We start from the raw sequence: 57,237 nt of genomic DNA, 5'->3' as shown, positions 1-57,237 counted from the left end.
GGAAAAACAGCGCGAGTTGTCCTCCACGCAGTTCCGGCGCTTATGCCGCACGGAGTTCATCAACTACCTCCGGATCCGGGAATGGCAGGACCTTTTCACCCAGCTTCGGCAATTGGCGAAGCCACTGGGCATTACCTTGGACAACACCCGGGTCGCCGATCCCGTGGGGCACCACGACGGTATCCACATCAGCCTCCTGTCCGGCCTGTTGAGCCACATCGGCATCTACGACGAACGCAAGCGCGAGTACGCCGGCGCACGCGGCAGCCGTTTCGCGATCTTCCCCGGCTCGGCGCTGTTCAAGAAGTCTCCTGCCTTCGTCATGGCCGCGGAACTGGTGGAGACCAGCCGGCTCTGGGCCCGCGTGGCTGCGAAGTTTGATCCGTTGTGGGCCGAGCAAGTGGCCCCGGACCTGGTCAAGCGCTCTTACAGTGAACCGCACTGGTCATCGCGCCAGGGTGCAGTGCTGGCGCACGAGAAAGTCACCCTGTACGGGGTGCCGATCATTCCCAACCGCCGCGTCAACTACGGCAGGATCGACCCCGAATTGTCACGGGAGTTATTCATCCGGCATGCACTGGTGGAGGGTGAGTGGCGCACCCACCACAAGTTCTTCCACCGGAACCGCTCCCTCCTCCAGGAAGTCGAGGAACTGGAGACCCGCATGCGGCGCCGGGACATCCTGGTGGACGACCAAACGCTCTTCGAGTTCTACGATGCCCGCGTGGGCAAGGATGTGGTGTCCGAGCGGCACTTCGACAAGTGGTGGAAGGAAGCCCGCCAGTCCGACGCCACGTTGTTGGACTTCGATGAATCCTTCCTGATGACCGAGGACGCCGATGACCTGGATGACTCGGCCTACCCCAAGGTCTGGGTGCACAAGGGATTCGAGCTTCCGCTGAGCTACGAGTTCCACCCGGTGGCGCCTGGTTCGGCGCCCAACCCCTCGGATGGCGTCACGGCAGAAGTACCCGTGCTTTTCCTGAACCAGATGGAGGATGCTCCTTTCCGGTGGCAGATCCCGGGCCAGAGGGTGGACCTGGTCACCGCCTTGATCAAGTCCTTGCCCAAGCAGGTCCGGAAGAACTTTGTTCCGGCCCCGGACGTCGCGCGGCAGGCTACCGCTGCCCTTGAAGCGGACTTCGACCCTGCCACGGATGAACTGGAGGCTTCCCTCGAGTTGGTCCTGCGCCGGCTGAAGGGGCACATCATTCCGCCGGGTTCGTGGAATTGGGAGGCAGTCCCCCAGCATTTGCGGGTGAGTTTCAAAGTGGTGGACAGCCGCGGCAAGGTCCTGGGCGAAGGCAAGGACCTCGCGGGCCTCCAGGAAGCCCTGGCCCCGGCCACCCGTCGCGCCATTGCAGAGTCGCTCGGAGCGACGCCGGCCACCACCCGGGCCTCGAACAAGGGTCCGGCCCGCCCTGCTGGCAAGGGTTCCCAACCGGCGCCCGCGGCTTCGAACACTCCGGCCAACGGCGCCGTTGCCGAGCGCGACGGCATCACTTCCTGGGATTTTGGCCCGGTGGAACGCCAGGTCACCAGGACCGTCAAGGGCCATGCCGTCACGGGCTTCCCCGCGTTGGTGGACGAAGGATCATCCGTTTCGTTGCGGGTATTCCAGACGCGGCAGGAGCAGGAAGCCGCCATGCGTGGCGGAGTAATCCGGCTTCTGGCCCTCCGCATTCCTTCGCCGGACCGGTATGTCCTGGAACACCTGAGCAACACGGAGAAGCTGACCTTCAGCCAGAATCCACACGGCTCGGTCAATGCCCTGATCGCCGATTGTGCCCTGGCCGCCATCGACAAGCTGACGCCCCAGGACCTTCCTTGGGACAAGGGAGCGTTCGATGCGTTGTACGAGGCTGTCCGTGCGGAACTGATCGATACGGTCTTCACCGTGACTGCCGTCGTCGAGCGCATCCTGGCCAGCACGCGCCGGATCCAGAAGCAGCTGAAGGGCAGTACCAGCCTCGCCCTGATCAGTGCCTTGAACGACATGAAGAGCCAGTTGGAGCAATTGGTCTTTCCCGGGTTCGTGGCACAGACGGGCTACGCCCAGTTGAGCCAAGTGCCGCGCTACCTGCAGGCCATGGAAAAGCGCCTCGAAAAGCTGCCCGGCAACGTCCAACGCGATGGCCTCAGCATGGCGGCCATCCAGGGCCTGGAAGATGATTACGACGACGCCGTCTCCGCGCTCCTGCCGGGACGCAGGATCGGCCCTGATTTAACCCGGGTGCGCTGGATGATCGAAGAACTCAGGGTGAGCCTGTTCGCGGTGGAGCTTGGCACAGCCTATTCCGTGTCCGAAAAGCGCATCCGGACCGTCCTCAACCAGGCCCTCGCACCGGCCTGACGGCCGTCGGGGACTGACCGGCGGGCCTGCGCCTGAAAAAGAACCCGGTGGCGCCGAAAAAGCACCACCGGGTTAAGAGGTAAGGGATCAGTCCTCGGGCACCACGTCGCCGTGACCGGCGGAGCGGAGCGCCGCGCGCAGCTTCACGGCTGTGGCATCCATGATGGCAGGGTCCGGGTTGTGGTCCACGTTGTGCACTTCGAAGTCGGCCATCGAATAGGCCGGCCACACGTGGACGTGGAGGTGGTCCACTTCGAAGCCCTCCATCAGGACGCCGACACGCTTGGCATCGAACACGTATTCTTGAACCTTGCCGATCTTCTGGGCGACGTCCATGACCTTGGCCAGCAGTTCAGGGCTGGCATGGGTCCACGAGTCCACCTCTTCGCGTGGAACCACCAGGGTATGCCCGGACGTGATGGGCGCGATGGTCAGGAACGCCACCACCTCCGGGTCCTTCCACACGAAGCGTCCGGGAATCTCCCCGTTGATGATCCTTGTAAACAGCGTGCTCATGCGTCTGCCCTTTCCGAAGGTTCCTGGAGTGTTGAAGTGTCCAGCACGAACCGGTATTTCACGTCGCCCGCCACCATGCGGTCGTAGGCCTGGTTCAGTTGATCGGCTCCGACGATTTCAATATCGCTGGCCACCGAATGCGCGGCACAGAAGTCCAGCATTTCCTGGGTCTCCGCGATGCCGCCGATCAAGGAGCCGGCATAGGCCAAACGGCGCCGGATCAAGAGCCCCGGGCTCACTGGCGGCATCTCCTCCGCGGGCAGGCCCAGTTGGAAAAGCGCACCGTCCAGGCGGAGCGTCTTGAAGTACGGGTTAAGGTCGTGGGGTGCGGCAACGGTATCGATGATCACGTCGATGCTCCTGTTGGCGGCTTCCATTGCTTCGGAATCCGTGGACAACACCACATGGTGGGCACCAAGCTCACGCGCTGCCTCAAACTTGGCAGCGGAAGTGGTGAAGACCGTGACATCGGCACCCATGGCCTTGGCGATCTTGACGGCCATGTGCCCCAGCCCGCCGAGCCCAACGACGCCCACTGCGTCGCCTTCCTCGACGTCGAAGTAGCGCAACGGGGAGTAGGTGGTGATTCCGGCGCACAGGAGCGGCGCTGCGGCCGCCGGGTCCAGGCCTTCCGGAATGCGCAGGACGAACCGGCGGTCCACCACCACCGAGGACGAGTAACCGCCTTGGGTAACGGCATCGCCGTTGCGGGGATCCTTGGCCCCGTACGTGCCAACATTTCCCCGCTCGCAGTACTGTTCCAGGCCTTCGAGGCAACTGTCGCATTCGCGGCAGGAGTCCACCATGCAGCCAACGCCCACACGGTCGCCTGGCGCAAAATCCTGCACCGCGGAACCGACCCGGGTAATCCGTCCCACGATTTCGTGGCCTGGCACCAAGGGGTACGGGGGGATGCGCCACTCGCCTCGGGTGGCATGGACATCGGAGTGGCAGAGCCCGCAGAATTCGATCGCGATCTCCACATCGTCTTCCTTGGGCGCCCGCCGGGAAACGGTCAGCGGCACCAATCCGCTTTCCGGCGATGTGGCACCATAGGCAGCAGCGAGCAGGGATCCGGCGAACGACGGCGATGCTTCAGGGGTGATTGTTCTTCCAAGGGGCGGGGGCACAGGGCGTCCGGGGGTCATGCTTTGACGCTACTCCCGGCAGCACTGCCGGTGCCACTCGGACCGTCGAGGCGTTCCGCTTCGAAGGGTTGGTCACCCACCGCGACGGGATTCGCGTCGTTGTTCGACCATTGCGAAAACGATCCCGGGAACAACGCAGCCTCGAAGCCGGCGATTTCCAAGGCAGCAATCTGGTGTGCGGCCGTGACACCCGAACCACAGTAGACAGCTACCTCGGATGACGCTCCGACGCCCAACTCCTCGAATCGCTCCCTGAGTTCCGCGGCGGGCAGGAACGCGCCCTCGGCGGTCACGTTGGCCGTGGTCGGCGCACTCACGGCGCCCGGTATGTGTCCGGCCCGCGGGTCGATCGGTTCCACCTCGCCCCGGTACCGCTCCCCCGCACGGGCATCGAGCAGCAAACGGCCACCGTGCCATCGGGCAGCCTCGCCTTCGCTGATCGTCGCCATTGCTCCGTCACCCAGGGTGACCTGCCCGACGTCGGGAGTCACCTCGCCTGCCTCCACGCGGTTCCCTGCCGCACGCCAGGCGGCCAGGCCGCCGTCGAGCAGGTACACCGAGGAGACCCCTGCGTTTCGGAGCATCCACCAGACCCGGGCGGCCGCCATGCTGCCGCTGTTGTCGTAAGCAACCACGGTGTCGCCGTCATTGATGCCCCAACGCCGCGCGGCCTCCTGGAAGCGGGCCACGGAGGGCAACGGGTGCCTGCCCAGGGACGGTTGCGCGTGGTCGGCGAGCTCGGTGGGAAGATCCACGAAAACCGCACCCGGCACGTGCCCGGCCACGTATTCGCTGTGCCCGTCAGTCCGGCCCAGGACCCACCGCACGTCCAGGAGCACAGTTCGCTCTCCCGCCTCGAGGCGGTGTTGCAGCCCGGCTGCGTCGATCAGGATCGCCATCATTCTCCTTCGATATGCAGTTCCCTGCTGATGTCCGGTTCCAGCCTAGTCCGGCGGGCGGGGCTGGAACCGCCGGTAGGCTTGACCGGTGAGCAATTCGTGCATTCAGGACAGGGCCTGGGCCCACGAGGCCATCCGCAAGATCGAGGCGGAAAACAACCGGTCGGCGGACACACACCTCTACGCGGTTCCATTGCCCGAACACTGGGGCGTGGACCTTTACCTCAAGGACGAATCGACCCACCGCTCCGGCAGCCTCAAGCACCGCCTGGCACGGTCCCTTTTCCTCTACGGCCTGGTTAACGGCTGGATCACCGAAGGCACCACCATCGTGGAGGCGTCCAGCGGCAGCACCGCCGTCTCCGAAGCCTACTTCGCCCGGCTCATCGGCCTGCCCTTCATCGCTGTCATGACCAAAAGCACCAGTGCCGAGAAGATCGCCTTGATCGAGGAGTTCGGCGGCGCCTGCCTGTTGGTCAACCATGCCTCGGAGGTCTACGCAGTTGCCGAAGAGACAGCCCGGACGTCCGGCGGCTACTACATGGACCAGTTCACTTACGCCGAACGGGCCACGGACTGGCGCGGCAACAACAACATTGCCGAATCGATCTTCGAGCAGCTGGCCCTGGAACGGCACCCGGTCCCGGAATGGATCGTGGTGGGCGCCGGAACCGGCGGGACCAGCGCCACCATCGGCCGGTACCTGCGCTACAACCGGCACAGCACCCGGCTGGCAGTGGTGGATCCGGAGAACTCAGCTTTTTACCCGGCCTGGCGGGACGGAACGGCGGGAACCGCTACGGGCCTGCCCTCCCGCATCGAAGGCATCGGCCGCCCCAGGGCCGAGCCCAGCTTCGTCCCCGCGGTCATCGACCACATGATCCAGGTCCCGGACGCTGCCTCCGTTGCCGCCATGCGGCACCTGAAGAAACTCACCGGCCTGCACGCGGGGCCGTCCACGGGCACCAATCTGTGGGGCGTCTGGCAGCTGGTTGCGGAGATGGTGGCCGAAGGCAGGACGGGCAGCATCGTCTCGCTGATGTGCGACGCCGGTGACCGCTACGCGGGCAGCTATTACGACGCCGGATGGCTGGCCGGCAAGGGACTGGACCCGACCCCGTTCGAAACCGTCCTGGACAGGTTCCACGAGACCGGGCTCTGGAACTCCGGGTCCTAGACCTCGACGCTCTCGCGCGCAGCCAGTGATGCGTACGTGGTTCCGTACCGCGCACCGATGCGCGTCACATGGCCCTCAACCAGGCCGCGGCCCAGGTCGTTGAGCAAGGCATCGTGGACGGGGAATGCCTGCGGCGCACGGACCGCGATCACGAAGTCCACCACTTCGCCCACCTTGGACCACGGCGCATGGATGGGTACCAGGAGTGTCTTGACATCGATTCCGTCCGGTACCACGAAGGAATCGCCCGGATGGAACACGTTGCCGTCCACGAGGTAGCCGATGTTGGAGACCACCGGAATCTGGGCGTGGATCAACGCGTGCTGCCCGCCGAATGTCTTGACGTCGAATCCGGCCGCTTCGAAGGCCGAGCCGGGATCGACGGCATGGATGCGGTCTGCCACGTTTCCGGCCGACGCCTCCTCCGCGGCCTTCTTCACCGTGTTGGCCACCCCTGCCGGGGCATACAGCTCCAGTCCCCCGTTGGCTTCCATGGCCTCAAGGACCGCAGGCTGGTCTATATGGTCGCCGTGCTCATGGGTGATAAGTACTGCCTGCGCCCCCTCCAAGGCTTCCTTCGATTCGGAAAACGTCCCCGGATCAATGACCAGGACGTGGTTGTCCTTTTCCAGGCGGACACAGGCATGCGTGTACTTGGTGAGCTTCATGGTCTCAGCCTATGGTCCGCCGCAAAGGGTTTCCAAGCAGCCCGGCTGGTAAAATTGGGACTCGCCAGCACCCCAGGAAACGGAGCCTTCCACAATGCCCCACGGCACCCAGTCCGCCACGAGTGGTTCTTCTGCGCCTGCTTCCGGCGGCGTCAAGGAACAGCGCGTCACCAAGCAACGCCTGGCGGTCAGCGCTGCGTTGGATGAACTGGACGACTTCGTCAGCACGCAGGAGCTGTACCGCCTCCTGCAGAACAAGGGCATCTCGGTTTCGCTGGCGACGGCCTACCGCATTCTGCAGTCCCTCGCTGACGACGGCTTGATCGACGTCCTGCGCAACGGTGATGGCGAGGCTGTCTACCGGCGTTGCGCCGTCACCGGGCACCACCACCACCTGCTGTGCCGCAACTGTGGCAAAGCCGTGGAGGTCGAGGCGCCCGCCGTCGAAACCTGGGCCGCCCGCACGGCTGCCGAGCACGGTTTCACGGAAGTGGCCCACACCGTGGAGATTTTCGGACTGTGCCCGGAGTGCACCGCCCGGAAGGCCGAAGGCAAGCTTTAGAGCGCCCTCGCCGGCTGGTCCCGCGACACGCGTCCGTTGAGTCCCCGCTTGGCCCGGACCCGGCCGATCACCCGGCACACCACGTAGATCAGGAAGGACAACGTGGTGACGTAGGGGCTGATGGGGATGCGGCTGCCGAGTGCCAGGAGAATTCCGCCCACCGTGGCTGTGATGGCAAACGCGACGCTCAACAACACCACCAACCGCGGTGACGTCGTCACCCGGAGGGCCGCCGCCGCCGGAGTAATCAGGAGCGCGAGCACCAGGAGTGCGCCCACGATCTGGATGGACAGTGCCACGCTCACACCCAGGAGCACCATGAAGCCGATGGCGATACCACGCACCGGCACGCCCCGGGCCTCGGCCATGTCCGGATCCACGCTCGCGAAACTCAAGGGGCGCCAGATGGCGGCCAGGGCAAGCATCACCACCACGGCCGTCCCGGCGAGGACCTGCAGCTGGACGGTGTCCACGGACACGATCTGTCCGGTCAGCAAGCCAAACTTGTTGGCCGCGCGTCCTTCGTAGAGGGCCAGGAAGAGGATGCCCAGGCCTAGTCCGAAGGGCATGATGACGCCGATGATCGAGTTCTTGTCCCGCGCCCTGACTCCCATGAAGCCCAGGAGGACGGCCGCGGCCACGGAACCAATGAGCGAGCCGAAAATGATGTCGGCACCAATGAGCAGGGCGAACGCGGCACCGGCAAAGGAGAGCTCGGAGATGCCATGCACGGCAAAGGCAAGGTCCCGTTTCATCACAAAGGTGCCTACCAGCCCGCCCAGCAGGCCCAGGACGGCGCCGGCCCAGATGGAGTTCTGCACCAGGACCAGCAACTCGCCGTAGTTCTCGAAATTGAAGATCGTCTGCAGGACGCTTCCCCAGTCCATCAGAACTCCTCCCCGGAAGCCGCGTGGGCATCGTCATGGAAGTGCGTGGTGGCGTCGGGAAGTCCCACGACGACGATCCTTCCGTTGGCGTGGATGACCTCCACATGGCTGTTGTACAGATCCGAGAGGACTTCGGTGGTCATCACTTCCTGCGGGGTCCCCACCCGGAACCGGCCGCCGGCGAGGTAGAGCACACGGTCCACGTAGTCGATGACAGGGTTGATCTCATGCGTCACGAACACCACGGCGCTGTTGCGGGAATGGCATTGCTCGTTGATGAGCGAACTGACGGCCTGCTGATGGTGCAGGTCCAATGACAACAGGGGCTCGTCGCAGAGCAGGACCTGCGGTTCGGTGGCCAAGGACTGGGCGACCCGGAGCCTTTGCTGTTCGCCGCCGGACAATTGGCCCACCGGAACCTTGGCGTAATCCGCGGCGCCCACCAACTCCAGCAGTTCATCCACGCGCTTGTTGACGGCACGCGAAGCCAACCTGAGGCCCCAGCGGTGTCCGTCGATCCCCAGACCCACCAGGTCCCTGGCACGAAGGGGCGTGTCCGGCGCAAACGACTTTTGCTGCGGAATGTAGCCAATGCGCCTGCTTCCGCGTTCCACCGGCTGGCCAGCGAGGGCCACGGTTCCGGAGTGCAATTCCTGGAGCCCCAGGAGGACCTTGAGGAAGCTGGTCTTGCCGCTGCCGTTGGGCCCGAGCACGGCGAAGAACTCCCCCGGATGGATGTCGAGGTCAAGGTCCTGCCAGAGTGTCCTCTTGCCGAACTTCAGGCTCGCTCCGCGGAGGCTCACTACCGGTGTCAAAAGGTGTCCTCGATCCGTGCACGGCGCTGGGCCGTGGTAGTTGGGTGCCGCGATGGTCCGCGGGGCAGGTGATGGCAAGCGTGGGCCCCGCAGCCATCCTGATTATCTTAGGACGCTTGCGGGGCCTGCGCGGCAAGGCGGCGCAGGTTGTCGGGGCCTACTGCTTGGCCAGTGCTCCCGAGATGGCATCGACGTTGCCGGCCATCCACTGAACGTAGTCCTTGCCCTCAGGCAGCGTCTCAGTAAAGTTCACTACCGGCACGCCGGCAGCCTCCGCCGCCTTCTTGACGGCCTCGGTCTGCGGACCCTCCGTCTGCTCGTTGTACGCCAGCAGCCTGACCCCCGGGACGAGGTCGGTGGTTTCCTTCAGGACGGAGGCGGGGACATCCGTGCCTTCCTCGACGGCGGCGCTGTAGGCTTCCGGCGTCTTGTTCACCAGTCCGGCGGCCTCAAGGAGGTAGAGGGGAACCGGTTCGGTGATGGCCACGGGCGCGTCCTGGTTGCTTGCCTTGAGGGCTTCGAGCTTTCCGGTCAGTTCGGCCAGCTTGCCTTTAAGGGAGTCCGCGTTGCTCTTGAACGTGGCCGCCGATCCGCTGTCCAGGGCCCCAAGCTTTGCCGCCACGGCATCCGCCAGCTTGCCCATGGAGTCCAGGCTGTACCAGACGTGCTCGTTGAATTCCCCATGGCTGTGGCTGTGGGCTCCGTCGGAGTGTGCCTCCTCGCTGTGGCCGGCTTCCTCTGGAGCCAGCCCGGATACCTCCACAGCGCTGATCATGTTGTCATGGCCAATGTTGGTGTCATCGGCGATCTTGTGGAGGAAGTCGTCGTAGCCTCCCCCGTTCTCCACCACAAGCCTGGCCTTGGAGATCACCAGTTTGTCCTGGGCGTTTGCCTCGTAGGAATGGGGGTCCTGGCTGGTCTTGGTGATGATGGCATTGACGTTGACTTTGTCCCCGCCGATCGCCTTGACGATGTCCCCGTAGACATTGGTGGAGGTCACCACCTCGATCGCTCCGGACGACGACGGCGAACCCGCCCCGGCATTGCCGGCGCAGGAGGACAAGGACAGGGCAGCAGCAGCGGCCACGGCGACCATGGACAGGCGGGCGGCGTTACGACGCACGAAAACCTCGGATCTACTCAAAATGAGAATCAAACACAACAAGTGGATGACTCCAGTGTAGCCCTAAATAGGAATCATTCCTATTTAGGGCCAACGGTCGGCCTCGCTTTCCACAGATCGCCTGACGCGATCCCTCCGCTACGACTGCTGTGCGCCACCGCCCAAGCGGCGGATTCCGGTGGCCTGGGTGGCGTCGCGGATTTCGCCCACAAGTTGCTCAATGACATCTTCAAGGAAGAGCACCCCCTGGGTATTCCCACCCGGTCCCACCACACGCGCCAGGTGTGAACCCGTCCGCTGCATCACGGACATGGCCCGTTCAATCTCGTCATCCGGGGACAGGTTGGCCAAAGAACGGATGCGCCCTTCGGCAATGGGGTGCCGGCGCCCTTCATCCGGGATGGAAAGGATGTCCTTGACGTGCAGGTATCCGGCGAGTTCGCCGTCGTCGTCCACCATGGGGAACCGCGAGAAGCCGGTGCGGCTGACCGCCTTCTCCACCTCCGCCGGAGTGGCCGCCGTCTTGAGGACGACCAGCTTGTCCAGGGGCACCATGATGTGCGAGGCCGTGTGTTCAGAGAACTCCAACGCACCCGTTAGCAACCCGGCCTCGTCATCCACCAGGCCGTGCCTGGTGGACTCCTGCACGATCGACTGCACCTCTTCCAAGGTGAAAGAGGATGCAACCTCATCCTTCGGTTCGATCCTCATGAGCCGCAGGATGTGGTTTGCCAGCCAGTTCAGCGTCCAGATGATGGGTTTGACTACCCGGGCAATGAACACCAGCGGGGGCGCCAGCAGCAATGCCGCCTTGTCCGCCACGGATACGGAGATGTTCTTGGGCACCATCTCGCCAAACGTCACGTGGAGGAACGTGACAAACAGGAGGGCGATGGCAAACGCAATCACGTCGGCCAACTCCACCGGGACACCCACCAGCTCAAGTGGCTCAGCCAGCAGGTGGTGGATTGCCGGTTCCGCAACCTGCAGGATCAGGAGCGAACACACCGTGATGCCCAACTGCGCGCAGGCAAGCATCAAGGACACGTTTTCCATGGCCACAAGGGTGGTTTGCGCGCGCTTGGACCCCGCCTCCGCCAAGGGTTCTATCTGGCTGCGCCGCGCGGACATGACCGCGAACTCAGCACCGACAAAGAAGGCATTGCCAACCAGGAGGATCACCAGCCATACCAGGCCTGCCCAGTCGCTCACAGGGTCCCCGCCCCGTGGGACTGTGCGCGGCCATCGTCGGAGGCCTCTTCCGGCTCCTCGATGTGGTGGAAGCAGATCCTGTCGATCCTGCGGCCATCCATCCTGGTAACCGTCAAGGTCCCCCCGCCGGCGTCCACCACGTCGCCTGTCTTGGCGATCCGGCCCAGCTTGCTCATGACGTAACCGCCAACGGTTTCATAGGCTGCCTCATCAGGGACAGTCAGGCCGGGAATCTGCTCCGAAACCTCGTCCGGCCGAAGGAGGCCAGGGAAGTACCAATCCCCGGACGCGCTCTGGAGCAGTCCCGGGCGGACCTTGTCGTGTTCGTCGGACACTTCGCCCACGATCTCCTCCACAAGGTCCTCGAGCGTGGCAATGCCCGCAGTACCGCCGTATTCATCCAGGACGACGGCGAGTTGCAGGTTTCCTTCGCGTAGTTCAGCCAGGAGCGAGTCCAGGTGGATCGTCTCGGGCACGCGGAGGACTTCAGTCATGATCGCTCCGGCTTCCAGCTTGGCCCTGCGGTCGGACGGTACGGCAACAGCCTTCTTCACATGGACCACTCCACGGATATCATCCGCGGAGTCGCCGATCACGGGAAAACGTGAATAGCCGGTGCGGCGGGCGGCATCGAGGATATCGGTGACAGGCTGGTCGGCATCGATGGTTTCCATGCGGATGCGGGGCGTCATCACGTCGGCCGCGGTCCTGCCGGAGAAGTTCAACGTGCGGGCCACGAAGTTGGCAGTTCCGGCGTCCAGAGTTCCCAATTCGGCCGAACGCCGCACCAGGGAGGCCAGCTCAGCCGGGGTACGGGCACCGGAAATTTCCTCCTTGGCCTCAAGCCCAAAGAGGTTCAGGACCTTGTTCGAGAACCCATTGAGGACCACGATCGCAGGTTTGAAGACGGCGGTGAAGACCAGCTGGGGGCGGGCAAGGCGCTTGCCCAGGGGGAAGGCGAGGGCGATCGCCATGTTCTTCGGCACAAGTTCACCCAAGAGCATGGACAGCAGGGTTGCCAGCATCATGGCCACCACCAATGCCACGGAACGGGCCACCTCGGGAGCCAGCCCCAGCAGCCCCAGCGGGCCGGACAGCAGCTGGCCAACCGAGGGTTCCATGACGAAACCCGTCAGGAGCGTTGTGAGGGTGATGCCCAGCTGGCAACTGGAAAGTTGCGTGGAGAGGGACTTGAGGCACTTGAGCAAGGGCGCCGCGGCCTGGTCGCCGTTGTCCACCGCGCGCTGGACGCTGGCCTGGTCCAAAGCAACCAGGGAAAACTCCACGGCAACAAAGAAACCGGTGCCCAGGATCAGGGCAAAGCCGGCGAGGAGGAGGAGCCATTCCACTTAGCGGATCCCTCCCAGGGCCGGCGCGTGGGTTGGGGTGCCCGCCCGGCGTCGGCGGCGGTGGGCCGGCGGAGGCTGGTCCGGTCCCGCAGGCCTGGAACCTGCCGGACCACCGGCATGGAGGACCGGCGGGTGATGGGCATGTGAACGGGTGTTGCCGGCTCGCGGGGCACGCTGTGGAGAGATGCCCTTCAGGCTCCCCCAGCAGTACCCAGGCCGGCACCTGGATTTACTGTCCATAAGGATTCCAGTTTACAGGCCGACCTGACCGTACCTTGCTCATTTTCAGGGGTTGGTGACGGCCTGAAATCCTCCGCCGGAACCCGCAACATGATTTAGGTCACCACTATTGGCAGTTAACCAACGATCCTAACTAGACTGACAGGGGTCTGAGTTCGCGGGACCCGGACCCTGGCGCATTGTTGTGGAAAAGCAACGTGGCCAGCGGGAAATCAACCTTCATGGAAGAGGCGTATTTCAAGTGCCAGAGCAGCCCAGCCACCGTCTACCAGAGGAATTTGGCGGAAACGAGTGGCTCGTTGACGAACTGTACGAGCGGTATCAGCAGGACAAGAATTCGGTCGACGCCAAGTGGTGGCCGCTCTTCGAATCCTTTGACACCGGTGACGGCACTTCTTCCAACGGAACCTCCGCAGCCCCAGCAGCTGCCAATCCCCCCACCCAAGTACTTCCGGTTGTAGCCCCGGCTGCAGCGGCTCCGGCACCGGCGCCGGCCGCTCCCCCGGCCGCACCGGCGGCAGCCCCCGCCGCTGCCGCAGCTCCCGCGCCGGCGAAGAAGGAACCTGCCACGGTTGCCCGGGACGGGGCAAAGAAGCCCTCCGGCGGCAACGCAGCACAGCCCATTCCGGCCCAGCTCCCCAAGAGCACCAAGGCGCCCACCGCACCCGAGGAAGACGTCGTTTCCGTCCTTCGCGGACCGGCGAAGGCCATTGCGTCCAACATGGTCACCAGCCTCGAGGTTCCCACCGCTACCAGCGTGCGCGCCGTTCCAGCCAAGCTGCTGATCGACAACCGCGTGGTCATCAACTCCAACCTTGCCCGTGCCCGCGGCGGCAAGGTCTCCTTCACGCACATCATTGGCTATGCCGTAGTCCGGGCACTTTCCCAGTTCCCGTCCATGAACGTGTACTACGACGAGATCGACGGCAAGCCCAGCGCCGTCCAGCCCGCCCACGTCAACTTCGGCATCGCCATCGACATGCCCAAGCCTGATGGCACCCGCCTCCTGATGGTTCCCAACATCAAGAAGGCCGAGACCATGGACTTCGCGGAGTTCTGGCACACCTACGAGGACCTCATCAAGCGCGCCCGCAACGGCAAGCTGACGGCCGACGACCACGCCGGCACCACGGTCTCCCTGACCAACCCCGGCGGCATCGGCACCGTCCACTCCGTGCCGCGCCTGTCCAAGGGCCAGGCAGCCATCATCGGCGTCGGCGCCCTTGACTACCCCGCCGAGTTCCAGGGTGCCAGCGAGAAGATCATCGCCCAGAACGCCATCAGCAAGATCCTGACGCTGACGTCCACCTACGACCACCGCGTCATCCAGGGTGCCGGCAGCGGCGAATTCCTCAAGCTCGTGCACCAGCTCCTGCTGGGCGCGCAGAACTTCTACGACGAGATCTTCGAAGCCCTGCGCATCCCGTACGAGCCCGTGCGTTGGAGCCCGGACCTCCAGGTCGACCCGGCCGACGAGATCAACAAGGTCGCCCGCATCCAGCAGCTCATCCACTCCTACCGCGTGCGCGGCCACCTGATGGCTGACACCGATCCCCTGGAGTACGTGCAGCGCAAGCACCCGGACCTGGACGTCCTCACCTACGGCCTGACCCTCTGGGACCTCGACCGCGAATGGCCCACGGGCGGTTTCGGTGGCAAGCCGCAGCTGAAGTTCCGCGACATCCTCGGCGTCCTCCGCGACGCGTACTGCCGCACCACGGGCATCGAATACATGCACATCCAGGAGCCTGCCGAGCGCAAGTGGTTCCAGGATGAGCTGGAGCACCCCTACTCCAAGCCCAGCCGCGAAGAGCAGCTGCGCATCGTGTCCAAGCTCAACGCCGCAGAAGCCTTCGAGACCTTCCTGCAGACCAAGTTCGTGGGCCAGAAGCGCTTCTCCCTTGAAGGTGGCGAGTCGCTGATTCCGCTGCTGGACGCCGTCATTTCGGACGCAGCCGACGACGGACTCGACGAAGTCGCCATCGGCATGGCCCACCGTGGCCGCCTCAACGTCCTCACCAACATCGCGGGCAAGACCTACGCCCAGGTGTTCCGCGAGTTCGAAGGCACCCAGGACCCGCGCTCCGTGCAGGGTTCGGGTGACGTCAAGTACCACCTGGGTACCGAAGGCACGTTCACCTCGGACAACGGCAAGCAGACCAAGGTCTACCTCGCCGCCAACCCGTCCCACCTGGAAGCCGTCGACTCCGTACTCGAGGGCATCGTCCGCGCCAAGCAGGACCGCCTGGACCAGGGCGAATCGTTCCCCGTGCTGCCCATCATGGTCCACGGTGACGCCGCGTTCGCCGGCCAGGGCGTGGTAGCCGAAACGCTGAACCTGTCCCAGCTGCGTGGCTACCGTACCGGTGGCACCATCCACGTCATCGTCAACAACCAGGTTGGCTTCACCACGGCTCCGTCCTCCTCGCGCTCGTCCACGTACTCCACGGACGTCGCCAAGATGATCCAGGCGCCCGTGTTCCACGTGAACGGCGACGATCCCGAGGCCGTGGTCCGCGTGGCCCAGTTGGCGTACCAGTTCCGCCAGCGTTTCCACAAGGATGTTGTCATCGACATGGTGTGCTACCGCCGCCGTGGCCACAACGAGGGCGACGACCCCTCGATGACCCAGCCGCTGATGTACAACCTGATCGAAGCCAAGCGCTCCGTCCGCAAGCTGTACACCGAATCGCTCATCGGCCGTGGCGATATCACCGAGGAAGAAGCAGAGCAGTTGCTCCGCGACTACCAGGAACGCCTGGAGCGCGTGTTCGCGGAGACGCATGCCGCCCAGACCTCCCCGATCCCGATCATCACCGCGGATTCCGCGGCGGTCTCGGACATCGAGCGCCCCATCGCGCAGCAGGCCGACTTCGGCACCAACTCGCCTGCCTCCACGGCGATTTCCACGGACACCCTCGCCCGCATCGGCAAGGCCCATCTGGAAATCCCGGACGGCTTCACGGTCCACTCCAAGCTCAAGCAGCTCCTTGAGAAGCGCGAGCAGATGTCCCGCGAGGGCGGCATCGACTGGGGCTTCGGCGAAATCGCAGCCTTTGGCTCGCTCATCATGGAGGGCGTCCCCGTCCGCCTCGCCGGCCAGGACTCCCGCCGCGGTACGTTCGTGCAGCGCCACGCGGTGTTCCACGACCGCGCCAACGGCAACGAGTGGCTCCCCTTGGGCAATCTCTCGGACAACCAGGCCAAGCTTTGGATCTACGACTCCCTGCTGTCCGAATATGCAGCCATGGGCTTCGAATACGGCTACTCGGTAGAGCGCCCGGATGCCCTGGTCCTGTGGGAAGCGCAGTTCGGCGACTTCGTCAACGGTGCGCAGACCATCATCGATGAGTTCATCTCCTCGGCCGAGCAGAAATGGGGCCAGCGTTCCTCCTTGGTCCTGATGCTGCCGCACGGCTACGAAGGCCAGGGACCCGACCATTCGTCGGCACGCATCGAGCGCTTCCTGCAGCTGTGCGCCGAGGACAACATGATCGTGGCCAACCCGACCACGGCGGCCTCGCACTTCCACCTGCTGCGCCGCCAGGCCTACAGCCGCCCACGCAAGCCGTTGATCATCTTCACGCCGAAGCAGCTGCTCCGCCTCAAGGGCGCCGCTTCCGCCGTCGAGGATTTCACCACCGGCGGCTTCAAGCCGGTGATCGGCGAGAACGAAGTCCAGGCTGCCAACGTTGACCGCGTCATCCTGGTCTCCGGCCGCCTGTACTACGACCTCCTGTCCAACCGGCAGAAGTCCGGCGATACCTCCACCGCGATCATCCGCGTTGAGCAGCTTTACCCGCTGCCCAAGGCCGAGATCGAGGCAGAGCTTGCCAAGTACCCCAACGCGGACATCGTGTGGGCACAGGATGAGCCGGCCAACCAGGGTCCGTGGCCGTTCATGGGCCTCAACCTGGCACCCGAGTTGGACCGCAAGGTCCGCCTGGTATCGCGCCCGGCTTCTGCTTCCACCGCGGCTGGCTCCATGAAGCGCCACGCCGCCGAACAGGACACCCTGATCAAGCAGGCGTTCGAACGCAAGTAAGGAAATCTGCCCGGCCCGGGGCGCTGTCATGCGCCGCGGGCCGGGCATTTTCTGTTTAATGGGACAGATACCCGGTTCGCTAACCGGCGCTGACCGCATAAGCCGAGCATGGACCGTAACGAGTGTGAAGAGGTAACCGTGGAAGACAGGAAGCTGCGCATCGCGGCTGTTGGAGATGAACTGCTGGCCGGACTGGGCGATCCCCGTGCCTTGGGCTGGCTGGGCCGGGTGCTGGCCCGTACACCGCAGGAATCCGTCTCGGTGGAATGCTTTTCGCTCCCCTGCCCCATGGAAGGCACCGAGGGCCTGGCGGCACGGTGGCAGGACGAGGCCGGCCGGCGCTTCAGCGATACGCACGAGAATCGCCTGGTCATCGGTTTGTCCGGGCGTGATTTGGAGTTCGGCCTGTCCACCGCCCGGAGCCGGTTGAACCTGGCGAACATCCTTGACGGGGCCTCGCACAGCGGTGTGGAGGTTTTTGTCGTGGGCCCGCCGCCCACGCTGGATCCTGCCCGCAACAAACGGCTGGCCGAGCTCAACACCGCCTTCGCCGATGTCACCACCAGGCGTAACCACCATTACGTTGACACTTTCTCCCCGCTGCTCAACCACGAGCAGTGGAGGACGGACCTCGCAGCCAATGGGGGCACGCCGGGACAGGCCGGCTACGGGCTGATTGCGTGGCTGGTACTTCACCGGGGCTGGTTCCAATGGCTTAACATCGCCCAACCTGAATAACCACGGCGTCGAACACGCCAGGGTCCGCAAACCGGCCGCTTGAAGCCACGTGACTGTTGCCAACCCGGGATTCGCGATATATCGTGTTTCTATCAACGCGATATATCGCATCTCTGGAGGGATCATGTCAGACGAGCTTTGGACCGTGACGGGCCCGCAAACCATCGACGTGGACGATGTCCGCTCACTCAAACTGGGAATCGTGAAAGGCCGCTTCGACGTAGTGACCCACGACGAGCCCTTTGTCCGGATCGAGGTGAGCGAGATCAGTGGCGACCCCTTGACGGTCACGCTGGTCAACGGCCGGCTCGAAGTCCGCCATCAACTGCAGGGACCGCAGGGCTGGTTCCGCAACCTGATGGGCACCGTGAACAACACGAGCACCAATTCGGTGATCGTCGGGATCGCCCTTCCACCCGGCGTCGACGTCGAGGCGGGGACGGTGAGCGGCGACGGCCTGGTCTCCGGCATCAGCGGCCGCGTTCGGCTGAACACCGTCTCGGGATCCGTCATGGCCGATGGCACCAGCGGCGAACTGCACGTCAATACGGTCAGCGGCGAGGTCATCGCCCGCAACCACGACGGCGTCCTGACCGCCAAGAGCGTCTCCGGCGAAGTAACCGCCTCGGGCAGGTTTTCGAACGTGCGCGCCACGACTGTCAGCGGCGACCTCAGCTTCGACCTGCAGGACTACACCAGCGATTTCGGCGCCAATTCTGTCTCCGGCGACCTCACCATCCGCTTGCCCCACGATGTAGGCCTCGATGTGGTGGCGAAATCGGCCAGCGGATCGGTTGTCATCGATGATCAGCTCTATGCCCAGCCAGGCAGCAATGTCCACACGATCGTGGGCCCCGACGAGAAGCTCATGTTGCTGCGCACCAACACGGTCTCGGGCAAGACGTTCGTCATGCACGCCACCGCACCGGCAGCGGAGGGCGAGCACCCGTTCCCCGGCGAAGCGGGGCTCTGATGCCCCCGGTCTTTGCCCACGGAGCACTCCGCCTGTACCTTCTTGCCTTGCTGGAGGCAGCGCCCAAGCACGGCTATGAACTCATCAAGGCCCTTGGCGACCGCTTTGGCGGCACCTACTCCCCGAGCGCCGGAACCATCTATCCCCGGCTGGCCAAACTCGAAGAGGAAGGGCTCGTGGCTACCGAGACCGAAGGCAGGCGCACGAAGTACCTGATCACCGACGCCGGCCGCGCGGAGCTTGACCGCCGGCGCCAGGAACTGGCCGATGTGGAAGACACCATCTCGGCCTCCGTCAGGCGACTCGCCGACGATCTGCGGGCAGATATTCGAAGCAACATGCAGGGCCTGCGGGCGGACTTGGCGGCGACGGCCGAAGCTGCGCGGACCAACGCCAGGACGGCCACCTCGGCCCCGGGCCGGCCCTCCGGATACTCACCCGAGGGCCAGCGCATCCTCAAGGAAGCCGAGCTCATGGTGCAATCATTCAGGGACGATGTCCGCGTGGAGCTCAGGAAGCACGGCGCTTCACACCCGCTCTCCCCCGTGACCTTGGAAACAGTGCGCACCGTGCTGGACCAGGCCCGGATCTCCATCCGAAATTCGCTGCACGACTGACCAGCACCGTCCCGGTTCGCTAGCCCATGCCCGGATGTGCGAAACTGGAGGGCAGCTTTATTGAGTATCAATCATTGAAGGAGGCCAGCTATGAGCAAGCGTGCACGTAAGCGTCGTGACCGTAAGCGCGGCGGCGCGAACCACGGCAAGCGCCCCAACACCTAAGCACAGGCTTAGCGTCAAGGCTTAACCGCAAGGGCCCCGGAAACCATCAGGTTTCCGGGGCCCTTGGCGTTCAAGGTCCAACCAGCATCAAGGGGCCAAACTCAGGCGTCCACCGGCTTGATCGAATGGATCCTGTCCAGAATGGAGTTCTTGAGGTTTTCCGGCGCCGATTCGGTGCAGGAGCGCTTGACCATGGTGCGGATGAGGCACTCGAGGTCGTACTGCTCGGAGCATTCCTCGCAACCGTCCAAGTGCTGCTTGATCTCGCTGAGGTCCTCGCGGGTCAAGGCGCCGTCGAGGTACTCATAAATACGCTGCATCCGCGTATCGTCGCAATCGCCCAATCCCTGGCAGTCGCTCATTTCTCTTTCTCCTGATTGTTGCTACCGGCCGAGGCCTGGTCTTCTGTCTGGGCACTGAAGCCCCGTTCGGCGGCATAGTCCGCCAGCATGTCCCGCAGCATCTTCCTGCCGCGGTGAAGGCGCGACATCACGGTACCGATGGGGGTGTTCATGATTTCGGATATCTGCTTGTAGGCGTACCCCTCGACGTCCGCGAAATACACGGCCAAGCGGAACTCCTCCGGAATGGCCTGCAAGGCGTTCTTCACATCCGAATCCGGGAGATGGTCCAGGGCTTCGGCTTCAGCTGAACGGAGTCCGGACGAGGTATGGGACTCCGCTTTGGCCAACTGCCAGTCCTCGATCGTGTCCGAGTTGGACTGCAGCGGCTCGCGCTGGCGCTTCCGATAGAGGTTGATGTAGGTGTTCGTCAGGATCCGGTACAGCCATGCCTTGAGGTTGGTACCCGGCTTGTACTGGTGGAAGGCCGAGAATGCCTTGGTATAGGCCTCCTGGACCAGGTCTTCGGCATCGGACGGGTTCCGCGCCATGCGCATGGCCGCCGAGTACAACTGGTCAACGTACTGCATGGCGTCGCGCTCAAAGCGCGCCCGCCGCTGTTCGGGTGTCTCCTTGGCAGGATCGACGTCGGCTGCCGCCCCGGCGTCGTCCAGCCCGCCGGCTGCCTGGTCCATGGCCGTTGCGGCCGGTTCAATGGTGCTCATCGAAGCCAAGTCTACTGTCAGCTTCAGGGAATCCGGCTGCGCCGGTACCCGGGCGCCCAGTAAATCCAGACGGTCCTCAACCAGGGTCAAAAAACCAACTCCGTTCGCGAAGCGGCAAACACCATGCCGCAGCCCGGTCTTCACCGCGCCTGATGTTCACAACGGGTCCCGGTGGGTAATTATTCCGCAAAGGTGCAAGACTAGAGCAGACTGCACCCCTTGAACACAACGCTCAGTGACTTTTGTGGCAAGCCATCCAGGAGGCAAGACATGTCAGTAATCCGTTTTCTCGCGCGGCCCATGCTCGCGTCCAGCTTTGTCATCGCAGGTTTGGACAAGCTCAAGAACGCGGACGATACTGCCCGGCAACTCTCGCCGGTCCTGCGCCGTGCCTCCGAGTCCCTGCCGTTCCCGGCTGATGAGAAGGTCCTCGCGCGGGTGATCGGCGGCGCGCAGCTTGGCGCCGGCGCCCTGCTCGGCTTGGGTAAGCTCTCACGTTTCGCAGCCACCGTCCTGGCCGTAACGTCCGCACTGAACACCTATGTCGAGTGGCGTTCGGCAGACATCAGCACCAAGGAAGCCCGCGGCGCGCGCCGGGCCCAGCTTTTGAAGAACATCTCCCTCACGGGCGGCGTGCTGCTGGCATCGGTTGACACCGAGGGACGCCCCAGCCTGGCATGGCGCGCCGAACACCTCGCCACGGACGCCCGCAAAGCAACGGGCAAGCAGATCAAGCGCGCAGACAAAGCAGTTCGCAAGGCCGTAGATAACGCAGTTGGAGCATAAGGAAGCATGACAGGTACCACCGCAGCAAACGCCGACCCGAAGAACGGCACACCCCTCCCCCTGTGGCCAGCACCCTATGCCACGGTTCCGGTGGATGCCACGGTGACGGTACCGGGATCCAAATCATTGACCAACCGATTCCTGGTCCTGGCTGCGTTGGCCGACGGACCCTCCCGCCTGCGGGCACCACTCCATTCCCGGGACTCCGTGCTGATGATCCAGGCCTTGCGCCAGCTCGGCGCGACGGTCACCGAAGTACCCGGCGACGGCGATTATGGCCCCGACCTGGACATCACACCGATGGATCCGTCCGTCACGGGCGGCGAAACAGCGATCGATTGTGGACTCGCGGGAACGGTCATGCGCTTCGTCCCACCCCTGGCGGCCCTGCGCGCCGGCGTCACGGTGTTCGACGGCGACCCCCACGCCCGCAAACGCCCCATGGGAACCATCATCGAGGCTTTGGTCGCACTCGGCGTGCCCGTCCGCAGCGAAGGCGGCAGGACGCCGTCGGCCCTTCCGTTCGCGGTGGAGGGCTCGGGCGAAGTCCGCGGCGGGCACCTGGTCATCGACGCCAGCGCCTCCTCCCAGTTCGTCTCGGCCCTGTTGCTTGTTGGCGCCCGCTTCACGGAGGGGCTGCACCTGGAGCACGTCGGCAAGCCGGTGCCCAGCCTGGACCACATCAACATGACGGTCGCAGTCCTGCGCAGCGTCGGTGTCCAGGTGGACGATTCCGTCCCCAACCACTGGCGCGTGGCCCCCGGTCCCATCAGGGCCTTCGACCAGCGCATCGAACAGGACCTGTCGAACGCCGGTCCGTTCCTCGCGGCAGCACTTGCCACGCGCGGCACCGTCCGGATCCCCAACTGGCCCCTCGAGACCACCCAGGTGGGTGACCTGTGGCGGAGCATCCTGGCATCCATGGGCGCTGAGGTGTCGCTGGAGGACGGAACCCTGACGGTCAAGGGCGGACCCGAGATCCTGGGCGCCGATTTCGACGAAACCAGCGAGCTCGCCCCTACCGTCGCCGCATTGTGCGCGCTGGCCACGGGCCCCTCCCGCCTCACCGGCATTGCGCACCTCCGGGGCCATGAGACAGACCGCCTTGCCGCACTGGTGGCCGAAATCAACCGACTCGGCGGGAACGCCGAAGAGACGGCCGACGGCCTCATCATCCACCCGGCGGCCCTTCATGGCGGTGTAGTCCACAGCTATGCGGACCACCGCATGGCCACGGCCGGGGCCATCCTGGGCCTCGCCGTTGAGGGCGTTCAAGTGGAGGACATCGCAACGACGTCGAAGACCATGCCGGAGTTTCCGCAGATGTGGGCAGCGATGCTCGGCCGGACCCCGGCTGAGGCTTCATCGGGCGGGGCCACGAGCTGACCATGGGCCGCGACGCACGCTCCTGGGACGAATCGGACGTACGGATCCGGCCCAACAAGAAGGGTTCCCGCCCCCGCACCAAGGATCGGCCCAGCCATGACGACGCCGTGATCGGCAGGATCATCACGGTGGACCGCGGCCGATATACCGCAGTGGTTGGTGAGGACACCGACAATGAGCGGGTGGTCATTGCCGCACGGGCCCGCGAACTGCGCCGGAACCCGGTGGTCCCGGGTGATTTCGTGGCACTCGTGGGTGATGTTTCCGGTGGCCCGGACACGCTCGCGCGGCTGGTCCGCGTCGAGGAACGCCGGACGCTTCTGCGCCGCAGCGCGGACGACACCGATCCCATCGAGCGCGTCGTGGTGGCCAACGCGGACCAATTGGTGGTGGTTGTGGCTGCAGCGAACCCGGAGCCACGCACCGGCTTCATCGACCGCGCACTGGTAGCAGCCTACGACGCCGGCATCGAGCCGCTGCTCCTCGTCACCAAGGCGGATGTCAAGGATCCTGCCGAACTTCTGGCCAATTACCTCAGCCTCGACTTTCCGGTCATCATCAGCCGCACGGCGGATTCGCAGGCCTCCGGCATCGATGCACGTTCAGACGACGGGCTCTCCGCCCGTTTGGACAGCGACGCCGTCTCCCGCCTGCGTTCCCACCTCGACGGCAAGGTAACCGTCATGCTGGGACACTCCGGCGTGGGCAAATCCACCATGGTCAATGCCCTCACAGGAGCCGAACGGGCGACCGGTGGGGTCAATGCCGTCACCGGGCGCGGACGCCACACTTCCTCCTCCGCCCTGGCCCTCAAACTGGCGGACGCTCCTTCCGGCAGTTGGATCATCGACACCCCGGGCATCCGTTCATTCGGCCTTGCCCACGTTGATGCCGGCCGCATTCTGCATTCCTTCCCCGACCTGGAGCCCGGCACGGAAGCCTGCGACCGTGGCTGCAAACATGACGCGAGTGCAGTGAACTGCGGGCTGGATGAGTGGGTCAACCAAGGCAATGCCGGCCCTTCCGGCGTGGCCCGCCTGGCTTCGCTCAGGCGCCTGCTCGGTGCCGACCCCCGCCTGGAGGCCAAGGAAACCAAGGAATTGGGCACCGTCAACTGAGGGTCGGAGCCTCACCTCCCCCGGGGCGTGGAGGATTCACGATAGTTTGGTGGCATGACCCAACCCGTTTCCAGCTACAACGATGACTTGCGATTGGCCCACGTCCTGGCCGATTCCGTGGACGCCCAGACCATGGACCGGTTCAAGGCCCTGGACCTGCAGATCGAAACCAAACCCGACCTGACGCCGGTCACGGATGCGGACAAGGCCGCTGAGGAAGCCATCCGCGGACAGTTGTCGCGTTCACGCCCCCGTGATGCCGTCCTCGGTGAGGAATTCGGAAGCAGCGGCCACGGTTCACGGCGCTGGGTCATCGACCCCATCGACGGCACCAAGAATTTCGTCAGGGGCGTCCCCGTGTGGGCAACCCTCATCGCCCTGATCGACGAAGGCGAACCCGTGGTGGGCGTGGTCAGCGCACCAGCCTTGGGCAAGCGCTGGTGGGCGGCCAAAAGCATGGGCGCCTACATGGGCCGCTCGTTGGCCTCGGCCACCCGGCTGAAGGTTTCCAACGTTTCCACGCTCGCGGATGCGTCCATGTCCTACTCGAGCCTGTCCGGCTGGAAGGAGCGCGGGAACCTTGACGAGTTCCTCGGCCTCACCGAGGACATTTGGCGTACGCGCGCCTACGGGGACTTCTGGTCCTACTGCCTGGTGGCAGAAGGCGCCGTTGACATCGCCTGCGAGCCCGAACTGAACCTCTATGACATGGCGGCCCTCGTGCCGATCGTCACGGAGGCGGGCGGCCGGTTCACTTCCCTTGAAGGTGAGGATGGCCCCTTCGGCGGCAACGCACTGGCAACCAACTCGATCCTGCACTCCGAGGTCCTGAAACGCCTCAATCCGGGAATCGACGATCTCCTCTGAATTTTCGACGGCGGACACCTCCCTGGGAGGTGTCCGCCGCACTTTATTCGCCAAATCCGCCCTTTCCGCATCCTGCGTAACAATGCGCTTAACAAAGTGGACGGCTTTGTGTCCGGCATGCGGGGTGCCTTAATGTCTACTACAGGTCACGAGTGCCAGCGCTAAACCCCGGTTTGCTGGCCGGCAACCCTCCATTCGCGGTGGGGTGCCCCGGGTGACGACCAGGCCGGTCCGGAACGGATACGGCAAGCGCGGATCCCCCCGCAAGGGGGTCCCTCTTGAGTGAGGTCCCATGAGCACTGTTACGTTCGAATCCACCGCCCTTCCCACTGCCACGCAGGAAGCCGCGGCCGCCAGGCCCCTTGCCGCCGTGACTGGCGCCGAACTGCAGGCGCCCCTGATCCAGGGCGGCCACGTCCGCTACGCCAACCTCGACTACGGAGCTTCCGCGCCGGCGCTGACCATCGTGTCCGCGTACCTGAACGAGGTCCTGCCGTACTACGCGAGCGTGCACCGCGGAGCCGGATTCGCGTCCCAAATCAGCACGTCCGTCTATGAAAACTCCCGCGAGATCGTGCGCGACTTCGTGGGCGGGCGCCCCGATGACTCCGTCATCTTCACCCGTAACACCACCGACTCCCTCAACCTGCTGGCCGGCTGCCTTCCGCAGATCGACGGTACGCCAACCGGCGAAGTCCTGTACCTGGACATCGAACACCACGCCAACCTGCTGCCGTGGCAGGGCGTGCCGCACCGCAGCGTCGTAGCCGCTTCCACGCTTGCTGCGACCCTCGCCAACCTGCGCCACGAACTGGCCCAAGGCGGAGTCTCACTGCTCGCGGTCACCGGCGCCTCCAACGTGACAGGTGAAATCCTGCCCATCGCGGAACTGGCCTCCCTTGCCCACGAATTCGGTGCCCGCATCGTGGTGGACGCTGCCCAACTCGCCCCGCACCGCCGGATCAACATCGCCGAAGCGGACGTCGACTACGTGGTCTTCTCCGGCCACAAGCTGTATGCACCCTTCGGTGCCGGCGTAGTGGTAGGCCGCCCCGATTGGCTCGACGCCGGAACGCCGCACCTTGCCGGCGGTGGCGCAGTCCGTGAAGCCCGCCTCGACTCCGTCAGCTGGGCGACAGGTCCGGCCCGCCATGAAGGCGGATCCCCCAACGTCCTTGGCGCCGCCACCCTGGCCCGCGCCACGCAGGTCCTGGCCGGCCTTGACCAGCAGGCCTGGCACGACCACGAGGCCGCCATCCGCTCCTACCTTGTGGAGGGCCTGCAGGCCATCGACGGGGTCACCGTCCACCAGATCTTCAGTGATTCCACGGACACCATCGGTGTGGTCAACTTCTCGGTGGAGGGATTCGACGCCGGTCTGGTAGCCGCCTACCTGTCCGCGGAACACGGAGTGGGCCTTCGCGATGGCCGGTTCTGCGCACACCCGCTCCTCAAGCGCCTGGGCCTGCCGTCCGGTTCCCTGCGCGCCAGCTTCGGCGTGGGTTCCCGGCTGGAGGACGCCGCCCGGCTGCTCAAGGGAATCCAGGAACTGAAGGGCACCGGGCTGGGCTGGGACTACGTGGTGGACGAGGGCCGCTGGGTTCCGGCGAACGACCACCGCAGCTATCCCGAATGGGCCCCCAACACGCCCGGTACCGCAGGCGCTGCTCCCTGCACCGTGGACTGACCGCACTTTGCCGTGACCCGGCCAGCCCTGCCTTGCTGTAAATTCGTAGGGTACTTCCGGCGTTCGCGGTAGAGGAGTCTGTACACACCATGCGGTCCCAAGACCCTTCCAAGGGTTCGCATCAACCCAGCGGTCCCAAGCTGCACGCGGTCCGGCGCAAGGAACTGGGGCAAAGCTTCCAGGATGGCGGCGAGCACTACCATGTGGTGCGTCCCGGCTACCCTGCAGACTCCGTGGATTGGCTTCTTCCTGCCGGCGCGAAGTCCGCGGCCGACATCGGCGCGGGCACGGGAAAATTCACCACGCTGCTCGTGGACCGAGGTCTTGAGGTTACCGCCGTCGATCCTTCCACGGACATGCTGGCGCAACTCCGCCTGTCGTGCCCGCAGGTCCATGCGTTGGAGGGCACCGCCGAGGCGAGCGGACTGGCGGACTCAGCTTTCGACGTCGTCAGTGTTGCCCAGGCCTGGCATTGGTGCGATCCCGACAAAGCCAGCACGGAAATCGCCAGGGTGCTCCGTCCGCATGGCGTCCTGGGCCTGATCTGGAACCAATTGGATACTTCCGTCCCCTGGGTGCACCGCCTTTCACGCATCATGCATGCCGGCGACGTACACAAACCGGGTTTCCGGCCGGCCATCGGTCCGGAGTTCACCGGCTTGGAATGCCATGTCACCCATTGGGAGGATGCTGTGTCCCCCGGGGACATCATGGAATTGACCAAGTCGCGCAGCTATTACCTTCGAGCCAACGAGGCTACCCGTGCCAAGGTCATGGGAAACCTGGAGTGGTACCTCTACGAACACCTCGGCCACGCCCCTGGCCAACCCCTGGCCCTGCCGTACGTGACGCAGACGTGGCGGGCCTGCAAGGCCTGAGGCGCCCTCCCACGGTAGGCTTGGAACGTGAAGACCAGTACGCCCTCCTCCTCGATCGAGGACTACGTCAAGGTCATCTACTCCTTCACTGAGTGGCAGGACAAGCCCATCACGTCCTCCCAGCTGGCCCAACGGCTGGGCGTAGCCAATTCCTCGGTGTCCGAAATGGTGCGCAAGCTCAAGGACCAGGGCCTGGTGGACCACCAGCCCTACAGCGCCATCCGCCTGACGCCCGACGGCATGCGACTGGCCTTGGCCATGGTGCGGAGGCACCGGCTCATCGAGACGTACCTTGTGGAGGAACTCGGCTACCGCTGGGACGAGGTCCACGACGAAGCGGAAATGTTGGAACACGCAGTCTCTGACACCTTCATTGAACGCATGTCCGCCAAGCTGGGCCACCCTGTCCGGGACCCGCACGGAGACCCCATTCCCTCATCCGATGGCTCCGTGGAGCTACCGCACGCCTACCGCATGATCGAACTGGACCAGGGACACGCGGGCCGCATCACGCGCATCAGCGACGAAAACCCTGACCTGCTCCGCTATCTGGCCGCCGAAGACATTGCCTTGGACGCCCGCATCGAGATTGTAGGCCGCAAGCCCTTCGGTGGCGCCCTGGTGGTAAGGATCGGCAGCGGTGCCCAGCGGCGCGACTTCGACCTCGCCGATGAAATTACTTCGGCCTTGTGGGTGCAGAGCACCGAGGTGCACGAAGGCTGCGTCCTCGCTGACGTCTGAGCCGGGCACCGCCCCAGGTCAGGACGCCGCCCCCAGCGGCCCGCCGTCGTCGGACGTTTGGTCGGGAACAGCGGCACCTGCCGCATCGCGCACCGGGTTGCGGATTCCGACGGCGGACGCCACCGCCCCCAGGACGAACAGTCCCGCCGTGACCAGCAACGCGTTGTACAGGCCCTCCCGGGTAAAGACCGGGCCCACGATCAAGCCTGCGAAGGCGATGCAGATCAAGCCGGCGATGCGGGCTACTGCGTTGTTGACAGCGGAACCGATCCCCGCCTCTTCAGGTGGAACGGCACCCAGGATGGCAGCGGTGAGCGGGGCCACGAGCGTCGCAAGCCCCAGCCCGAAGACCACTTGGCCGGGGAACACCTGTGTCCAGTAATTGAGTGGCTCCTGGACGGACAAGGACATCAGGAAACCTGTCCCGCACAACAGGGGTCCCGCGGTCATGAACCACCGCGGACCATACTTTCCGGCAAGGCCGCCAAAGTAGGAAGCGGCGAGCATCAGGATCACCGTCCCCGGCAGCAACGCGATTCCCGCCGCCGTAGCACCCATGCCGCCCACCTGTTGCAGGTAGATGCCCAAGACAAAGAAGCCCAGCGAAATGCCTCCGTAGATGGCCAAGGTAGCGAGATTGCCGCAGCCAAAGTTCCGGATGGCGAAGAGCCCCAAGGGAAGCATGGGCTCAGAGGTCCTGCCCTCGTGGAACAGGAAGAACCCCAAAGCCACACCGCCCAGCAGCAACGGAACCCACACGAAGGGGCTGGTCCACCCCAGCCTGCCCTGTTCGATGAACGCGAAGACCGGGCCGCCTAAGCCGATCATGGCCAGCAAGGCGCCCGGGTAGTCGATCCTCTTGCTCTTGTCCCGGGCTGCATCCGATGCCCGCAGCCCAGCCAACATAGGCCAGATGGCGGCGGCCGGAACCACGTTGATAAAGAAGATCACCCGCCAGGACAAAAGGTCTACAGACACTCCACCGATCAACGGTGCCACGATCGCCGCGGCACTCGTCCACCCGGACCACTGGCCGATTGCCTTGGACTGCGCCGGACCGGAAAAAGACGTGACGATCATGGCAAGGGAGCTGGGCACCAGCAGTGCCCCGGCAATGCCCTGCAACGCCCGGGAGACCACCAACACCTCGCCGTTCCAGGCAAGTCCACACATCACGGAGGTCAGTGCAAAACCAGCCAGGCTCCACTGCAGGATCCGGGCGCGGCCAAAATGGTCGGACAGGGAACCGGCAACCAGGATGAGGGCACCGAGGGTGAGGAGGTACGCATCCACCACCCACTGCTGGATCACCAAGCCGCCGCCCAGTTCACGCCCGATGGCCGGCAAAGCGAGATTGACCACGAAACCGTCAAGGATGGCGATGAAGGAAGCCACAATAGCCACCAGCAGCACCTTCTTCTGCAGGGGGGTGCTCGGCTGTATGGCCTCCGGTTCAGTCATGAGCACAGCCTACGCTTGCCGTATCGTTGAGTGGTGATCAGCAGACGTGATGTGGCCGTTGCCCTCGATATCTCCATGGAAATGGCCCAGCGCCACGGCATCCCGTCGCGCTTGCCCGAGGCAGGCCTCCGCGATCTCCAGGACAACCCGCCGCCATGGCTGGTGCAGTCCCGTGCCAACCGAACCGGGAAGCGTCCGGTCTGGGTACAGCTCACCTGCGCTGTCTGTGGTTTTTCCGAGGCCGCCCGGCCCAAGAAGTGGTGGCCCGACTTCTCCTTCGTTTACTGCGGGCACCACCGGAACTCCGAGCTTCCGGAACTGTTCCTGGGTGATGTCCGGAGCGAATACGAGGGCATCGGCAGCCGCTTTGTCGGCGTCGTGGACGTCCGCGAGGACCGTTAGCCGAACTCCCCCATCTCGGACGGGATCGCGAGGAGCTGGACCACCCTGCCGTCGCGAAGCACTGTCAACGGGAAGGGCTGGCCGATAGCATCGGCGAAGAGCAGTTTCTGGAGGCTCTCGGCGCTCGATACCGCCCGGCCTTGCGCCTGAAGCACCAGGTCCCCCGGTTCCAGCCCGGACTGCTCGGCCGGAGAGCCTGCCATGACCTCCACTACGCGAAGGCCTTCCTTTTGGCCTGTGCGGACCACTGCACTGGCGTCGAGCGGAATGGGCGTACTGACCAATCCGAGGTAGGCCCGCCGCACCCGCCCGTCCTTTAGCAAGGCGGCGATGATGCGCCGCGTCGTCGCGTTAATGGGTACCGCGAGCCCCAGCCCCAATCCCGCAACCGCGGTGTTGATCCCCACGATCCGACCCCTTGTATCCGCCAAGGCACCTCCGGAATTGCCGGGGTTCAAGGCAGCGTCCGTCTGGATCACATCCTCGATCACCCGCCGGTGTTCTCCCGCACGGACAGGGATGGAACGGCCAAGGCCGCTCACCACGCCCGCAGTCACCGAGCCCGCCAGGCCCAGGGGGTTGCCAACCGCAATCACCAACTGGCCCACCCTCAGGGAGTCCGCGTTGCCCAGCGCCGCTGGCGGCGGCGTTGCCTTCAGCCCACGCACAACGGCCAGGTCGGACAACGGATCAGCTCCCACCAGTTCGACGTCGCTGTGCTTTCCGTTGGCAAACACGGCCCTGCCGGATTGGATCCCGGCCACCACGTGGGCGTTCGTCAGCATGTAGCCATCGTCAGTGAAAACCACGGCCGAGCCACTGCCCATCCGGACACGGCCGGTGCGGCTCTTGCTGGTCATCTCAATGGCGGCAACGTGGGGTGTGACGGTGTCCGCTTCACGGACCACCGTCTCCGAGTAGGCGTCAAGGATCCGGTCATCGTCCTGCTGCTCCTCCGGGAAGAGTTCTTCCGGCTCGGTGCCCATCACATGCCTCCTGCCACCCACCGTGCATATCCACTACAACCAGCAGGAAGGGACTGGTAGTCCATGTTTGGATACGCCGTGGGTGAACGGGGCTGCCCGGCCCGCTGCCTGGGGCATGACAGCAAAAAGCCCCCGGACAATGTCCGAGGGCTTTCGCAGGTGGAGATGGGGGGAATTGAACCCCCGTCCGATGTCGTGTTGTCAGGGCTTCTCCGGGCGCAGTTTGCGTCGGATTTTCTCGGCCCCAGCCATCCTGCAAACAGGTGGCTGATCCGGGCCCAGTCATCTAAAAGTCCCGTTTACCCCAATGACGAAGGCAAACAGCAGTGGCTATCTAAATGACGCCAGGAACCGGGGCGATAGCAACCCCGGGCTGACGGACTGTCTTACTGCTTAGGCAGCGAGAGCGAAGTCAGTGCGCTTAGATTCGGCACTTATTGGTTTGCAGACAGCGTTTACGAGATAATTCTGCATCCTCGGCCCGCTTCACCTGTCGCGACTAACATCGTCGAAACCGATCATCCCCGTATTTTGTTACCAAACCGGCGGCCTTACCAAGCTCCGCCGGATTATCCATCATAACGCATCTACCGGAACGTTCATTCCCTGGACACGCCGTGACCGGTCAGCGCCTGTTGCGCTCCCGGAGTTCCCGCAACGACTCGCGTTTGTCCTGCTGCTCACGCAGCGTCTGGCGCTTGTCGTAATCCTTCTTACCGCGGGCTATGGCGATCTCAACCTTCGCGCGGCCGTCAAGGAAGTACAGTTGCAAAGGCACCACGGTGAATCCGGACTCACGGATTTTGTGCGAGATTTTGTCCAGTTCCTCGCGGTGCAGCAAGAGCTTACGACGGCGGCGGGCGGCGTGGTTGGTCCAACTCCCCTGGTTGTACTCGGGGATGTGGATACCTTCCATCCACAATTCGTCGTTGTAGAACGTACAGAACCCATCCACCATCGAGGCGTGCCCCTCCCGGAGGGACTTCACCTCGGTACCCATCAGGGCAATGCCTGCCTCGTAGGTATCCAGGACATGGTAGTTATGCCGGGCCTTCCGATTGGTGGCCACTACCTTACGGCCACTTTCCTTGGGCACGGTAGAACTCCTTGTTTGATGCGGATTTCCCTTAGTGTACGCCAGGGCCAGCAAGGCCCCGCGCCATGGGGAAACAGTTTCGCTGACGGGGAAAGCCTTTACAGCAGCGTCATGGGGTCCACGGCAACTCCATTGAGCCACGTCTCAAAGTGCGCGTGGCAACCAGTGGAGTTACCCGTGCTTCCCGAGTAGGCAATGAGCTGGCCCTGTGAGACCCGTTGTCCGTTCGCCACCACGATGCTGCTGTTGTGGTAATAGATGGTGGTCAATGAGTTGCCTTGCACCACACCGTGGGACAGCTTGACGCGCCAGCCGCCGCCGTCCGCCGAATTCCACCCGGAGTTGAAGACTTCGCCGGCCGCAGCAGCGTAGACCGGAGTTCCACAAGGCGCTCCAAAGTCGATACCCGTGTGCATGTAGCCGCCGGTGCCGTAGAAGTCGATGGTTCCGGGCGGCGTCGCACGCCATCCGAATCCTGAGGTGATGGGAACGTAACTGGCGAAGGGATGCCGCAGGCCAAAGGACGACGGCGAGCCCACCGGCGGGACGAACGGGGTTTCCGGCGGTGCAGGCTTGCCTTGCGCAGCTGCGGCAGCGGCCGCGGCGGCTGCCGCCTCGGCAGCGAGCCTGCGCTGTTCCGCTTCCCATGCTTCGCGGAGTTTGCGGTCTCGCTCAGCGATCTCCGCCGCGACCGAATCCTGTTCCGACTTCACGCGGGCCAAGTCGGCTTCAATTCCGGGCTTGGCGGCTTGAAGCTGCCCGTTCAGCCGGGTGGTGTCCTCGATGAGTTTATCCACCTCGGCCTTTTTGCTGGCGGCTTCATCGCGGGCCGCCTTCTCCCGGTTCAAGGCCTCGTCCGCTTTCGCCTTGAGGTCCTGGATCTCGGCCTCGACAGCCGCAAGGCGCGCCTGGGAGTTCACGTTGGTGGCGTTCTGCTGCGTCAGCTTGGTCATGGCGGCGTTCTGGCTCCGCATGGCCTGGTCGGCGAGGTCCATGGACTCAGTAAGGCTGCCGGACTCGTTCGAGCCGAACAACAGCGCGATGTTGGTGGGGACGCCGCCGGACTTGTAGGCCTGCGACGCGATCTGGCCGATCAATTTCTTGGTATCGGTGATCTTCTGCTTGTCGCTTTCCAGCTGCTCGGTGATCTTCGCCTTGTTCTGCTGGGCCAGCTCCACCCTTGCCGCCAGGGCTTCAACTTCCTTGACCGCGCTCGCGACCCGGCCCTGTGCCTCCAGCAGCGCCTGCTGGGCACCGGGAAGCCGCCCCTGGTAGACCACCAGGTCAGCAGCTGCCTTGGCGATCTTGGCGTCCACGAACTCGAGGGATGCCTGGACCCGTGCAGCCTCCGCCTCAAGCGCTGCCTGCTGGTCGTCCAGGTTGTCGGCCTGGGCCGCAGGAGCACCTGAAAGGATGCTGGCAGCCAGGCCCACGGCCAGGACTGCGCCGAGAATCCGGGCTTTTCCGCCTGCCAGGTGCCGACGAAGTGAAATCCGGTCCAACGTGGTCATCATGAGTCCTTTGCATTCACCGGCATCGTCTGTGCTGTTCCGTCCGTTGGCCATACTAAACCTTCAAGTAGCGGCGGAGGGTTAACAACGAGGATATCCCGGCCAGGCCACCGCCCAGGGCGATGAGCACGGGAGCGATCACCAGGACCTGGGTGGAAGAGATGAAAGGCGTGTTGAGGAACTGCCTGGAAAGATCACCGTTGAGCCAGAAATGGGCCATGAGCCACAACGTCGCAGAGGCCAGCAACGCACCGACCACGGCGGCAATGACGCCTTCGAGGATAAACGGCAGCTGGATGACCGCCTTCGACGCCCCGACCAACCGCATGATGCCCGTCTCGCGACGACGGCTGAAGGCGGAGAGCCGGATGGTGGTGGTTATCAGGAGCACGGCGCAGAAGATCATCACGGCGGCGATGCCCACGGCCACCACGGAAGCGCCGTTCATCCAGGAGAAGATTCTTTCGAGGACCTGGCGCTGGTCGCTGACCGTTTCCACGCCCGGCTGCGAAGAGAACGTTTCGCTGATGATCTGGTACTTCTCCGGGTTCTTCATGTTGATCCGGAAAGAGGCAGGCAACTGGTCCTCGGATACCGAGTCAACGATCGGCGAATTGGAGAACTGCTCTTTGAAGTGTTTGTAGGCCTCTGCCTGGGATTCGAATTGGAAGTCGTTGATGTACTGCTTGACCGCCGGCGATTCCAGCATGGCCTGAATGTTGGCCTGTTGTTCCTTCGTAGCCGGACCCGATGCGCAGCCCACTGTGGTTGAGCCATCGTTGCACAGGAAGACGGCCACCTGGACTTTGTCGTACCAGTAGCCCTTCATCTGGTTGATTTGCATCTGGAGCATGCCGGCAGCACCCACGAACGTCAGCGACACGAACGTCACCAGCACCACGGAGATCACCATGGACAGGTTTCGGCGCAGGCCGCTGCCGATTTCCCCCAGGATAAACAGGAACCTCACAGCTGGGCCCCCTGGGCGCGGGTGATTTCCTCGTCGCTGGCATCGCGCAGGCGTCGCGATTCACCCAGCACGGGAATCATCGAGGTATACAGCGCCTTGGCTTCGTCCCGGATCACTTTGCCGTCCTTGAGTTCCACAACGCGGCGACGCATCTCATTAACGATGTCGTCGTCGTGGGTTGCCATGACCACAGTGGTCCCATTCTGGTTGATCTTGTCCAGGACACCCATGATGCCCATGGAAGTGATCGGGTCCAGGTTTCCGGTCGGTTCGTCCGCCAGGAGGATTCCCGGACGGTTCACCACTGCCCGGGCGATCGCCACACGCTGCTGCTCACCGCCGGACAGTTCATGTGGCATCCGTCGTTCCTTGCCTTCCAAGCCCACCGTCTTCAGGACCTCGGGAACGGTTTCCCTGATGATGGACCGGCTTTTGCCGATCACCTGCATGGCGAACGCCACGTTGGCGAAGACATTCTTCTGGGGCAGCAAGCGGAAGTCCTGGAAAACCACACCAATGCCGCGCCGCAGTTTCGGCACCCGCCAACTGGAAATGTTGGCCACGTTCTGGCCGGCCACATAGACGGAACCCGAGGAGGCCTTGTCCTCTTTAAGGATCAGGCGAAGGAAAGTGGATTTGCCGGATCCCGACGCCCCCACCAGGAAGGTGAATTCGCCGCGGTTTATCTCAAGGCTCACAGAGTCGAGCGCCGGTCGGGCATTCTGCTCATAGACCTTGGTGACATTCTCAAATCTGATCATGGCCCTTTTGACCCCGCCGGACATGACTGATTGGCCCAGTCCAACAGCCGGAGCGCGGGCTTTCGGTGGGGGAAGTGAGAGCACCGGCCTTCCGACTATACGCACGACCCCACGGTGATTTCGGGGCTTTCGGGGGCGTGTCGCCAAAACGGGGCCAACCCCGGAACCTGTGCTTAGTCGGCGGCGTTGCGGTTGCTGGTCCGCCAGCGGATCCCGGCGTCGATGAAGTCGTCGATATCCCCGTCGAGCACTGCGGAGGTGTTGCCTACTTCGTGCTCAGTTCGCAAATCCTTAACCATCTGGTAGGGATTGAGCACGTACGAACGCATCTGGTCGCCCCATGATGCCTTGACGTCTCCCGCCAGCGCCTTCTTTTCTGCATCTTCCTGCTCCTTCTTCAGCAACAGGAGCCGGGACTGAAGGACGCGGAGCGCGGCTGCCCGGTTCTGCAGCTGCGACTTTTCGTTCTGCATGGACACCACGATCCCCGTGGGAATGTGCGTCAGCCGGACGGCGGAGTCCGTGGTGTTAACGGATTGCCCGCCCGGCCCCGAGGACCTGAAGACATCCACACGGATCTCGTTGTCCGGGATCTCAATGGAGTCGGTCTGCTCGATCAACGGAATGACTTCCACCGCCGCGAACGACGTCTGGCGCCGGCCTTGGTTATCGAACGGGCTGATCCTGACCAGGCGGTGTGTTCCTGCCTCCACGCTGAGCGTCCCGAAGGCATAAGGTGCCTTCACTTCAAAGGTGGCGGACTTCAGCCCGGCCTCTTCGGCATAGGACGTATCCATCACCGTGGTGGGATAGCCGTGGCGTTCGGCCCACCGAAGGTACATGCGGAGGAGCATCTCCGCGAAGTCTGCGGCATCGACGCCACCCGCGCCGGCCCGGATGGTCACCACGGCTTCGCGTTCGTCATACTCACCGGAGAGCAGGGTGACCACTTCGAGGTCCGCCAAGGCCTTGCCGATCGAGGCCAGTTCCTTTGCGGCTTCCGCCAAGGAGGCTTCGTCGCCTTCGTCCTGGCCGAGTTCAACCAGCACCTCCACGTCATCAATCCGTGCAGAGAGCCTGGTGAGGCGTTCAAGTTCCGACTGCCGGTGCGACAACCGGGACGTGACCACCTGCGCGGAAGCGGGGTCGTCCCACAGGTCCGGTGCTCCGGCCTGTTCGCTCAGCTCGGCGATCTCGGCCTTCAAGGCATCGACATCACTGACGTTCTCGATGGAACTGTAGGTAGCGCGAAGCGCACGGATTTCTGCGGGAAAGTCGATCTCAGCCATGATCTTTCCAGCGTACGCTATCGGCGCCGCTCACCCGGCTGGGCGCCGCTATTGCGTCAGCCGGGACCTCGACGTGGACCGCGCCTCAACGCGTATTCCCTCCGGCAGAAGGAAACTGACCACCGGAGGATGCGCGACGGCGGTGAGAACCACCACCGCGGTACCGCCGGCAAAGCTGCCGGTTCCCGGCGCAACGGACAGCCGATCATGGCTGGCATAGGCGTCGATGTCGATCAGGTACGCCCCTGCCGCGGCCACCACTCGTTCGTCCACCAGGAATGCACCCGGCACCTCCCGGGCGCCGATGTCTTCGGGCCTGAACGTGTCCGCCGCGGCGAGCGCGGCACCATCGGCCATCGAGAGCAGCCGTTGATGTTCCACGTAAACGGCGGAAACGGCCATGACAACGCTCGCAAGGAGCAACGCCAGCAGGATGAATCCGATCGTCAGGACCGTGATCTGCCCTGCTTCGCGTTCTTTGCCGAAAGAGAGGCTTCTGCAGGCAGGCGCTGCCTCGTTCAAAGCCAGTACCGAGCTCAACGGAAACGCCCGACTTTTTGGGTTGCTGAAGCATGAAGGCGGGCGGCATCCAGGTGTAAGGCATCCCCAAAAGGCGCCATGGGCAACGGAACAGTGACCTGGATGGAGACCGTAACAGCGGCACCCGCGGACAGGCAGTCGTGACGATCGCATGAGACATCCAAGGCAACGGCGTCCGGCAGGAAGCCGTAGTCCTTCGCCGCAACCAGGGCGGCTTGCTCGGCTGCAGCCCGGGCCGCGCCGGGTTCGGCCTGTTGCACGTAGGCTTTCGCGGCCTGGTCGGCCGCTCCAACCACGGCAAACATTCCCCCTTGGATCTGGCCGATGGTCACGACGAAGTAGATGAGCGGAACCATGAGCAACAGGCCAAGAAGTATGAATTCCACGGAGGCGTTTCCCCGTTCGGCCTCAAGGCACCACGGCATGCCCGACCACTTTCAACGAGCCTCCGGCGCCCAGGAGTCCAACCACGGGCAGCGGCGCAGTGACCCTCACTTCCAGGGTTCGGATGCCCCCTGCTTCGACCACTGCCGTCGTGATGTCCTCCGCGAACCGTTCGTTGAGGACACCGGTGATCAGTTCGGTGGTCCTCTCCTCGGCGTCGGCCGCCGTACGGTCTGCCATGGCCCCGTAGCGGGCGCCGGAAGCAGCAGCGTCAATGAGCGTGTTGCGAACGTGGAGGACCAGCATCAGTTGGACCACGGCAACGAACAGGGCCGTCATCACCGAACCCACCAGGACGAAGTCCACCACGGCAGCCCCGCGCTCGCCCGCCGCGGTCTGGTCGGCGGGTCCCCGCGTGACCTCCCTTCTGTGGACTCCCGTTCCGGCTTTCGCGCAGCTTTCCGGCACTAGTTGCCCACCTTGGACATCGCCTGGTTGAAGAGGTTTTCCAAGGCAGGCGATGCGATGGCAAGGAGACCCGCCACGAGGATCGCGGACATCAAGGTGATCATTACCCACCCGGGCACGTCGCCCCGCTCGGTTTCGTCGTCCATAGGGGTGGCCCGCAGCACAAGTGCCATGGCCCAGGCGGAGAGCTTCCGCGTGCCGGAGGTTCCTGCGGCGCGGGTGGAAAAGTGGCTGGTCAAGGGATCCCCGATTCTTCATGGTTGTGAGTGAAATGAAAACTGTCGTGTCCGCTGTTTGTGGGCAGCGCTCCCTAGAAACTCAAGTCCAAAGCCGTGACTGCCGGGAAGGCAGCAAAGATGACTGTCAGGGGCAGAATGCCGAAGACAAGAGGGACCATCATTCCGATTTCCTTGCGGCCCGCCGATTCCATGAGCTCGCGTTTTGCGGCGTCCCGGACATCAGCTGCCTGCGCCCTCAGCACGTCTGCCAAGGGCGTACCGCGCTCTACCGCCACCACCAAACCATCCACGAACCTGACCAGCGGAGGAAGGTCCGTCCGGGCAGAAAGCGCCTGGAGCGCCTCAGCCAGTGGTTTGCCCGCTCGGGTATCGGCCAGGACGGCGGCAAACTCCTCCGCCAGGGCGCCTCGTGAGGTGCGGCAGATCCTGTCCAACGCCCCTGCGGCGCTCTCCCCTGCGGCCACCGCGAGCGCCATGAGTTCTGCAAGGCCGGGAAACTGGGACAACAGTGCTGCATCGCGCCGTTTGATGGCCTGGCCCAACACGTGGTCCCGGAGCAAGTAGCCGCCCAGGGCGGCTCCCCAGATCAAAGCGACGCCACCCACCGGATTGAATCGGCCTGCGGCAGCGTTCACAGCAACACCGATCAGGGCAACTATGAACCCCGCGGCCGCCCACACCAGCTGTTCGGCCCTGAAATCCAGAACGGACTTTGCGGAACCAGCCCGCGCCAACCGCTTGGCCAAGGCAGCCCCACCCGGGTTGAAACGGCTGACGAAAGCCAATCCATCGCCGATCACGGGGCGAAGAATCCGCTCCAGCGCACCAAAGGGGGTACCAGCGGTGGCCGTGGCCCGAAGTAATCTCGATTCGAGGTTGAGCGTCCTAAGCTGCGGTTCCACCCTGTCCGAAAACGTCATAGGGCGCATGAATGGCAGTCGGGCAACCACCAACCATGCTCCTGTTCCCAACAGCAGGCCCAGGAGGACAGCGGTGGTTGTGGAACCGTTCATCCGAGCACCCGTTCGTCCTCGGGAAGGGCACCAATACGCAGCATGGCGGTATAGCAGACTGCGGAAACAACAAGGCCGCCCAGGAGGACCATGGCCCCGGTCGCCGTGTTGTACGCGAGCATGGCTTCAGGCCTTCCGGCCATGACCACCAGGACTATCCATGGCGCAGCCACCGCAAGCCTTGCTCCGTTGACGGTCCAGGACTGCCGCGCTTCCAATTCATTGCGGGTCCGGGCACTTTCCCTGAGGAAGTCGGCCAGGGTTCCCAGCATGCGGCCAAGGTCGGATCCGCCAACCTCGCGTGTCATCCGCAGGGCTTCCATGATGCGGTCAGCAACGGGATCCGCCAGTCTCGCTTTCACAGTGGTCAAGGCAGCATCGAACCGGCCACCGGATCTGTAGTCGGAGCCGAAGTCCGTGAAGACGTGGCGCAGTTCTTCCGGGCCCTTGGTGCCAAGCTGGATCAAGGCATCAGGAAGGGAAAGTCCTGCGCGGATAGCCGAACGAAGGTGGTCCACAACATCCGGCCACAACTGCCGCAGCACAGCGCGTCGTCTCCGCGCCCGCCTGCGGACAACAGCCAGGGGCAGCCATGCACCAAAGACACTGAAGCAGGCGGACACGGGCAGCGATCCCGTGACCAGGAAGAAGACCAGGAACGCCGCCAGGCCGACGCCCGCGCAACAAAACAGCAGGCCAGCACTGGAAACCTTTTCGATTCCCGCGGAGAGCAGCAGGAGTTCCAGCTTCCGCGGAACGTGGTTTCGACGCGCCTGCGTGTCGGGCTTCTCCCAGGCAGACCACCACACCAGGAACATCCCTACGCCACCCACAGCACCCAGCAAGGGAGCCATCAGTTCAATTCCAGCAGGGCCGCGACGTCGAATCCCGAGCGCGCGAACTTGTCGATGGCGGGCAACGAGGTGCCGTTGGGCACCAACCGGCCCTCGGCCATCTGGAACACCGGCGACGATTCGATCACGCCGTTCTCCACCCGGCGGCCAAGGGCCAGGATTTCAGTTACCTGCCTGCGGCCGGTGGAATGCCGGCTGCAATGCACTACGAGGTCAAGGCACGAAGCGACGGTGGGCACAACAAAGGCATTGGAGATGTTTGCTCCCGCAAGGAGTGGCAGGGTACAGATCTTGGTCACGGCATCATGGGCGGAGTTCGCGTGCACAGTGCACATGCCAGGGAGTCCCGAGTTCAAGGCAATGAGCATGTCCAGGCTTTCGGCTTCCCGGACTTCCCCCACCACCAGCCGGTCCGGCCGCATGCGCAAGGCCTCCTTGACCAGCCGCCTCATGGGTATTTCACCCTCCCCTTCGAGGTTAGGCTGCCGGCACTGCAGCCCCACTACATCCCTCAGCGGCAACTGCAGCTCGAAGATCTCTTCCACAGTGATGACCCGTTCCCGGGAACCGATGGCCGCAGCCAAGCAGTTCAAGAGCGTCGTCTTTCCTGCTTGGGTTGCCCCGGAGACAAGGATGTTCAGCCCGCTGGCCACCGCTGCGGAAAGGAACCTCGCCGATTGTGGCGTCAGGCTTCCCATATCCACCAAATGGTCCAACTTGCTGGCCCGTGCAATGAACTTCCGGATATTGACGGCCCAATGCTCTCGTGTGACATCCGGAATGGCCACGTGCAGGCGGGACCCGTCGGGCAGGGAGGCGTCGACAAAGGGGGTGGACAAATCCAGCCTGCGCCCGGAGCTCTTGAGCATGCGCTCCACCAGATCGCTGATCTGTTGACCGTTCAAGGTGATGGCTGTCAGTTCGGACTCACCGTTGCGGGCCACGAAGATCTGGCTGGGTGCATTAATCCAGATTTCCTCGATGCCGGGATCGTCAAGCAATGGCTGTAAGGGGCCGAATCCAGCGACGGCGTCGAAAACGTGCCGCCGGGCCTCTTCCAATGGGCCAAGCGGAGGCAACGATCCCAGGAGGGACCTGTCGTCGTAGTCGCGAACTGCCGCATCGACCAGTTGCCGAATATCCGACCCCTTGTCCAAAGGATCCAGACCGCTTCGCCTGATGAGCTCACGGACCTCTCCCTCGACGATCCGCAGTGCTTCCATCAGTCCCCCAATAGCCCAATAACCTGTAAACGAGAGGCGCATCTCGAGTTACTTACGCTAGGCGAGCACGACCGCCCTTCCAAGCAGCCCGGTGGAAGCTGTGGATAAGTCCGCATCATTTACCCCTTTGGCAGCTCCAGCACCACTAGTCACTCCAGTTTCGAAGGTGTTAGGGTAATGCCCGTTAGGAGCTGGCCTTTGGTCTCATGCGCAGGCGCCCGCCCCGGAGCTTGTCCGCAAGCCATCACCATGCGCCGCTGAGCCGCGGCACAGGGCCGGAAATGTGGATATGACAAGCAACCCAGTACGGTCGATCCGTCGCATTCCCCTGGCCAAAGCGGGGTTTGCCCTTTCACTTGCCCTCGCGGCCGGTACCTTCCTGGTGACGCCGGCCTGGGCTGACGACTCCGGCCCGCGCCCGGTTCCGCCATCGGTGAGCGGGCAACCGACAGTTCCGAAGGCGGAGTATCCTCCCATCGGCTCGTCGCCGAGCGTGGACGCCCCGCAGTCCGCGAAGACGCCGGCGGGTAACTCGCCGGCCGCGAATACCGCCGTCGAACCTTCAACGGCCGGGAGCCCGGCAGCTGTGCCACCTTCTTCCGATACCGCGCCCACTCCCTTGGCCGAGCGCGCGAAGCCTGGCGCAGCCCCGGATGCGGAGGCCCTGAAGGCCGCCATGAGGGCGGCCATTCCGGCCGGCGGTGCCGAAATGGGCCAACGGTCGCCACGTGTTGCTTCTTCGAAGCAGCAAGCCGGAACCGCAGGCCCCGCTGGAGCGCGCGGCGTTGGCAGCGTGGTGCCCATGGCTCCCGATCCCGGCCACTGGCAGCCGACAGTGGGCGTCCAGGGGCAGGACGTCAGCGCCCACCAAGGCAACGTGGACTGGCAAAGCCAGTGGAACCAAGGTTCCCGTTGGGCGTACGTCAAGGCCTCGGAGGGCAATTACTACGTCAACGAAAACTACGCGCAGCAGTACAACGGCTCCCGCAACGTGGGCATGGTCCGCGGCGCCTACCATTTTGCAATCCCCAATTGGTCTTCCGGCGCGGACCAGGCACGCTATTTCGTTGCCAACGGTGGTGGATGGACAGCTGACGGCTACACGCTGCCCCCTGTGCTGGACATCGAATACAACCCCTACGCCGGCCGAACCATCAACGGCTTCTACTTCGGCAACACGTGCTACGACATGTCCAAGGCCCAGCTGGGTCAATGGGCCGCAGACTTCGGCAACACGGTCAAGGCCCTGACAGGACGCTTCCCCGTCATCTACAGCACCACCGACTGGTGGAATACCTGCGTCGGGAACACGACCTTCGGCAGCTACCCCCTATGGATCGCCTCCTACTGGTCCAACCCCACCAACTCCCCCGGCACCATGCCGGCAAGCTGGGGCAACTACACCATGTGGCAGTACAGCAGCACGGGCCCCTTCCAGGGCGACTCGAACATCTTCAACGGCAGCTATGACCAGCTGCGGACCTTCGCCCGCGGCGTTTCCTACCCCTCAAATCCATCCATCAAGTCCGGCGCCGACATCCTCACCACCAGCGCGGCGGGCAGGCTCGACAATTTCCCGGCAGATGGCAGCGGCAGGATCACCGGCCCGGTCACCATAGGTTCGGGCTGGTCCGGAGCGAAGGCGGCCTACGTGGTCGACTGGAACCAGGACGGCGTCCAGGACATCCTTTCGCAATGGTCCGACGGCACGTTGAAAGTGTTCAGGGGCGCTCCCGGCGGGGGTTTCTACGCCCCCATCCAAGTGGGTTCCGGCTGGCAGGAAATGTCCCTCACCGTCGGCTGGTGGAACTCGAAGGATCCGTATCCCGGCGTGATCGGGCAGGACTACCTTGGCAACCTTTACCGGTATCCGAATTCCGGCGGCGGGGCCCTGGGCAGCGGTGTCAGGATCGGCACCGGGTTCAGCGGGCACCAGCTGAACCAGATCGACTTCGACGGCGACGGCAACCAGGACCTGGTCACACGAACCGCAGACGGGACGTTGCGCCTCTACAGGTCCAATGGTGTGGGCAGCTTCATCAACGAGCCCGCGAGGACCATCGGTACCGGATGGTCCGGCATGAGCGCGGTCAGCTCCGCCATCAACTTCAGCGGCGCAGCTTCCCAGGGCCTCCATGCACGGGCAGCCAACGGCGACCTCTACTACTATCCGGCCATGTCCGGTTCCTGGGGCAACCGCAGCCTTATTGGCCTCGGATGGAACGACGCCAGCCTCATCAGCGGGGCACCCCTGGATGTGGAGACCACGCTGGGCATCGATGAAGAGGACATCCTGGCCGTCCGCCCGGACGCCAACCTTTACCGCTACCCCGGAACGGGAACAACTGCACTGCTGCCCCAGGACCTCCTGGGAACCGGGTGGGCCGGGCTGCAAGCAGGCTTCGTCACCGACTGGAACGGCGACGGCGCGCTGGACATTGTGGCCCAGTGGTCCGACGGACGCCTCAACGTCTACCCGGGCAGGAACGGCAGCGGTTTTGGCGCCCCCATCTCCCTTGGAAGCAACTGGAAGAACTGGACATTGACGGTCGGCACATGGAAAAAGGCCGATGCGAATCCGGCCATCGTGGGCTATGACGCCACCGGCCGCCTTTACTACTTCGCCAACCCCAGTGGCAAGACGGTTTCCACCGGAGTCTCCATCGGCGTCGGTTGGTCCGGACTGGACATCGCCCAAATGGACTTCGACAAGGATTCGAACGCCGACCTCGTGGCCAAGACCACCACGGGTGACCTCAGACTGTACCGAAGTAACGGAACCGGCAATTTCATCGCCGAAACCCCGCGCGTGGTGGGCACAGGCTGGGATATCATTTCCAGTTTCGGTGCGATACGCAGTTTTGCCGGGGCAGGGTCCACCGGGATCATGGGCCGCACCACTGGTGGCGAGCTCCGCTATTACCCGGTTGGTTCCAACAGCACCTGGGGTACCCCGTCAAGGGTCGGAACCGGATGGAACGGCCTGACGATCCTCACCCCCGCGGCCAGGTAACCACCCGGCGGCACGTCATGAAGGGCCCGTCCACGGTAATTCTCCGCGTGGACGGGCCCTCGTGCGTTTGTCCTACAAGACGGTGGCCGCACGCGATATTAATCCGGCCTCAACCGGCCTAATTTCCTCCATCACATGTTCTAATGAAGGTGGTCTCACGTATTGGCTGTTCAGCGCATTCGGGAAACGGACTTTGTTTGGGGGCAAACGAAGAACATCCCGCAGCGCGCAATCAAGGAGTGATCTTTTATGGCGTTTAGAGTTGGAACTGCCATCGCTGACATTACGCCGTCCCTGAGCACCAATCCGTATATGGCGGGATATGGGACTACCGATGGCGGGCGCGAAGCCACCAGCAGTTCCCCGTTCGAGCCCCTCTACGCCCGGGCCATCCTCATCTGGGAAGACGCCAGTCCCCACATCATCATCAGCCTGGATGTACTGGCCTTGCCGCGGGCCATGCACCAACGCATCAGGGACCGGATCCTTGATCTCGCGGACTGGTCCACCAGTGACGTCCTCATCCAGGCCACGCACACCCACAACGGCCCTGCCTTGATCGACACGTTGCATCCCTTCATGGCCTATGGGCTCGCGGACCTGGGCTTGGTCCGGTCCTACAGCGCGGACCTTGAGGACACCATCGTGAATCTCGCCCAGGAAGCCCTGGACGCTGACGAGACAGCCGTGACCTTCGACTACAAGGTCTCCACCCAGAATTTCTCGGCCAACCGCGTGGGCCTGCCGTATACCGAGACGGCAGTGCCGATCCTGGTAGCCAGGCGGGGTAACGGCACCCCGGCAGCCGTGATCTTCAGCTATGGCTGCCACCCCATCAGCGCGGGGTTGCGGACGCTTTTCGACGGGGACTTCGCCGCCGGCGCCTGCAACTATATCGAGAACCGCAATCCGAATTGCTTCGCGATGTTCATCCAGGGACCCGCCGGCGACCAGGATCCCGGCGGCGTCCGCAGTTGGGAACTGCGGGACCAGCATGGCGATGCACTGGGAGCCACGGTCAACAACAATATGCAGTCCGCAGGCCGCGCCTTGGCCGGCCCCATGGTCACCAGGTACCAAGAGGTCCAATTGCCACTGGACATCACTCCAACGGCGGCAAACCTCGCAGCCGTGCGGGCAGCCTACGTCTCACGCCTTCCGAACCCGAACGGGCAGCCGCAGTGGTACCAACGGCATGCACAGGTGATGATCGGGCGGATCGACAGCAACAGCTACGCCACATCCGTGCCGTCCCCCTTCCAGGTCTGGAAGTTCAACGGCAGTCCCCAATTGAAGATCGCCATGATCGGTGGCGAACTTGTGAGCGGCTATGCCGCCTACTTCCGCAACAGGAACGGAGGGACCAACGGAATCATTGTTGGTGGATATGCCAACGAGTCCTGCTGCTACATTCCCAGCAATGAATTCTTTCCGCCATCAATGCCCCTGGGCAGCTACGAGGGTGGCTGGGAGCCGGATTATCCGGGAATTGCTGGCGGCTCCATGACCGTCTATGGCCACATTGCCCATTTCAAGGCCGGCGCAAATGGCGTGGAAACCACGCTGATCAATGCGATGAATTCACTGCTCGCCTAGAATTCAGGCAGCGGCAATGGCGCGGACCCGAAAAGGGTCCGCGCCATTTGTTTGTGCACCAGGAATAATTGCTAGGAAACCACGGCAGTCTTCAGCCATCTCGTAAAAATGGCCGCCTGAGGCGCCAAGGGCGCCAGCGTCAGGGACCCTTTCACCACGGGAACGCCGTAGGCCGCAAGAGAGGCGGCCAGGTTCCGCGGATCGGTCCGGGTAGAGGCACGGATGATCCGGAGGCAGAGCTCGGAGGCCTGTCCACCCGGGGCTCCGGCAGCCACCGCGGCATTGACGGCAGCGGTCTCTTCGGATGTCAGCACGTGCGGACCCGAACCAACATAGGCCACTTGGCAGTCCGTGATGTGCATGTAGCGGGTGGAAGCCCACACCTCTTCCAGGCTTGAGAACTTGCCAATGAGGCTGCCGTCTGCGGCCAGGCACGTGAATTGGTACCTCACCAACGGCTCGGGCTTTTCCCTGGCCACATGGTCGTCTTTCGCGACGGCCGGCGCCACGTCAAGGGCGGAGGTTTGGGAAGTTTCTACTTTGGTTCCTGAGCAACCGGCCAGGGCAATTGTTGCCACACCAAGCTGAAGAACACTGCGCCTGCGCATGTCCACCGAGGGATCCCCACTTCATTCGGATGCTCCCCAGCTCCGCATGCATTGGTTATTCGCCCCACGCCGTTTCCGGCTGCGTCTTAGTACATCTTCCCCCAAATTCCGCATTTGTCACTAGTAAAGTTTTGGCCGGCTGCCAAGTCCACGGTCTTGGAGGCCTCGGGAAGGCCGCCGCTGGCTACGACGCTTCCGCCTGGCGCGGCGACCGACCAGGCGCATCCGTCGGTCGAGGTTCCTTGCTTGACCAGTTGGTAGCGGCCCGGTTCCATCTGTTCCCCGACTGCATGGGTACCATCGCCGACGCGTGTCCCGTTGGCCCAGCCGGCGAGGATCTTCCCCTGGGGGGCGTCGGGACAGTACTGGGCCGCAGCAAGGAGCGTTGCCCTGGCAGTTCCCGCAAACCCGTCCGGCCCCGCCTCGTCGCTGATCCTGGTGCACAGCCGGAGGATGTCCAGCATCACGGCCAATCCCCCATCCCCAGCGTCCTGCTGGCCGGCGGCGGAAACCGCTTCGGCTTCACGGGGTGTCGGTTCGAACGGCTGCTGGCCTTCGTAGCCGACTTCGCAGGAACCCATGCGGGTGTAGTTGGTTGCGGCCCACACCTCGGCAAGGCTGGACAGTTGCACCTCCGGCGATGCGTCCAGGCTGGTGCAACGGAAGGAGTAGCGGCCGGGTTCGTCGTCACCGGGGCCGATGTCACCTTGGCCGGGTGGGTCACTCAACGGAACGGACGACGGCGACGGGCTGGGTGCCGCGGTCACGGTGCCGCCCGTGGAAGCCGACGGGCTGGAACTGGCAGAGGGCTGTGGCGCAGGGGCGGTGCATCCGCCCACGAGCATCACCAGGAACACTGCCAAAGGGATCATTCTGCGCATTGCTACCTCCACCTCAATCGTCGGTGGCACGTAAACGGCGGTCAAGACAGGGCGCTGTCAAAACCGGGGACGGGCCAGGTTCCGGACGGTGCCGAAAAAATCCACTAGTGACAAATGTGAAAATTGGGGGAAGATGTACTAAGACGCAGCCGGAAACGGCGTGGGGCGAATAACCAATGCATGCGGAGCTGGGGAGCATCCGAATGAAGTGGGGATCCCTCGGTGGACACGCGCAATCGCAGTGTTCTTCAGCTTGGTTTGGCATGCCTTGCCCTCTCCGGTCGCTCAAGAACCTCTCATGAAACCTCCCGCCATACTGCCTTGGGGACCAAGGGCGAACGGCTCCGGCGTCGGAAAGCCACCGCCGTCGTTGCAGCAGCAAGCCTTGCCACGGCGGCACTGACGGGAATGCTGGCAGCTGGACCCGCCGCAGCTGACCAGGCCCGCCAAACCGTGGCCGTTGGCCTGACCAAGGCTGCCGGCGCAGTCGTCGACCCGAAGGGCCGGATCTGGGTATCCGATTCCAGGGCCGGCTTCTGCCGTGTCACCGAGACGGCCGGTGCAACCAATGGCGGCCTCGAAACCAGCACGTGCCTCGGCGGAACCCTCACCGGCCATAAGACTGGGCCCGCCCTCGCCGGCACCCCGGCAATCATCGATCCAACGCCGGGCAACCCGGGCAGTGGTGACGAAATCGCGTTCATTCCGGATGCCGCCGTCGGAAGTTCCGAGGTATACCGTGCCGTGTGGAACGCAGGGAGCAGCGTCTTCAACTACAAGAGCCAGCTGACCATTTTCGATGGTGACCTCCGGCCGAACGCTGCCAGCGACGGTCCTGACGGCAACATCTACTTGTCCTTTGCCAATGCCAGGTCCATCGTCAAGATCGTCGATCCAACGGCACTCCACCCCAGCATCGAGTCCATTGCCTCTGTCAATTCCAGCTCGCTGGGGATCGCGGCAACCCACCGCAACAGCGGCGGCAACGTCGTAGTGTATGTCGCGGAAACATCGGGCCTGACAGTCTTCACTGCACCGGACGATGGCGTCTTGACCAACTACGTACCAACAGCCTTGTACAACGTCGGCAAGCCGACGGCCATCTACTACGATTGGCAGACGCCCCTGGTGCTCTACACCGGGACCGGCGGAGGCACCGGTATTTCCGATGCCGGCAAGGACACCATTTCCCGGATCGACCTGAGCAACGACTCTGTGGACAACCAGTGGGCGCTTGGCTTCAGCAAGGTCGGCGGCATCACCATGCGGGACGGCAAGGTCCTGGTCATGGACGATCCCGGCCAACTGGACCCGGCCAAGCCGAGCGGACAGGGCAGGCTGCAGAGCCTCGGCGGCATCGTGCCGTCCATCGTCAGCGGCCCGACGGCGGCAAACGGCACCCAGGCGGCCAACCCCGCCTTCACCAACGACTCCACGCCCACCTTCACTGTGGCCTCGACGCCTCCGGGCGGCGCCCTCGACTGCAGCCTGCAGCTGAGCACGGCCGCACCGGTCTGGAACGGCTGCACCAGCGGAAGCTTTACGCCCGCCACCGCCTTGGCGGCCGGCGCCTACACCTTCTCCGTCAGGGCGGCACCATCCGGCGTTCCGGTTTCCCGTTCCTTCACCATCGACCTGACGGCTCCGAAGGCGCCGGTCATCACCGCACCGGCTGACGGGTCAACGATCAACGGCTCTCCGGTTCTGGGGGTCACGTCGGATCCGGACTCAGCACTTTCCTGCTCCATTGATTCCACTACCGCGTTTACGGCCTGCGCCAATGCGCAGACACTGAACCTTGCCACGGCAGGCCAGCATGTGATCCGGGTCAGGGCCACAGACATGGCCGGAAACGTCAGCCCCGTCGCCTCGGTGACAGTGACGGCAGACCTGACCGCTCCCCAGGTGAGCATCACCTCACCGGCGCAGGGAGCAACGGTGGGCGCCTCGCCGTCGTTCGTCTTCACGTCGACGTCAAGCGACATCGCAGGCTACCGCTGCAAGCTCGGCAACAATGCCTTCACTGAATGTACGTCGCCCAAGGCGTACACCAACCTGCCCAACGGAACGGCAACGTTCACGGTCGAGGCCAGGGACGCAGCAGGAAATACGTCCACAGCCACCCGAACGGTAACGGTGTCCGCTGCGGACACCACGGCTCCGGTGGTTTCGGTCAATCCAGCGGGCGGCACCTACGGTCCCAACAAGACCGTTACCCTGTCCGTCAACGAGGCTGCAACCATCTACTACACCACTGATGGAAGCACCCCCACTGTCGCCAGCTCCGTGTACACGGCACCCCTGCCATTGCAGACCATGTCCCTGAAGTACTTCGCCAAAGACACGGCCGGCAACTCCTCGGCCGTCGCCACGCAGGCCTACACGGTGGACAGCACGGCGCCTGTGCTGACGGTGTCCCCGGCGGCCGGTGGCTATCCCTCCGGCCAACTCGTGACGATGACATCCAGCGAGGCCGGCAGCATCTTCTACACCACCGACGGCACCACGCCTGGCACGGCAGCCACTGGAAGCACCAAGGCTTACACCGCGCCGTTCGCGCTGACGGGTAACACCACCGTGAAATCCCTCGCCGTGGACGCCTACGGCAACACCTCAGCTGTCCAGTCCACCACCTACACAGTGCTGGATACAACGCCACCGGTGGTCACAGCCAATCCGGCCGCAGGCAGTTACCCTGCCAACCAGCAAATCACGCTGACGGCCAATGAAGCCGGCTCCAGCATCTACTTCACCACCAACGGGACCAATCCGACGGCCACGGCCGCCAACAAGTACTCCACGCCGATCACGCTGACCGCGGCCATGACGCTGAAGTACTTCGCGGTGGATCCGGCCAACAACAGTTCGGCAATCGTCAGCCAGGCCTACACCGTGGCAGCCCCACCGGCCAACACCTGGAAGGACTACACCGGGGACGCCAAGAACGATGTGATTGCCCGCGATAACGGCGGCACGCTCTGGCTCTACCCGGGCAACGGGGCCGGCGGATGGTTGACCCAGAAGTCCCTCGGAACGGGGTGGAACTCGCTCACCGCGATCGTTCCCACCAAGGACTTCAACGGTGATGGCCGCAGCGACGTCTTGGCCCGGGACGCCAACGGTGTCCTCTGGCTGTACCCCGGAAACGGTGCCGGTGGACTCCAACCGCGGATCCAGGCCGGAACAGGCTGGAACGCCATGACGCTCATCCTGGCGCCGGGCGACTTCAGCGGCGACGGCAAAGCAGACCTCCTCGCACGGGACTCCGCCGGCGCCCTCTGGCTCTACCGCGGGAACGGGACTGGCGGCTTCGGCACTGTGACACAAGTCGGCTCGGGCTGGAACGCCATGAACGCCATCCTGAGCACGGGCGACTTCAACGGTGACGGGAAAACAGATGTGCTGGCCAGGGACACCTCCGGCATCCTCTGGCTGTACCCGGGCAACGGTACCGGCGGCTGGCTCAGCAGGGTGCAAGTGGGCAGTGGCTGGTCCTCGATGACTGCCATCCTGGGCCCCGGTGATTTCAACGGGGACGGAAAGAACGACGTCCTGGCCCGGGACGCCGGTGGCAACCTGTTCCTCTATCCGGGCAATGGAACGTCCGGCTGGCTGTCCCGCAGCCAGGTCGGATGGGGATGGGGAGGCTTCACATCGCTCCCCTGACCAGAGCCACATAGGGCAGGACGGGGCTACCTGCCCTGTGGCTCATAAGAAAACGGCCCGGACGCAGTCACTGCGTCCGGGCCGTTTTTGGTGCGTTATCAGGCACGTTCCTTCATGGGATGCATGGTTGGCCTGTCAGGGCTGGCCTGGATGTCCAGCTGGAGCGAGACCAGCAGCATCTGAACACCCAGCACAAAGGGCACCACAGCAAGCATCACCGACCCCGCCGTCGGCGACCCGACACTGGCAGCGAGGACCCAGGCACCAACGCCGAGCCCCATGGCGATCAGGACGAGTCCGGCGATCAGGAGCAAGGCCACGGCGGAGAAGGACCACACCATGTATTTCCACCAGACCCGGCGCCAGAAGCCACCGAACAACATGGCCAACAGTTCCGGAATGACCTTGCGCAGCTTGATGCTGGAGACTTCGTTTCCGTAAACAGCCGGAATCGGAACGTCGACGATCGGCACATCCAGGATGTTCAAGTGGATCAGGAGGTCGTTCTCGAAGCTGTAACGGGCCGCCACCTTGTTCATCGGCAGGCGGCGAAGAACCTCTGTCCGGATCGCGGTGTAACCGTTCTGGGGATCGAAGATGTGCCAGTAACCGGAGGCAAGCTTGGTCATGAAGGACAAGACGATGTTGCCGAAGATCCGGTAGCCGGGCATTCCTGCGAAGGATTCACCGGAGAAGAACCTGTTGGCCTTCGCGAACCCGTAGCCGTCCACCACGGGATCAAGCAACTGGGGAAGGTACTCCGGGTCCATCTGGGCGTCGCCGGCCATGACGACGTTGATGTCGGCACCGAGCTCCATCGCAGCCTTGTGCGCGGTCAGGACAGCGCCGCCGACGCCCTGGTTGACCTCGTGACGGATCAGGGTGACCCTGCCGTCGTCGGCGCGCCGGGCAGCGCCGGAGGTGTCGTCGGGGCTGCAGTCATCGACGATGACGATGTAATCGACAAACTCCGGCATGGTCTGGATGACCTGCGCGATATGGTTCTCTTCTTTGTAGGCCGGTACTACCGCGGCAATTCGAACGCCTCGATACATCGCTTATCCTTCGCTGCTCTTTGGTGTGAGGTTCGGTGGTGGCGCGTCGGTGTCTGTCGCGCCATCGGTCTTGTGGCTGGAGTCCTTCGCGTGCTTCTTCTGCGGGAAGACCCAGTGCTTGTAAATGAAGTAGTTCCAGGCCATGGTCACCGCGGTCGCCACCACTTTACCGGCAACGTAGCCCGCGCCAAGGAACTGGAAGAGTTCCACGATTCCCATGACTGCCAGGGTATTGAAAGCCAGGAGCCCCGAGTAACGGAGCACGCCGCCAATGGCCGTGCCTCCGCCGCCGAAAGCGAAATGCCGCTGAAGGAAGTAGTTGAAGAAGAAGCTCCCCCAGAATCCGGCGCCCGTGGCGAGCCAGAGTGGCCAGCCAAAGACCTGGAAACACAGTGCGAGCAGTCCCAGGTCAACCAGGAAACTCAGGCCACCGATCAAAAGGAACCTGAAAAGGCTCGACGCCAGGAACTTAGCGATGAATGCCTTCATGGTCAGCAAATCCTTCCGAGCGGGGCAATGCCGTCAGGGTTCCGGTTTTCGAGGATGCCCGGCACGCCGTCAAGCTGGACCCTGTCCTTGGCGTCGGCGTCAAAGGCTTCCTTGCCGCCGGGCAACTGGGACCAGTCGATCTGGTAGAGCGCGGCGTTGCCTTCGCGCGTGACCAGCTTCAGGTACGGGATGGAATCCGGCTGGGTCAGGCCGGGCTTTGGTTCATCCCAGGCGCGGATGCGTCCGTCAGCTATGTAAACCCACTCGATGCCGAGCTCGGAAGCCGCCGCACGCGCTTGGGCGTCAGTGGCCAGTTCCGGAAGTTTTTGCAGGACCAGAAGCTGCCTGTTGGTGGGAAGGACCTCGAAGTGCCGGATCATGGGCATGCGGTTGCCCAGGGCGTACATCCATACTGAACCGTCACACGAATCGTTGAGGACCGTGGCATCCTGCGGGACGTACTGGTCCATCTTGCTGAGGAGATCCACCTCCGCAGCACTCAGCGTGGCGCCATCCACTTTGGTGTTGATGTTGATCCGCTCCGCGTTCTGCTGGAAGTACGGCGTGGCCCCGATTCCCGCGGCCAACAGCACGACGAACGCCGCAGCCACCGTGACCAGGCGACTGGGCCGCCGTCGTGCGCCACTGCCGTCATCCGACGGCGACGATCGCCGCGCACGGATCCTGCCTGCCAGCCATTCGACTGCCTCGGCGGCCTGGGCAACGCCCAGGCCCGCCAACGGCACCAGCAGCATCACGAGGATACCGAAGATCCGCCACTGGTCATCGTAGAAGGGAGCCGTCAGGTTCAGGAACCGGGGACTCTCACTGCCCATGGTGTAAACCGAAAGGAAAGCGAACGCCAGGACCGGCCCGAAATACCACCACATGCGGATACGGAGCACCACGGCCAGGCAGCCCAAGGCCACCAGGACGGTGAGGATCGGCATGGCAATGGATCCATGGTGCAGGAAGATGATGTTCTGGATGGCCCCGTTGCGGTCGGTATCCGGCGCCCACATCATCTTGGAGACGCGCTCGGACTCCTTGAGCATCTGCTGGATGATCGGCAGGCCAAGCACGGCGGCGAGCACTCCGGCAACTGCCAGGTAGACCGTGATGCCAAGGATCCGGCCCCTTCGCCTGATCGCTGCCGAAAGGAACCAGAAGACCAGCAACGGCAAAACGACGAATGCAAGGGAGGGGTGGACGGCAATCAGGCCCACGGCACCGAAGGCGATCCCGGGGATCCAGAACTTCCGGCCCTCCAGCGCCCCTTTGATGGCAAGGAAAGCGAAGGGACCCACCAGCAGCATGCCGGCGAAGAACGGAATCAGTGGACCACGCCACAGGAGGTCGTAGGGATAGACGGTAAACCAACCGGACACGGCTCCCGCAGCAGCGACGGCAATCGGACGGCGCGTTACCACCATGGTCAAGGCCATGGTGCTCAGCGGCAACTGGACCGCCATCAAGACCAAAACGAAGACGTTCAGGAAAACAGGGATGCTCACGCCGGTCAGGGGCCATACCAGGGACAGCAAAGCATGGAACGCTATGGGATAGCTGCGGATCGGCGCATCGGCAATGGACGTGTCGTAGTAGGCAAAGTTACCCGCGATGCCCGGATCCCACTCGTGGTTCACCGAGATCAAGCGGATCATGTTGGCGTGCCAGGGAATGTCCCAGTCCTGGTTGATGCCAAGGAGCCCCTCGGTACCAACAGTCCAGGACACTGCCGCCACAGCTCCGCCGGCCACCAGGCCGGCAAGCAGGATCCACCAAGCTCCCGAAATGTGGTGTTTGCCGAAAATTCCGGGACCGGCCGGGACCGGCAACCCGAACCTGGCAGGGAACCGACGCTGCAGCGTCAGGCGCAAGGCCAAAAGAACTCCGGCCAGAATCACCAGCACGCCAGCGACAGGCAGCAGTTGCCAGCTCATGCCCAGCCCATGGCCCATGACGCCGATGACCGTCAGGGCACCCATTCCCAACAACGGCGCAACCACCGGCAAGATGGTCCGACGGACTCCCAGTGCCTCCCCGAGCAGCCAGCCGGGACCCCACCACAGCACAACGATCAGGAGTACACACAACAGCAGAGGGCCGATAGCCATTCCTACGGTCGCCTTTCTTAGATGCTTCCACCAGCCATCCGGTGACAGACGACTTATGCAGTTGGAGGCCGGACTAGTTGCGTTCCCTCAACCAAGCCACGGCTTGGTCTGCTGGACCTTCGAATTGCACGGTACCGGACGAAAGGACTACTCCCCTGTCACAAATGCGGGCGATCATGTCCAGGTCGTGGCTGACCACCACAAGGGTGCGGCCCTCATCGGACAATTGCTTGATTTTCGCCAGGCATTTGCGCTGGAACGGTTCGTCGCCCACCGCAAGGATCTCGTCCACAAGGAAGATATCCGGCTGGGTGTGCACCGCCACGGCAAAGGCCAGGCGCAGGAACATGCCCGAAGAGTAGAACTTCACTTCCGTGTCGATGAACTGCTCGATCTCCGAAAATGCGACGATCTCGTCGAATTTCGCATTGATTTCTTCCTCGGTCATCCCAAGGATCGCAGCATTCAGGAAGACGTTCTCGCGTCCCGAGAGATCCGGGTGGAACCCGGCGCCAACTTCGATCAGGCCGGCAACCCGGCCCTTGGTACGGACCGTCCCCTTGTCCGGCAGGATCACGCCCGAAATCAGCTTCAGCAACGTTGACTTGCCCGAGCCGTTGAAGCCCAGCAAAGCAACCGTCTCGCCCGGCTGGATCTCGAAGCTCACGTCATGCAGGGCGTCGAATTTCTTGGTCAGCTCGCCCTTGCGACCCTTGACCAGCCAAACCAGCGTCTCCTTCATGGAGTGTGAATGGCGGAGGTTGAAGGTCTTCTTCAGGTTCTTGACGATGATTGCGGCGCCCACTCAGACCTCCTGCGCAAAGTGGCCCTCAAGCCGGCGGAACACCAGCTGGCCAATGATAAGGAACACAGCGGCCATCCCCAGCCCGGCGAAACCAGTCATGAGGAGATGCGGCGGCAATTCAACCGGCTTCGTGACGGTCGGGTACCAAAAGGCCCAGTGGAACAATTCCACGGCAACGGTCACCGGGTTCAGCTGGTAGATCGTCAGCGCCCAATCGGGAGCAAGGCGGCGGATCATGGTCCAGTCATAAAGGACCGGGGACGTCCAGGTAACAACCATCATGAGCATGTCCACGATGTTCTCGGCATCCCGGAAAAACACGTTGATGGCACCGGCGAGCAGCCCCAGGCCGGTGGCCGTGACGGCGACGATGATGAAACCGAGCAACGCTCCGAAAAGCTGGAGGGCGTCCGGGTGCCACCCGTTGAGCAGCGCTGCCGCCAACAGGACCACCAGCTGCGGCAGGAAGTGCACCGCGGCAACCCAGACCGAAGCCACCGGGAACAGTTCCCGCGGGAGGTAGATCTTCTTCACCAAGGCGGCATTCCACACAATGGAGCGCGTGGCATTGGAAAACGCTTCGGTGAAGAAATTCACCACGATCACGCCCGAGAACATGTACAGGGCGTAGTTGGGGATCTGGTCCCCCACCCGAAGGACAATGCCCAGGGCCAGGAACAGGACCAAGTACTGGACCAGGGGTTTGACATAGGACCAGGCCAGTCCCAGCACGGAACCCCGGTAGCGGACCCGCAGTTCCTTGCGGACGATCAGTTTGAGGAGATACCGGCGCCGGAAGACATCCAGCAGCCCGGCACCAACCCCGGGAACAGCATATGTATCAGTCGACTCGGCCATCGCTACTGTTTGGGCTCCGAAGCGTCGAAGGTATCGCGCCATGAATCCATCGAAGTGATCTCATGCAAGGCCTCGCGGTACTCTGCGCGCAGGGCCTCCCAGTTCGAGAAGAGCTGAGCGTGGAGTTGGGCGCTTTCCACAAGCATACGGCGGACAAGCTTCGGATCACGCCGGTACCAGGAAGCACCCGTGCCGTCAGCGTTCGACACGACGGCACTGTCAAGGTGCGCAAGGCTCCACCATTTGCCGTCCTGGTGCGCCACGTGGGCTTCGGGGTTGGTTCCGGCCGATTCGCGGACCGGTGCGATGGTCTGCTTCAGGACAGTCTTAACTGCCCACGGAAGGAGGCCGAGGGCACCCGGCTGCTTGTACGTCTGGGGCTTCTTCGGGGGACGCTTCCGGAACACCTCCGGGAACGCTCCCGGATCGGTCTTAACCTGTGAGTCGACGAAGTCCTCGCGCATGGCCCGGAGCTTGGGCATGGTTGTGGGCAACTGCTCGTGGAGCTTGCCCGGTCCCTCAAGGACGTCCTTGAGGGCCATGATGCGCGCTTGCTCCGGGTAATACTGCATGGACACGAGGTGCTTGATATCGGTGTTCAGGCTTTCCCGGAAGATTCGTCCGCCCTTGGGGAACGGGGAATGCAGGAGCGTCGCGATGAGGCGGTTGCGCTCGTGGTAGTAGGCCTGCCAGTCCACGGAGTCGTCCTTGTCAGCCCAGGAAACGTGCCAGACGGCTGCACCGGGAAGGGTGACTGTCGGGAACCCGGCGGCACGGGCACGCAGGGAGTACTCAGCATCGTCCCACTTGATGAAGACGGGCAGCGAAAGGCCGATCTTCTCAATGACCGCCTTCGGAATCAGGCACATCCACCAGCCGTTGTAGTCTGCATCCCAGCGACGGTGCAGGAGCGGCGTGGAACGCAGCCCCTCAGCC

Annotated in this window: 53 protein-coding genes, 1 other RNA gene and 1 riboswitch (2 of these 55 running past the window's edge); of the genes, 19 read left to right on the top strand and 35 right to left on the bottom strand. The window is 63.7% G+C overall.

The window, feature by feature from the left end:
- Positions 1-2,353: the 3' portion of an ATP-dependent RNA helicase HrpA gene (gene hrpA / locus ACIQTZ_RS01645; protein WP_402976933.1), read on the top strand. Its footprint begins 1,625 nt before the window's first position; 2,353 of the gene's 3,978 nt are visible here — the last part of the coding sequence; its start codon lies beyond the left edge, outside the window; the stop codon is at positions 2,351-2,353.
- 87 nt (positions 2,354-2,440) lie between these two features.
- Here the strand turns inward: hrpA and ACIQTZ_RS01640 are convergent, their stop codons facing one another.
- From ACIQTZ_RS01640 to ACIQTZ_RS01630, 3 genes are read right to left on the bottom strand one after another with little or no spacing between them, the layout of a single operon-like run.
- Complete coding sequence (locus ACIQTZ_RS01640) at positions 2,441-2,869, bottom strand: HIT family protein (RefSeq protein ID WP_402976930.1); 429 nt, start codon at positions 2,867-2,869, stop codon at positions 2,441-2,443.
- Positions 2,866-4,017, bottom strand: coding sequence for an NAD(P)-dependent alcohol dehydrogenase (locus ACIQTZ_RS01635; protein WP_402976927.1), 1,152 nt, complete (start codon positions 4,015-4,017; stop codon positions 2,866-2,868). The genes ACIQTZ_RS01640 and ACIQTZ_RS01635 overlap by 4 nt, the downstream gene beginning before the upstream one ends.
- Positions 4,014-4,916: a sulfurtransferase gene (locus tag ACIQTZ_RS01630; protein WP_402976925.1), complete on the bottom strand. Its 903-nt coding sequence runs from the start codon at positions 4,914-4,916 to the stop codon at positions 4,014-4,016. Before ACIQTZ_RS01630 ends, ACIQTZ_RS01635 begins: the two co-directional genes overlap by 4 nt.
- 88 nt (positions 4,917-5,004) lie before the next feature.
- On the opposite strand from ACIQTZ_RS01630, the gene ACIQTZ_RS01625 reads away from it, so the two are divergent.
- Entirely contained in the window at positions 5,005-6,093 is a 1,089-nt protein-coding gene (locus ACIQTZ_RS01625) for a PLP-dependent cysteine synthase family protein (protein ID WP_402976922.1), read from the top strand.
- Here the strand turns inward: ACIQTZ_RS01625 and ACIQTZ_RS01620 are convergent.
- Positions 6,090-6,761 (bottom strand): MBL fold metallo-hydrolase, encoded by a 672-nt coding sequence (locus ACIQTZ_RS01620; protein WP_402976920.1) that lies wholly within the window; start codon positions 6,759-6,761, stop codon positions 6,090-6,092. The two genes, ACIQTZ_RS01625 and ACIQTZ_RS01620, sit on opposite strands and share 4 nt — an antisense overlap.
- Before the next feature lie 94 nt (positions 6,762-6,855).
- On the opposite strand from ACIQTZ_RS01620, the gene ACIQTZ_RS01615 reads away from it, so the two are divergent.
- Complete coding sequence (locus ACIQTZ_RS01615) at positions 6,856-7,323, top strand: Fur family transcriptional regulator (protein WP_400330154.1); 468 nt, start codon at positions 6,856-6,858, stop codon at positions 7,321-7,323.
- Here the strand turns inward: ACIQTZ_RS01615 and ACIQTZ_RS01610 are convergent.
- From ACIQTZ_RS01610 to ACIQTZ_RS01585, 6 genes are all read right to left on the bottom strand, one after another.
- On the bottom strand, positions 7,320-8,210 hold the full coding sequence (locus ACIQTZ_RS01610; RefSeq protein ID WP_402976918.1) for a metal ABC transporter permease: 891 nt from the start codon (positions 8,208-8,210) through the stop codon (positions 7,320-7,322). The genes ACIQTZ_RS01615 and ACIQTZ_RS01610 overlap by 4 nt on opposite strands.
- Positions 8,210-9,025, bottom strand: a complete 816-nt coding sequence (locus ACIQTZ_RS01605; RefSeq protein ID WP_402976915.1) for a metal ABC transporter ATP-binding protein — start codon at positions 9,023-9,025, stop codon at positions 8,210-8,212. The genes ACIQTZ_RS01610 and ACIQTZ_RS01605 overlap by 1 nt, the downstream gene beginning before the upstream one ends.
- Positions 9,026-9,182: 157 nt before the next feature.
- Entirely contained in the window at positions 9,183-10,181 is a 999-nt protein-coding gene (locus tag ACIQTZ_RS01600) for a metal ABC transporter solute-binding protein, Zn/Mn family (protein WP_402943485.1), read from the bottom strand.
- A 105-nt stretch (positions 10,182-10,286) separates the two neighbouring features.
- Positions 10,287-11,360, bottom strand: a complete 1,074-nt coding sequence (locus ACIQTZ_RS01595; RefSeq protein ID WP_402976912.1) for a hemolysin family protein — start codon at positions 11,358-11,360, stop codon at positions 10,287-10,289.
- The gene (locus tag ACIQTZ_RS01590) at positions 11,357-12,709 is read right to left on the bottom strand and encodes a hemolysin family protein (protein WP_400330142.1); all 1,353 of its coding nucleotides are present in this window, start codon (positions 12,707-12,709) and stop codon (positions 11,357-11,359) included. Before ACIQTZ_RS01590 ends, ACIQTZ_RS01595 begins: the two co-directional genes overlap by 4 nt.
- Positions 12,673-12,852, bottom strand: coding sequence for a hypothetical protein (locus ACIQTZ_RS01585; protein WP_402976910.1), 180 nt, complete (start codon positions 12,850-12,852; stop codon positions 12,673-12,675). Before ACIQTZ_RS01585 ends, ACIQTZ_RS01590 begins: the two co-directional genes overlap by 37 nt.
- Before the next feature lie 338 nt (positions 12,853-13,190).
- On the opposite strand from ACIQTZ_RS01585, the gene ACIQTZ_RS01580 reads away from it, so the two are divergent.
- The 5 genes from ACIQTZ_RS01580 to ACIQTZ_RS01560 all read left to right on the top strand — a co-directional run bounded on the left by ACIQTZ_RS01580 (position 13,191) and on the right by ACIQTZ_RS01560 (position 19,487).
- Complete coding sequence (locus ACIQTZ_RS01580; RefSeq protein WP_397322360.1) at positions 13,191-16,994, top strand: multifunctional oxoglutarate decarboxylase/oxoglutarate dehydrogenase thiamine pyrophosphate-binding subunit/dihydrolipoyllysine-residue succinyltransferase subunit; 3,804 nt, start codon at positions 13,191-13,193, stop codon at positions 16,992-16,994.
- A 138-nt stretch (positions 16,995-17,132) separates the two neighbouring features.
- A complete protein-coding gene (locus ACIQTZ_RS01575; protein ID WP_400330614.1) occupies positions 17,133-17,732 on the top strand; it encodes a GDSL-type esterase/lipase family protein in 600 nt (199 codons plus the stop codon).
- A gap of 124 nt (positions 17,733-17,856) precedes the next feature.
- A complete protein-coding gene (locus tag ACIQTZ_RS01570; RefSeq protein ID WP_400330139.1) occupies positions 17,857-18,705 on the top strand; it encodes a DUF4097 family beta strand repeat-containing protein in 849 nt (282 codons plus the stop codon).
- Entirely contained in the window at positions 18,705-19,322 is a 618-nt protein-coding gene (locus ACIQTZ_RS01565) for a PadR family transcriptional regulator (protein ID WP_402976907.1), read from the top strand. The genes ACIQTZ_RS01570 and ACIQTZ_RS01565 overlap by 1 nt, the downstream gene beginning before the upstream one ends.
- Positions 19,323-19,412: 90 nt before the next feature.
- Positions 19,413-19,487, top strand: a complete 75-nt coding sequence (locus ACIQTZ_RS01560; RefSeq protein WP_369299106.1) for a 50S ribosomal protein bL37 — start codon at positions 19,413-19,415, stop codon at positions 19,485-19,487.
- A 101-nt stretch (positions 19,488-19,588) separates the two neighbouring features.
- Here the strand turns inward: ACIQTZ_RS01560 and rsrA are convergent, their stop codons facing one another.
- Positions 19,589-19,849, bottom strand: coding sequence for a mycothiol system anti-sigma-R factor (gene rsrA, locus ACIQTZ_RS01555; RefSeq protein ID WP_400269838.1), 261 nt, complete (start codon positions 19,847-19,849; stop codon positions 19,589-19,591).
- A complete protein-coding gene (locus tag ACIQTZ_RS01550) occupies positions 19,846-20,643 on the bottom strand; it encodes a sigma-70 family RNA polymerase sigma factor (protein ID WP_402943492.1) in 798 nt (265 codons plus the stop codon). Before ACIQTZ_RS01550 ends, rsrA begins: the two co-directional genes overlap by 4 nt.
- Before the next feature lie 180 nt (positions 20,644-20,823).
- On the opposite strand from ACIQTZ_RS01550, the gene ACIQTZ_RS01545 reads away from it, so the two are divergent.
- The 7 genes from ACIQTZ_RS01545 to ACIQTZ_RS01515 all read left to right on the top strand — a co-directional run bounded on the left by ACIQTZ_RS01545 (position 20,824) and on the right by ACIQTZ_RS01515 (position 28,016).
- On the top strand, positions 20,824-21,339 hold the full coding sequence (locus ACIQTZ_RS01545) for a DoxX family membrane protein (protein WP_397322354.1): 516 nt from the start codon (positions 20,824-20,826) through the stop codon (positions 21,337-21,339).
- A gap of 6 nt (positions 21,340-21,345) precedes the next feature.
- Positions 21,346-22,725, top strand: a complete 1,380-nt coding sequence (aroA, locus tag ACIQTZ_RS01540; protein ID WP_402976904.1) for a 3-phosphoshikimate 1-carboxyvinyltransferase — start codon at positions 21,346-21,348, stop codon at positions 22,723-22,725.
- Between the two features lie 2 nt (positions 22,726-22,727).
- On the top strand, positions 22,728-23,843 hold the full coding sequence (locus ACIQTZ_RS01535) for a ribosome small subunit-dependent GTPase A (protein ID WP_402943497.1): 1,116 nt from the start codon (positions 22,728-22,730) through the stop codon (positions 23,841-23,843).
- Positions 23,844-23,897: 54 nt separating this feature from the next.
- Positions 23,898-24,710, top strand: coding sequence for a histidinol-phosphatase (hisN, locus tag ACIQTZ_RS01530; RefSeq protein ID WP_397322351.1), 813 nt, complete (start codon positions 23,898-23,900; stop codon positions 24,708-24,710).
- A gap of 144 nt (positions 24,711-24,854) precedes the next feature.
- Positions 24,855-24,968, top strand: a riboswitch (SAM riboswitch).
- A gap of 34 nt (positions 24,969-25,002) precedes the next feature.
- Entirely contained in the window at positions 25,003-26,397 is a 1,395-nt protein-coding gene (locus ACIQTZ_RS01525; protein ID WP_402976901.1) for an aminotransferase class V-fold PLP-dependent enzyme, read from the top strand.
- A gap of 89 nt (positions 26,398-26,486) precedes the next feature.
- Entirely contained in the window at positions 26,487-27,275 is a 789-nt protein-coding gene (locus tag ACIQTZ_RS01520; protein ID WP_402976898.1) for a class I SAM-dependent methyltransferase, read from the top strand.
- A gap of 27 nt (positions 27,276-27,302) precedes the next feature.
- A complete protein-coding gene (locus ACIQTZ_RS01515; protein WP_400330119.1) occupies positions 27,303-28,016 on the top strand; it encodes a metal-dependent transcriptional regulator in 714 nt (237 codons plus the stop codon).
- Positions 28,017-28,034: 18 nt separating this feature from the next.
- On the opposite strand, the gene ACIQTZ_RS01510 is transcribed toward ACIQTZ_RS01515, so the two are convergent.
- Entirely contained in the window at positions 28,035-29,477 is a 1,443-nt protein-coding gene (locus ACIQTZ_RS01510) for an MFS transporter (protein WP_402976895.1), read from the bottom strand.
- 75 nt (positions 29,478-29,552) lie between these two features.
- Here ACIQTZ_RS01510 and ACIQTZ_RS01505 point away from each other — a divergent pair, with 75 nt between their 5' ends.
- A complete protein-coding gene (locus tag ACIQTZ_RS01505; protein WP_400330611.1) occupies positions 29,553-29,879 on the top strand; it encodes a hypothetical protein in 327 nt (108 codons plus the stop codon).
- On the opposite strand, the gene ACIQTZ_RS01500 is transcribed toward ACIQTZ_RS01505, so the two are convergent.
- The 14 genes from ACIQTZ_RS01500 to ACIQTZ_RS01435 form a co-directional block, all read right to left on the bottom strand.
- Complete coding sequence (locus ACIQTZ_RS01500) at positions 29,876-30,865, bottom strand: S1C family serine protease (protein ID WP_402976892.1); 990 nt, start codon at positions 30,863-30,865, stop codon at positions 29,876-29,878. The two genes, ACIQTZ_RS01505 and ACIQTZ_RS01500, sit on opposite strands and share 4 nt — an antisense overlap.
- Positions 30,866-31,022: 157 nt before the next feature.
- Positions 31,023-31,391: a transfer-messenger RNA gene (gene ssrA / locus ACIQTZ_RS01495) on the bottom strand.
- Between the two features lie 99 nt (positions 31,392-31,490).
- The gene (gene smpB, locus ACIQTZ_RS01490) at positions 31,491-31,961 is read right to left on the bottom strand and encodes an SsrA-binding protein SmpB (RefSeq protein WP_364158310.1); all 471 of its coding nucleotides are present in this window, start codon (positions 31,959-31,961) and stop codon (positions 31,491-31,493) included.
- A gap of 98 nt (positions 31,962-32,059) precedes the next feature.
- Positions 32,060-33,472 carry a peptidoglycan DD-metalloendopeptidase family protein gene (locus ACIQTZ_RS01485; RefSeq protein WP_400330608.1) on the bottom strand — a complete coding sequence of 471 codons (1,413 nt, stop codon included), beginning with the start codon at positions 33,470-33,472 and terminating at the stop codon, positions 32,060-32,062.
- A gap of 55 nt (positions 33,473-33,527) precedes the next feature.
- Positions 33,528-34,442 (bottom strand): permease-like cell division protein FtsX, encoded by a 915-nt coding sequence (ftsX, locus tag ACIQTZ_RS01480; RefSeq protein ID WP_400330111.1) that lies wholly within the window; start codon positions 34,440-34,442, stop codon positions 33,528-33,530.
- Positions 34,439-35,203 (bottom strand): cell division ATP-binding protein FtsE, encoded by a 765-nt coding sequence (gene ftsE, locus ACIQTZ_RS01475; RefSeq protein ID WP_402976889.1) that lies wholly within the window; start codon positions 35,201-35,203, stop codon positions 34,439-34,441. Before ftsE ends, ftsX begins: the two co-directional genes overlap by 4 nt.
- 173 nt (positions 35,204-35,376) lie before the next feature.
- Complete coding sequence (gene prfB, locus ACIQTZ_RS01470; RefSeq protein WP_400330105.1) at positions 35,377-36,492, bottom strand: peptide chain release factor 2; 1,116 nt, start codon at positions 36,490-36,492, stop codon at positions 35,377-35,379.
- A 48-nt stretch (positions 36,493-36,540) separates the two neighbouring features.
- Positions 36,541-37,032: a pilus assembly protein TadG-related protein gene (locus ACIQTZ_RS01465; protein WP_402976885.1), complete on the bottom strand. Its 492-nt coding sequence runs from the start codon at positions 37,030-37,032 to the stop codon at positions 36,541-36,543.
- Positions 37,029-37,418: a hypothetical protein gene (locus ACIQTZ_RS01460; RefSeq protein WP_402943518.1), complete on the bottom strand. Its 390-nt coding sequence runs from the start codon at positions 37,416-37,418 to the stop codon at positions 37,029-37,031. The genes ACIQTZ_RS01465 and ACIQTZ_RS01460 overlap by 4 nt, the downstream gene beginning before the upstream one ends.
- Positions 37,419-37,440: 22 nt before the next feature.
- Entirely contained in the window at positions 37,441-37,785 is a 345-nt protein-coding gene (locus ACIQTZ_RS01455) for a TadE/TadG family type IV pilus assembly protein (protein ID WP_402943774.1), read from the bottom strand.
- Between the two features lie 98 nt (positions 37,786-37,883).
- Entirely contained in the window at positions 37,884-38,123 is a 240-nt protein-coding gene (locus ACIQTZ_RS01450) for a hypothetical protein (RefSeq protein ID WP_402977282.1), read from the bottom strand.
- 71 nt (positions 38,124-38,194) lie between these two features.
- Complete coding sequence (locus tag ACIQTZ_RS01445) at positions 38,195-39,136, bottom strand: type II secretion system F family protein (RefSeq protein ID WP_402976882.1); 942 nt, start codon at positions 39,134-39,136, stop codon at positions 38,195-38,197.
- The gene (locus tag ACIQTZ_RS01440) at positions 39,133-39,990 is read right to left on the bottom strand and encodes a type II secretion system F family protein (RefSeq protein WP_402976879.1); all 858 of its coding nucleotides are present in this window, start codon (positions 39,988-39,990) and stop codon (positions 39,133-39,135) included. The genes ACIQTZ_RS01445 and ACIQTZ_RS01440 overlap by 4 nt, the downstream gene beginning before the upstream one ends.
- Positions 39,990-41,213, bottom strand: coding sequence for a CpaF family protein (locus ACIQTZ_RS01435; protein ID WP_402943526.1), 1,224 nt, complete (start codon positions 41,211-41,213; stop codon positions 39,990-39,992). The genes ACIQTZ_RS01440 and ACIQTZ_RS01435 overlap by 1 nt, the downstream gene beginning before the upstream one ends.
- A gap of 289 nt (positions 41,214-41,502) precedes the next feature.
- Here ACIQTZ_RS01435 and ACIQTZ_RS01430 point away from each other — a divergent pair, with 289 nt between their 5' ends.
- On the top strand, positions 41,503-44,226 hold the full coding sequence (locus tag ACIQTZ_RS01430; protein WP_402976876.1) for a GH25 family lysozyme: 2,724 nt from the start codon (positions 41,503-41,505) through the stop codon (positions 44,224-44,226).
- Between the two features lie 249 nt (positions 44,227-44,475).
- Complete coding sequence (locus tag ACIQTZ_RS01425; protein ID WP_402976873.1) at positions 44,476-45,822, top strand: neutral/alkaline non-lysosomal ceramidase N-terminal domain-containing protein; 1,347 nt, start codon at positions 44,476-44,478, stop codon at positions 45,820-45,822.
- A 71-nt stretch (positions 45,823-45,893) separates the two neighbouring features.
- Here ACIQTZ_RS01425 and ACIQTZ_RS01420 read toward each other — a convergent pair whose 3' ends face one another.
- Positions 45,894-46,400: a hypothetical protein gene (locus ACIQTZ_RS01420; RefSeq protein WP_397322331.1), complete on the bottom strand. Its 507-nt coding sequence runs from the start codon at positions 46,398-46,400 to the stop codon at positions 45,894-45,896.
- Positions 46,401-46,516: 116 nt separating this feature from the next.
- On the bottom strand, positions 46,517-47,311 hold the full coding sequence (locus ACIQTZ_RS01415; RefSeq protein ID WP_402976869.1) for a hypothetical protein: 795 nt from the start codon (positions 47,309-47,311) through the stop codon (positions 46,517-46,519).
- Between the two features lie 321 nt (positions 47,312-47,632).
- Between ACIQTZ_RS01415 and ACIQTZ_RS01410 the strand changes: the two genes are divergently transcribed.
- Positions 47,633-50,977 carry a chitobiase/beta-hexosaminidase C-terminal domain-containing protein gene (locus ACIQTZ_RS01410; RefSeq protein ID WP_402976866.1) on the top strand — a complete coding sequence of 1,115 codons (3,345 nt, stop codon included), beginning with the start codon at positions 47,633-47,635 and terminating at the stop codon, positions 50,975-50,977.
- Between the two features lie 98 nt (positions 50,978-51,075).
- On the opposite strand, the gene ACIQTZ_RS01405 is transcribed toward ACIQTZ_RS01410, so the two are convergent.
- The 6 genes from ACIQTZ_RS01405 to ACIQTZ_RS01380 form a co-directional block, all read right to left on the bottom strand.
- The gene (locus ACIQTZ_RS01405) at positions 51,076-52,032 is read right to left on the bottom strand and encodes a glycosyltransferase family 2 protein (RefSeq protein ID WP_402976863.1); all 957 of its coding nucleotides are present in this window, start codon (positions 52,030-52,032) and stop codon (positions 51,076-51,078) included.
- A gap of 3 nt (positions 52,033-52,035) precedes the next feature.
- A complete protein-coding gene (locus ACIQTZ_RS01400; protein WP_400329911.1) occupies positions 52,036-52,521 on the bottom strand; it encodes a GtrA family protein in 486 nt (161 codons plus the stop codon).
- A gap of 2 nt (positions 52,522-52,523) precedes the next feature.
- Positions 52,524-54,638, bottom strand: coding sequence for a DUF6541 family protein (locus tag ACIQTZ_RS01395; protein WP_402976859.1), 2,115 nt, complete (start codon positions 54,636-54,638; stop codon positions 52,524-52,526).
- A gap of 73 nt (positions 54,639-54,711) precedes the next feature.
- Positions 54,712-55,443, bottom strand: coding sequence for an ABC transporter ATP-binding protein (locus ACIQTZ_RS01390; protein ID WP_402976856.1), 732 nt, complete (start codon positions 55,441-55,443; stop codon positions 54,712-54,714).
- Positions 55,444-56,301: an ABC transporter permease gene (locus tag ACIQTZ_RS01385; RefSeq protein ID WP_400329907.1), complete on the bottom strand. Its 858-nt coding sequence runs from the start codon at positions 56,299-56,301 to the stop codon at positions 55,444-55,446.
- 2 nt (positions 56,302-56,303) lie between these two features.
- A protein-coding gene (locus ACIQTZ_RS01380; protein WP_402976853.1) for a glycosyltransferase crosses the window boundary here: on the bottom strand, positions 56,304-57,237 show its 3' end. 1,067 nt of this gene lie beyond the right edge of the window; only the last 934 of its 2,001 coding nucleotides appear in the window; the start codon falls outside the window, past its right edge; it ends in the stop codon at positions 56,304-56,306.

Source organism: Paenarthrobacter sp. NPDC090520 (genome assembly GCF_044769205.1).
GTDB lineage: Bacteria > Actinomycetota > Actinomycetes > Actinomycetales > Micrococcaceae > Arthrobacter.
Note: the sequence above shows the minus strand (reverse complement) of the source record. Positions and strands in the feature narration are given on the sequence as shown.

Excerpts from the sequence above, each read along its gene's own strand:
- ACIQTZ_RS01640 (WP_402976930.1), bottom strand. The coding sequence starts at position 2,869 with ATGAGCACGCTGTTTACAAGGATCATCAACGGGGAGATTCCCGGACGC.
- ACIQTZ_RS01635 (WP_402976927.1), bottom strand. The coding sequence starts at position 4,017 with ATGACCCCCGGACGCCCTGTGCCCCCGCCCCTTGGAAGAACAATCACC.
- ACIQTZ_RS01630 (WP_402976925.1), bottom strand. The coding sequence starts at position 4,916 with ATGGCGATCCTGATCGACGCAGCCGGGCTGCAACACCGCCTCGAGGCG.
- ACIQTZ_RS01620 (WP_402976920.1), bottom strand. The coding sequence starts at position 6,761 with ATGAAGCTCACCAAGTACACGCATGCCTGTGTCCGCCTGGAAAAGGAC.
- ACIQTZ_RS01615 (WP_400330154.1), top strand. The coding sequence starts at position 6,856 with ATGCCCCACGGCACCCAGTCCGCCACGAGTGGTTCTTCTGCGCCTGCT.
- ACIQTZ_RS01610 (WP_402976918.1), bottom strand. The coding sequence starts at position 8,210 with ATGGACTGGGGAAGCGTCCTGCAGACGATCTTCAATTTCGAGAACTAC.
- ACIQTZ_RS01585 (WP_402976910.1), bottom strand. The coding sequence starts at position 12,852 with ATGCCCATCACCCGCCGGTCCTCCATGCCGGTGGTCCGGCAGGTTCCA.
- ACIQTZ_RS01570 (WP_400330139.1), top strand. The coding sequence starts at position 17,857 with ATGTCAGACGAGCTTTGGACCGTGACGGGCCCGCAAACCATCGACGTG.
- ACIQTZ_RS01565 (WP_402976907.1), top strand. The coding sequence starts at position 18,705 with ATGCCCCCGGTCTTTGCCCACGGAGCACTCCGCCTGTACCTTCTTGCC.
- rsrA (WP_400269838.1), bottom strand. The coding sequence starts at position 19,849 with ATGAGCGACTGCCAGGGATTGGGCGATTGCGACGATACGCGGATGCAG.
- ACIQTZ_RS01545 (WP_397322354.1), top strand. The coding sequence starts at position 20,824 with ATGTCAGTAATCCGTTTTCTCGCGCGGCCCATGCTCGCGTCCAGCTTT.
- aroA (WP_402976904.1), top strand. The coding sequence starts at position 21,346 with ATGACAGGTACCACCGCAGCAAACGCCGACCCGAAGAACGGCACACCC.
- ACIQTZ_RS01535 (WP_402943497.1), top strand. The coding sequence starts at position 22,728 with ATGGGCCGCGACGCACGCTCCTGGGACGAATCGGACGTACGGATCCGG.
- hisN (WP_397322351.1), top strand. The coding sequence starts at position 23,898 with ATGACCCAACCCGTTTCCAGCTACAACGATGACTTGCGATTGGCCCAC.
- ACIQTZ_RS01525 (WP_402976901.1), top strand. The coding sequence starts at position 25,003 with ATGAGCACTGTTACGTTCGAATCCACCGCCCTTCCCACTGCCACGCAG.
- ACIQTZ_RS01520 (WP_402976898.1), top strand. The coding sequence starts at position 26,487 with ATGCGGTCCCAAGACCCTTCCAAGGGTTCGCATCAACCCAGCGGTCCC.
- ACIQTZ_RS01510 (WP_402976895.1), bottom strand. The coding sequence starts at position 29,477 with ATGACTGAACCGGAGGCCATACAGCCGAGCACCCCCCTGCAGAAGAAG.
- ACIQTZ_RS01505 (WP_400330611.1), top strand. The coding sequence starts at position 29,553 with ATGGAAATGGCCCAGCGCCACGGCATCCCGTCGCGCTTGCCCGAGGCA.
- ACIQTZ_RS01500 (WP_402976892.1), bottom strand. The coding sequence starts at position 30,865 with ATGGGCACCGAGCCGGAAGAACTCTTCCCGGAGGAGCAGCAGGACGAT.
- ACIQTZ_RS01485 (WP_400330608.1), bottom strand. The coding sequence starts at position 33,472 with ATGACCACGTTGGACCGGATTTCACTTCGTCGGCACCTGGCAGGCGGA.
- ftsE (WP_402976889.1), bottom strand. The coding sequence starts at position 35,203 with ATGATCAGATTTGAGAATGTCACCAAGGTCTATGAGCAGAATGCCCGA.
- prfB (WP_400330105.1), bottom strand. The coding sequence starts at position 36,492 with ATGGCTGAGATCGACTTTCCCGCAGAAATCCGTGCGCTTCGCGCTACC.
- ACIQTZ_RS01445 (WP_402976882.1), bottom strand. The coding sequence starts at position 39,136 with ATGAACGGTTCCACAACCACCGCTGTCCTCCTGGGCCTGCTGTTGGGA.
- ACIQTZ_RS01440 (WP_402976879.1), bottom strand. The coding sequence starts at position 39,990 with ATGGCTCCCTTGCTGGGTGCTGTGGGTGGCGTAGGGATGTTCCTGGTG.
- ACIQTZ_RS01435 (WP_402943526.1), bottom strand. The coding sequence starts at position 41,213 with ATGGAAGCACTGCGGATCGTCGAGGGAGAGGTCCGTGAGCTCATCAGG.
- ACIQTZ_RS01430 (WP_402976876.1), top strand. The coding sequence starts at position 41,503 with ATGACAAGCAACCCAGTACGGTCGATCCGTCGCATTCCCCTGGCCAAA.
- ACIQTZ_RS01425 (WP_402976873.1), top strand. The coding sequence starts at position 44,476 with ATGGCGTTTAGAGTTGGAACTGCCATCGCTGACATTACGCCGTCCCTG.
- ACIQTZ_RS01415 (WP_402976869.1), bottom strand. The coding sequence starts at position 47,311 with ATGCGCAGAATGATCCCTTTGGCAGTGTTCCTGGTGATGCTCGTGGGC.
- ACIQTZ_RS01405 (WP_402976863.1), bottom strand. The coding sequence starts at position 52,032 with ATGTATCGAGGCGTTCGAATTGCCGCGGTAGTACCGGCCTACAAAGAA.
- ACIQTZ_RS01400 (WP_400329911.1), bottom strand. The coding sequence starts at position 52,521 with ATGAAGGCATTCATCGCTAAGTTCCTGGCGTCGAGCCTTTTCAGGTTC.
- ACIQTZ_RS01395 (WP_402976859.1), bottom strand. The coding sequence starts at position 54,638 with ATGGCTATCGGCCCTCTGCTGTTGTGTGTACTCCTGATCGTTGTGCTG.
- ACIQTZ_RS01385 (WP_400329907.1), bottom strand. The coding sequence starts at position 56,301 with ATGGCCGAGTCGACTGATACATATGCTGTTCCCGGGGTTGGTGCCGGG.